The organism is Azonexus caeni (assembly GCF_048146105.1).
GTDB classification, from domain to species: domain Bacteria; phylum Pseudomonadota; class Gammaproteobacteria; order Burkholderiales; family Rhodocyclaceae; genus Azonexus; species Azonexus aromaticus_B.
The window spans coordinates 168587-224428 of record NZ_JBKJAD010000001.1 but is presented as its reverse complement, the minus strand read 5'-3'; the positions used below and the strand labels follow the sequence as shown (position 1 = coordinate 224428).

At 63.3% G+C, this 55842-nt stretch carries 56 protein-coding genes (2 of these 56 only partly in view); 34 read left to right on the top strand and 22 right to left on the bottom strand.

All coding sequences use genetic code 11. From position 1 onward, the window contains the following. Positions 1–98, top strand: the 3' portion of a protein-coding gene (locus tag ACLIIZ_RS00995) for a hypothetical protein (protein ID WP_416690327.1). The gene continues 190 nt to the left of window position 1, outside the view; 98 of the gene's 288 nt are visible here — the last part of the coding sequence; the start codon falls outside the window, past its left edge; its stop codon occupies positions 96–98. On the opposite strand, the gene ACLIIZ_RS00990 is transcribed toward ACLIIZ_RS00995, so the two are convergent. Further along, a complete protein-coding gene (locus ACLIIZ_RS00990) occupies positions 82–660 on the bottom strand; it encodes a 5-formyltetrahydrofolate cyclo-ligase (protein ID WP_416690326.1) in 579 nt (192 codons plus the stop codon). The two genes, ACLIIZ_RS00995 and ACLIIZ_RS00990, sit on opposite strands and share 17 nt — an antisense overlap. A 14-nt stretch (positions 661–674) precedes the next feature. Here ACLIIZ_RS00990 and ACLIIZ_RS00985 point away from each other — a divergent pair, with 14 nt between their 5' ends. From ACLIIZ_RS00985 to ACLIIZ_RS00970, 4 genes are all read left to right on the top strand, one after another. Further along, positions 675–2606, top strand: a complete 1932-nt coding sequence (locus ACLIIZ_RS00985; RefSeq protein WP_416690325.1) for a lytic transglycosylase domain-containing protein — start codon at positions 675–677, stop codon at positions 2604–2606. 91 nt (positions 2607–2697) lie between these two features. Beyond that, complete coding sequence (locus ACLIIZ_RS00980) at positions 2698–4743, top strand: DUF1631 family protein (RefSeq protein ID WP_416690324.1); 2046 nt, start codon at positions 2698–2700, stop codon at positions 4741–4743. A gap of 76 nt (positions 4744–4819) precedes the next feature. Continuing rightward, a complete protein-coding gene (locus ACLIIZ_RS00975; protein WP_416690322.1) occupies positions 4820–5782 on the top strand; it encodes a complex I NDUFA9 subunit family protein in 963 nt (320 codons plus the stop codon). 15 nt (positions 5783–5797) lie between these two features. After that, positions 5798–7036 carry a multifunctional CCA addition/repair protein gene (locus ACLIIZ_RS00970; RefSeq protein WP_416690320.1) on the top strand — a complete coding sequence of 413 codons (1239 nt, stop codon included), beginning with the start codon at positions 5798–5800 and terminating at the stop codon, positions 7034–7036. Here the strand turns inward: ACLIIZ_RS00970 and ACLIIZ_RS00965 are convergent. Next, positions 7001–7198, bottom strand: coding sequence for a DUF2905 domain-containing protein (locus ACLIIZ_RS00965; protein ID WP_374325457.1), 198 nt, complete (start codon positions 7196–7198; stop codon positions 7001–7003). The genes ACLIIZ_RS00970 and ACLIIZ_RS00965 overlap by 36 nt on opposite strands. 58 nt (positions 7199–7256) lie before the next feature. On the opposite strand from ACLIIZ_RS00965, the gene ACLIIZ_RS00960 reads away from it, so the two are divergent. Further along, positions 7257–8063, top strand: a complete 807-nt coding sequence (locus tag ACLIIZ_RS00960) for an alpha/beta hydrolase (protein ID WP_416690319.1) — start codon at positions 7257–7259, stop codon at positions 8061–8063. On the opposite strand, the gene ACLIIZ_RS00955 is transcribed toward ACLIIZ_RS00960, so the two are convergent. Then, the gene (locus ACLIIZ_RS00955) at positions 8053–8244 is read right to left on the bottom strand and encodes a YjfB family protein (RefSeq protein WP_416690318.1); all 192 of its coding nucleotides are present in this window, start codon (positions 8242–8244) and stop codon (positions 8053–8055) included. The genes ACLIIZ_RS00960 and ACLIIZ_RS00955 overlap by 11 nt on opposite strands. Before the next feature lie 51 nt (positions 8245–8295). Then, positions 8296–9456, bottom strand: coding sequence for a class I SAM-dependent methyltransferase (locus ACLIIZ_RS00950; protein WP_416690316.1), 1161 nt, complete (start codon positions 9454–9456; stop codon positions 8296–8298). A 107-nt stretch (positions 9457–9563) separates the two neighbouring features. Here ACLIIZ_RS00950 and ttcA point away from each other — a divergent pair, with 107 nt between their 5' ends. After that, a complete protein-coding gene (ttcA, locus tag ACLIIZ_RS00945; RefSeq protein WP_416690314.1) occupies positions 9564–10433 on the top strand; it encodes a tRNA 2-thiocytidine(32) synthetase TtcA in 870 nt (289 codons plus the stop codon). Between the two features lie 55 nt (positions 10434–10488). After that, complete coding sequence (locus tag ACLIIZ_RS00940) at positions 10489–11388, top strand: FHA domain-containing protein (RefSeq protein WP_416690313.1); 900 nt, start codon at positions 10489–10491, stop codon at positions 11386–11388. A gap of 21 nt (positions 11389–11409) precedes the next feature. On the opposite strand, the gene hprK is transcribed toward ACLIIZ_RS00940, so the two are convergent. Genes hprK through recA form a run of 7 tightly spaced genes read right to left on the bottom strand, consistent with a single transcriptional unit; the run spans position 11410 to position 16873 of the window. After that, complete coding sequence (hprK, locus tag ACLIIZ_RS00935) at positions 11410–12345, bottom strand: HPr(Ser) kinase/phosphatase (protein ID WP_416690312.1); 936 nt, start codon at positions 12343–12345, stop codon at positions 11410–11412. 9 nt (positions 12346–12354) lie between these two features. Then, the gene (ptsN, locus tag ACLIIZ_RS00930; protein ID WP_416690311.1) at positions 12355–12804 is read right to left on the bottom strand and encodes a PTS IIA-like nitrogen regulatory protein PtsN; all 450 of its coding nucleotides are present in this window, start codon (positions 12802–12804) and stop codon (positions 12355–12357) included. Between the two features lie 56 nt (positions 12805–12860). Next, a complete protein-coding gene (gene hpf, locus ACLIIZ_RS00925) occupies positions 12861–13187 on the bottom strand; it encodes a ribosome hibernation-promoting factor, HPF/YfiA family (protein WP_416690309.1) in 327 nt (108 codons plus the stop codon). Positions 13188–13201: 14 nt separating this feature from the next. After that, on the bottom strand, positions 13202–14659 hold the full coding sequence (locus tag ACLIIZ_RS00920; RefSeq protein WP_416690308.1) for an RNA polymerase factor sigma-54: 1458 nt from the start codon (positions 14657–14659) through the stop codon (positions 13202–13204). A 27-nt stretch (positions 14660–14686) separates the two neighbouring features. Next, positions 14687–15421 carry an LPS export ABC transporter ATP-binding protein gene (gene lptB / locus ACLIIZ_RS00915; RefSeq protein WP_416690307.1) on the bottom strand — a complete coding sequence of 245 codons (735 nt, stop codon included), beginning with the start codon at positions 15419–15421 and terminating at the stop codon, positions 14687–14689. Next, a complete protein-coding gene (gene recX, locus ACLIIZ_RS00910; protein WP_416690305.1) occupies positions 15418–15852 on the bottom strand; it encodes a recombination regulator RecX in 435 nt (144 codons plus the stop codon). The genes lptB and recX overlap by 4 nt, the downstream gene beginning before the upstream one ends. After that, positions 15845–16873, bottom strand: coding sequence for a recombinase RecA (gene recA / locus ACLIIZ_RS00905; protein ID WP_416690303.1), 1029 nt, complete (start codon positions 16871–16873; stop codon positions 15845–15847). Before recA ends, recX begins: the two co-directional genes overlap by 8 nt. A gap of 203 nt (positions 16874–17076) precedes the next feature. Between recA and ACLIIZ_RS00900 the strand changes: the two genes are divergently transcribed. Genes ACLIIZ_RS00900 through ACLIIZ_RS00870 form a run of 7 tightly spaced genes read left to right on the top strand, consistent with a single transcriptional unit; the run spans position 17077 to position 22436 of the window. Further along, positions 17077–17286, top strand: a complete 210-nt coding sequence (locus ACLIIZ_RS00900) for a hypothetical protein (protein ID WP_416690302.1) — start codon at positions 17077–17079, stop codon at positions 17284–17286. Between the two features lie 2 nt (positions 17287–17288). After that, the gene (locus ACLIIZ_RS00895; protein ID WP_416690300.1) at positions 17289–17969 is read left to right on the top strand and encodes a pseudouridine synthase; all 681 of its coding nucleotides are present in this window, start codon (positions 17289–17291) and stop codon (positions 17967–17969) included. Positions 17970–18011: 42 nt separating this feature from the next. Beyond that, positions 18012–19436, top strand: coding sequence for a high affinity choline transporter 1 (locus ACLIIZ_RS00890; RefSeq protein ID WP_416690298.1), 1425 nt, complete (start codon positions 18012–18014; stop codon positions 19434–19436). A gap of 31 nt (positions 19437–19467) precedes the next feature. Beyond that, positions 19468–20541 carry a VanZ family protein gene (locus ACLIIZ_RS00885; RefSeq protein ID WP_416690296.1) on the top strand — a complete coding sequence of 358 codons (1074 nt, stop codon included), beginning with the start codon at positions 19468–19470 and terminating at the stop codon, positions 20539–20541. Positions 20542–20587: 46 nt separating this feature from the next. Beyond that, on the top strand, positions 20588–20896 hold the full coding sequence (locus ACLIIZ_RS00880) for a (2Fe-2S) ferredoxin domain-containing protein (protein ID WP_416690295.1): 309 nt from the start codon (positions 20588–20590) through the stop codon (positions 20894–20896). Further along, positions 20893–21531 (top strand): alpha/beta hydrolase, encoded by a 639-nt coding sequence (locus ACLIIZ_RS00875; protein WP_416690293.1) that lies wholly within the window; start codon positions 20893–20895, stop codon positions 21529–21531. Before ACLIIZ_RS00880 ends, ACLIIZ_RS00875 begins: the two co-directional genes overlap by 4 nt. Further along, positions 21519–22436: an ATP-binding cassette domain-containing protein gene (locus tag ACLIIZ_RS00870; RefSeq protein ID WP_416690291.1), complete on the top strand. Its 918-nt coding sequence runs from the start codon at positions 21519–21521 to the stop codon at positions 22434–22436. Before ACLIIZ_RS00875 ends, ACLIIZ_RS00870 begins: the two co-directional genes overlap by 13 nt. Here ACLIIZ_RS00870 and ACLIIZ_RS00865 read toward each other — a convergent pair. Further along, positions 22433–23200 (bottom strand): TIGR01458 family HAD-type hydrolase, encoded by a 768-nt coding sequence (locus ACLIIZ_RS00865; RefSeq protein WP_416690289.1) that lies wholly within the window; start codon positions 23198–23200, stop codon positions 22433–22435. The two genes, ACLIIZ_RS00870 and ACLIIZ_RS00865, sit on opposite strands and share 4 nt — an antisense overlap. A 111-nt stretch (positions 23201–23311) precedes the next feature. Between ACLIIZ_RS00865 and ACLIIZ_RS00860 the strand changes: the two genes are divergently transcribed. From ACLIIZ_RS00860 to ACLIIZ_RS00835, 6 genes are all read left to right on the top strand, one after another. Then, a complete protein-coding gene (locus tag ACLIIZ_RS00860; protein WP_416690287.1) occupies positions 23312–24085 on the top strand; it encodes an ABC transporter permease in 774 nt (257 codons plus the stop codon). Between the two features lie 9 nt (positions 24086–24094). After that, a complete protein-coding gene (cutA, locus tag ACLIIZ_RS00855) occupies positions 24095–24412 on the top strand; it encodes a divalent-cation tolerance protein CutA (RefSeq protein ID WP_416690285.1) in 318 nt (105 codons plus the stop codon). Next, positions 24409–26178, top strand: coding sequence for a protein-disulfide reductase DsbD (gene dsbD / locus ACLIIZ_RS00850; RefSeq protein WP_416690283.1), 1770 nt, complete (start codon positions 24409–24411; stop codon positions 26176–26178). The genes cutA and dsbD overlap by 4 nt, the downstream gene beginning before the upstream one ends. Before the next feature lie 8 nt (positions 26179–26186). Beyond that, positions 26187–27362 carry a DUF1615 domain-containing protein gene (locus tag ACLIIZ_RS00845; RefSeq protein ID WP_416690282.1) on the top strand — a complete coding sequence of 392 codons (1176 nt, stop codon included), beginning with the start codon at positions 26187–26189 and terminating at the stop codon, positions 27360–27362. 7 nt (positions 27363–27369) lie between these two features. After that, positions 27370–28221: a YihY/virulence factor BrkB family protein gene (locus ACLIIZ_RS00840; RefSeq protein ID WP_416690280.1), complete on the top strand. Its 852-nt coding sequence runs from the start codon at positions 27370–27372 to the stop codon at positions 28219–28221. Between the two features lie 103 nt (positions 28222–28324). Beyond that, entirely contained in the window at positions 28325–29011 is a 687-nt protein-coding gene (locus tag ACLIIZ_RS00835) for a 2-phosphosulfolactate phosphatase (RefSeq protein ID WP_416690278.1), read from the top strand. Here the strand turns inward: ACLIIZ_RS00835 and ACLIIZ_RS00830 are convergent. Then, the gene (locus tag ACLIIZ_RS00830) at positions 29001–29783 is read right to left on the bottom strand and encodes a sulfite exporter TauE/SafE family protein (protein ID WP_416690277.1); all 783 of its coding nucleotides are present in this window, start codon (positions 29781–29783) and stop codon (positions 29001–29003) included. The two genes, ACLIIZ_RS00835 and ACLIIZ_RS00830, sit on opposite strands and share 11 nt — an antisense overlap. A 93-nt stretch (positions 29784–29876) precedes the next feature. Between ACLIIZ_RS00830 and ACLIIZ_RS00825 the strand changes: the two genes are divergently transcribed. Genes ACLIIZ_RS00825 through ACLIIZ_RS00810 form a run of 4 tightly spaced genes read left to right on the top strand, consistent with a single transcriptional unit; the run spans position 29877 to position 32719 of the window. Further along, complete coding sequence (locus ACLIIZ_RS00825) at positions 29877–30470, top strand: DUF2726 domain-containing protein (RefSeq protein ID WP_416690275.1); 594 nt, start codon at positions 29877–29879, stop codon at positions 30468–30470. A gap of 14 nt (positions 30471–30484) precedes the next feature. Next, positions 30485–31228, top strand: a complete 744-nt coding sequence (locus tag ACLIIZ_RS00820) for an ABC transporter permease family protein (protein WP_416690273.1) — start codon at positions 30485–30487, stop codon at positions 31226–31228. A 4-nt stretch (positions 31229–31232) separates the two neighbouring features. Then, complete coding sequence (locus tag ACLIIZ_RS00815; protein WP_416690271.1) at positions 31233–32081, top strand: MlaD family protein; 849 nt, start codon at positions 31233–31235, stop codon at positions 32079–32081. After that, positions 32078–32719 (top strand): hypothetical protein, encoded by a 642-nt coding sequence (locus tag ACLIIZ_RS00810; RefSeq protein ID WP_416690269.1) that lies wholly within the window; start codon positions 32078–32080, stop codon positions 32717–32719. The genes ACLIIZ_RS00815 and ACLIIZ_RS00810 overlap by 4 nt, the downstream gene beginning before the upstream one ends. Before the next feature lie 240 nt (positions 32720–32959). Here the strand turns inward: ACLIIZ_RS00810 and mnmE are convergent, their stop codons facing one another. From mnmE to rpmH, 5 genes are read right to left on the bottom strand one after another with little or no spacing between them, the layout of a single operon-like run. Next, complete coding sequence (gene mnmE / locus ACLIIZ_RS00805) at positions 32960–34306, bottom strand: tRNA uridine-5-carboxymethylaminomethyl(34) synthesis GTPase MnmE (RefSeq protein WP_416690267.1); 1347 nt, start codon at positions 34304–34306, stop codon at positions 32960–32962. A gap of 3 nt (positions 34307–34309) precedes the next feature. Next, the gene (gene yidC / locus ACLIIZ_RS00800; RefSeq protein ID WP_416690265.1) at positions 34310–35968 is read right to left on the bottom strand and encodes a membrane protein insertase YidC; all 1659 of its coding nucleotides are present in this window, start codon (positions 35966–35968) and stop codon (positions 34310–34312) included. A gap of 27 nt (positions 35969–35995) precedes the next feature. Continuing rightward, positions 35996–36205 carry a membrane protein insertion efficiency factor YidD gene (gene yidD / locus ACLIIZ_RS00795; RefSeq protein WP_416690263.1) on the bottom strand — a complete coding sequence of 70 codons (210 nt, stop codon included), beginning with the start codon at positions 36203–36205 and terminating at the stop codon, positions 35996–35998. Next, positions 36202–36573 carry a ribonuclease P protein component gene (rnpA, locus tag ACLIIZ_RS00790; RefSeq protein ID WP_416690261.1) on the bottom strand — a complete coding sequence of 124 codons (372 nt, stop codon included), beginning with the start codon at positions 36571–36573 and terminating at the stop codon, positions 36202–36204. The genes yidD and rnpA overlap by 4 nt, the downstream gene beginning before the upstream one ends. Positions 36574–36591: 18 nt before the next feature. Then, complete coding sequence (gene rpmH / locus ACLIIZ_RS00785) at positions 36592–36726, bottom strand: 50S ribosomal protein L34 (RefSeq protein WP_027457001.1); 135 nt, start codon at positions 36724–36726, stop codon at positions 36592–36594. A gap of 235 nt (positions 36727–36961) precedes the next feature. Here rpmH and dnaA point away from each other — a divergent pair, with 235 nt between their 5' ends. The 5 genes from dnaA to ACLIIZ_RS00760 all read left to right on the top strand — a co-directional run bounded on the left by dnaA (position 36962) and on the right by ACLIIZ_RS00760 (position 45669). Beyond that, entirely contained in the window at positions 36962–38353 is a 1392-nt protein-coding gene (gene dnaA, locus ACLIIZ_RS00780) for a chromosomal replication initiator protein DnaA (RefSeq protein WP_416690259.1), read from the top strand. Positions 38354–38562: 209 nt separating this feature from the next. Continuing rightward, on the top strand, positions 38563–39669 hold the full coding sequence (gene dnaN, locus ACLIIZ_RS00775; RefSeq protein ID WP_416690258.1) for a DNA polymerase III subunit beta: 1107 nt from the start codon (positions 38563–38565) through the stop codon (positions 39667–39669). Between the two features lie 74 nt (positions 39670–39743). Continuing rightward, on the top strand, positions 39744–42218 hold the full coding sequence (gene gyrB / locus ACLIIZ_RS00770; RefSeq protein ID WP_416690256.1) for a DNA topoisomerase (ATP-hydrolyzing) subunit B: 2475 nt from the start codon (positions 39744–39746) through the stop codon (positions 42216–42218). A gap of 140 nt (positions 42219–42358) precedes the next feature. Continuing rightward, positions 42359–44650 carry a type I restriction-modification system subunit M gene (locus ACLIIZ_RS00765; RefSeq protein WP_416690254.1) on the top strand — a complete coding sequence of 764 codons (2292 nt, stop codon included), beginning with the start codon at positions 42359–42361 and terminating at the stop codon, positions 44648–44650. Continuing rightward, a complete protein-coding gene (locus ACLIIZ_RS00760; protein WP_416690253.1) occupies positions 44647–45669 on the top strand; it encodes a virulence RhuM family protein in 1023 nt (340 codons plus the stop codon). The genes ACLIIZ_RS00765 and ACLIIZ_RS00760 overlap by 4 nt, the downstream gene beginning before the upstream one ends. 149 nt (positions 45670–45818) lie before the next feature. Here the strand turns inward: ACLIIZ_RS00760 and ACLIIZ_RS00755 are convergent. Next, positions 45819–46579, bottom strand: a protein-coding gene (locus tag ACLIIZ_RS00755) for an IS5 family transposase (protein ID WP_416690251.1) whose coding sequence is annotated in 2 segments (ribosomal slippage) — positions 45819–46252 and positions 46252–46579 — 762 coding nt in all. Because the reading frame shifts where the segments join, the coding sequence is not laid out codon by codon here. A gap of 43 nt (positions 46580–46622) precedes the next feature. On the opposite strand from ACLIIZ_RS00755, the gene ACLIIZ_RS00750 reads away from it, so the two are divergent. After that, a complete protein-coding gene (locus ACLIIZ_RS00750; RefSeq protein WP_416690250.1) occupies positions 46623–47846 on the top strand; it encodes a restriction endonuclease subunit S in 1224 nt (407 codons plus the stop codon). Positions 47847–47853: 7 nt separating this feature from the next. Then, entirely contained in the window at positions 47854–50949 is a 3096-nt protein-coding gene (locus ACLIIZ_RS00745) for a type I restriction endonuclease subunit R (protein ID WP_416690248.1), read from the top strand. Between the two features lie 129 nt (positions 50950–51078). Here the strand turns inward: ACLIIZ_RS00745 and ACLIIZ_RS00740 are convergent, their stop codons facing one another. Both ACLIIZ_RS00740 and ACLIIZ_RS00735 read right to left on the bottom strand, forming a co-directional pair. Next, positions 51079–52425: a Fic family protein gene (locus ACLIIZ_RS00740; protein WP_416690246.1), complete on the bottom strand. Its 1347-nt coding sequence runs from the start codon at positions 52423–52425 to the stop codon at positions 51079–51081. Between the two features lie 241 nt (positions 52426–52666). After that, positions 52667–53668 carry an asparaginase gene (locus ACLIIZ_RS00735; protein WP_416690244.1) on the bottom strand — a complete coding sequence of 334 codons (1002 nt, stop codon included), beginning with the start codon at positions 53666–53668 and terminating at the stop codon, positions 52667–52669. Positions 53669–53773: 105 nt separating this feature from the next. Between ACLIIZ_RS00735 and ACLIIZ_RS00730 the strand changes: the two genes are divergently transcribed. Together ACLIIZ_RS00730 and dtd are read left to right on the top strand one after the other, a co-directional pair. Then, positions 53774–54211: an HIT family protein gene (locus ACLIIZ_RS00730; RefSeq protein WP_416690688.1), complete on the top strand. Its 438-nt coding sequence runs from the start codon at positions 53774–53776 to the stop codon at positions 54209–54211. A 2-nt stretch (positions 54212–54213) separates the two neighbouring features. After that, a complete protein-coding gene (gene dtd / locus ACLIIZ_RS00725; RefSeq protein WP_416690242.1) occupies positions 54214–54666 on the top strand; it encodes a D-aminoacyl-tRNA deacylase in 453 nt (150 codons plus the stop codon). 6 nt (positions 54667–54672) lie between these two features. On the opposite strand, the gene ACLIIZ_RS00720 is transcribed toward dtd, so the two are convergent. After that, positions 54673–55842: the 3' portion of a type VI secretion system contractile sheath domain-containing protein gene (locus tag ACLIIZ_RS00720; RefSeq protein WP_416690240.1), read on the bottom strand. It continues 279 nt past the right edge of the window; only the last 1170 of its 1449 coding nucleotides appear in the window; its start codon lies off the right edge, out of view; its stop codon occupies positions 54673–54675.

Sequence of the window (55842 nt, the reverse complement as noted above, 5' to 3'; positions counted from 1 at the left end):
TGCACACCGGACTGCACGATCTGCGCCAGGCGCTGCTCACCGGCGGCGGCGGGCTGCTCTACGCGATCGCGGTGAGCGGCCTCAGCCGGCGACCTTGAACGCACCAGCCTCGGTGACAATCCAGTCCAGACGCTGATCGTGCACTTCCGGACGGATGTCATCGAGACGGTTGATCTCGAAACCGACGCCGACCGTCAGCGGCCGTGGCGTCAGCGCCGCCAGCGTGCGGTCGAAATAGCCCCCGCCATAGCCGAGACGGTAACCGGCGGCATCGAAGCCGTTGAGCGGCAGCAGGATCAGTTCGGGCTGCAGCCAGTCGCCATCGACCGGCGTCGGAATCCCGTAACGATCGGCCTGCAGGCGTTCGCCGGCCCGCCATTCGCGAAACTGCAGCGGCGTCGCCTCGGCCACCACCACCGGCAAGGCCGCCCGCGTACCGCGACCGGTCCACTCGTCAATGATGGCGCGGACGTCCGGTTCGTGCTTGATCGGCCAGCAAAAGGCACAACTGGCCGGCGGCGGGAAACGCTTCCGCAGCCAGCCGACGATCGCCGCCGACAGGCGGGCGCGCTCCTTCTCGCCCAGCATCTCCCGACGGGCGACCATGTCGCGCCGCAAATCACGACGCCATAGCGTGCTATCCTCAAAACGACCCGTCATCACCCGAATCCAGCATGAAGTTTTCCCCCATCATCGCCCTGCTTGTCTGGGGCGTTTCCGCCTTTGCCCAGAGCGCCGACGACAGCGCCTTCATCGCCGCCCGCGAAGCCTTCCGCAAGGGCGATGCCGCCCGGCTGGCCAGCGCCGTCGGCGAAACCCGCGGCCATCCGCTGGCCATTTACGCCGAAAACTATCTCCTGCGCAACCGTCTGGCGCGCAATGACGCCGACGGTATCCCGGCCTTCCTGGCCCGCAACGAGGGCAGCAATGTCGCCGAACGCCTGCGTAGCGACTGGCTGACCTGGCTTGCCAAACAGGGCGACTGGCCACGCGTCGAGAGCGAATACGCCAAACTGCTCGCCCCCGATACCGAACGCACCTGCCTCCAGCAGCAAGCCCGCCTGCAGCGCGGCGATCGCCGCGTCCTCGACGAGGCTGCCGGCTACTGGCTGAGCATGCTTGAACCCAGCGAGGCCTGCAAACCCTTGCTCGATGACCTGGTCGCTGCCGGTCGCATCGACGTCGATGCCGCCTGGCAACGCGCCCGTCGGCAGATCGAAATCAACCGCCCGGGCGCCGCCCAGCAGACGCTCGCCTACCTCCCCGACAGCCAGGTACCCGGCACCGCCGATTTCGACGCGGCGACAAAGAAATCGATGTCCTACCTGGCCCGCCAGGGGGCCAACTGGCAGCGACAGCGGAGCAACCGCGAGCTGGCGGCGATCGCGATCCGTTACGTGGCGGTCAACGACCCGCTGGTGGCCGCCGAACAACTCGACAAGCGCGAGGCGCAACTCGAGCGCTCCGCTGGCGGCTGGGCCTGGAGCCAGATTGCGCTGCTCGGCGCCCGCCGGCACCTGCCAGAAGCAAGCATCTGGTACGCTCGCGCCGGAGATGCTGCGCTCACCGACGAAAATCTCCAGTGGCGGGTCCGCGCCGCGCTGCGCGCCCTGAACTGGGGCCAGGTCCGCGACGCCATCCAGGCCATGCCGCCCGAACTCGCCAACCGACCCGAGTGGATCTACTGGCTGGGACGCGCCTACAAATCCGGCGGCCGCACCGCGGAAGCCGACGCCCTGTTCGCGAAAATCGCCGGCCAGGCGCATTTCTACGGCAATCTGGCCGACGAGGAACTGGGCCGTCAGGTGCGCCCCCAGTCATCCGCCACCCCGCCGTCAGCCGAAGAAATTGCCGCTGCTCGCGACAATCCCAACCTGCAACGGGCCTTGAGCCTGTTTCGCCTGGACATGCGCACCGAAGCCGTCCGCGAATGGAACTGGGCCCTGCGCGAGATGAACGATCGTCAGTTGCTGGCCGCCGCCGAACTCGCCCGCCGCAACCAACTCTGGGACCGGGCGATCAACACTGCCGACCGTACCCGCAACGAGCACGACTACAGCTTGCGCTTCCTCTCGCCGTTCGCCGACAGCATCCGCCCGGTCACTCGCCAGCAGGCGCTCGACGATGCCTGGGTGTACGGCCTGATGCGTCAGGAAAGCCGCTTCATCACCGGCGCCCGCTCGAACGTCGGCGCCGCCGGCCTGATGCAGTTGATGCCCGCTACCGCCCGCTGGGTGGCAAAGAAGATCGGCCTCAACAATTTCAACCCGAGCCAGGTGCATGATGCCGACGTCAACATCCTGCTCGGCACCTCGTACATGCGCATCGTCATGGAAAATCTCGACAATCACCCGGTACTCGCCTCCGCCGCCTACAACGCTGGCCCCGGCCGGGCCCAGCGCTGGCGTGGCGAAAAAGCACTCGAAGGCGCCATTTACGCGGAAACCATTCCCTTCTCCGAGACCCGCGATTACGTCAAGAAAGTGATGAGCAACGCCGTCTATTACTCTTTCCTGTTCAACGGCAAGCCAGATTCGCTAAAAACACGCCTGGGCGTCATCACGCCGGCATCCGGAGCAAGCCCGAAAAATGCCGATCTGCCATAAAATCCGCATTACATTGTTAATTTGCTGACACAATGGCGCTTCAGGATATCCGTACCACGATCTCTCAACCTTTTATTGGAAATCTGCGTCCGTGAATACCGCGCAAAACTCCAGCCACGTCGATCGCTTCCAATCGTCGCAAGCCGCCCGCAAGTTCTATCTCGAACACCTCACCGAACTTCTGCGCGACAGCCGCCTGATCTCCGACTCCGCCATCTCGGCGATGATCGGCGGCTGCGGCATATATTTCGACGAAATGATGAACAAGCGCCGCCAGGGCAGTTTTGAAGAGGAAGTCCGGGGCTTGACCTCGTCGCGGATCTCGCTGGTCGGCGACGATGACCTGGAACTGGACATCCGCCTCGACAACCTGTGCAACCGGCTGATCGAAAGCACCAGTGTCCCGCTCTGGAAGACGCACCTGCGTTTCGCCACCATCCTCGGCCGCCCCGATCTGCCCAAGAACGACAACCCGGTCGGTCCGCGCGGCGTTACGCAGGGACTGCACGACCTGTTCAGTGCCGCCGGCGCCAGCTCGCTCGAAAAGAAGTTCGAGCTGCTGGAAAGAATCGAGGTTTCGCTGCTCACCAGCCTTCCTGGCATCTACGGCCAGCTCGACGATTTCCTGCAGAGCATCGGCGTCGAGGTCACGCAACCGCCGATCGCCTCCGTCCAGCCCCCATCCCGGACCCCCGCCGCCAAACCGGAACCCCGGCTGAGCGCCAGTCCGGTTATGCCGGGGGCCGGCGAGCACCCGGCCAGCGCTACCCATGCCTTGCTCAGCCAGGGCGCACTCGATAACCTGATGTTCCGGCTGGACCAGATGGAACGCGGCCAGCAGAACAGTCTCGACTTTCTGACCGCGACCTCGCCCAAACTGGAAACGCTGATCCCTGAACTGTTCGGAGAAACCGGCAGCAACGAGGAAACCGCACCGCTCGTCCTGCAATCGGATGCCTTGGGCATCCCCGCCAACAGTCTTGAGGGGCAGGCCATCGACCTGACCGGTCGCTTCTTCAACAACCTGTTCAGCGACCCGGCAATTCCCGGCGTCCTCAAGGAAACCGTGGCCAAGCTGCAAGTCCGCGTCGCCCGCATTGCAGTTCGCGACCGCAGCCTGTACACCCGCGCCGACCACCCCTGCCGCCAGCTGATCGACCGCATGGCAACGCTCCTCTTCGGTCTGCCGCCGACGGTTCCCGCCTCCCACCCGGTATGCCGGCAACTGATCGAAACCTGCGACCGCCTGCGCCAGGACAACGCCGGCGACGCCTCGGCGTTCGCACTCGCTGCCGCCGAACTGGAAGCCCAGATCGGCGCCCGGCATCAGAAAATTTTCGAAGCGGCGGCGCCCTACCATCCGTTCCTGCGCCAACTCGATCGCCGCGAACAAGCGGACCGCGAAATCGGCGAGTATTACGCCAGACTGCATCTCGATTCGCTGCCCGAATTGCTGCGCAACTTCCTCGTGCAGGACTGGAAGCGCCTGCTGGAACGCGCCTGGTTCGAGCAGGGGCAGGGCGGTCCGGCCTGGCAGGAACGCACGGAAACACTGAATGCGCTGGTCTGGAGTTTCCGCCCGAAGGCCGACGGCGAACAGCGCCGGGCACTGGCGCAAAAGCTGCCGGGCGTCCTGCAGGCGATCAAGGATGGCATGGAAACGCTGGGCATCGCAGCTGAAACGCAGACGCGCATCCTCGATGCCTGCTTCGAGCTGCAGACGCGAGCCTTGCGCCCGAACGGCAGCGAGCCGCCGCCCCCGGTCGGGGCCAGCGTGGCACTGGCGGAAGTGCATCAGGGGCATGGCATCCGGCAACTGAGCATTGGCCTGCTCGAAGCTGGCAACCGCGCCCTGCACACTATCGATTACCAGCTACCACCGGCGACGGAAGGCCGCAACCCGGTGTTCAGTGCCGGCGAGTGGATGGAAATCAAGGTCGACGATGTCGATCAACAACTCTGCCTGTGCCTGCAAAGCGCCAGTACCGGACGCTGCCTGTTCTTCAATCCCGAGACCGACCTCGCGCTGGCCATTCATCCCCAACTGCTTGCCGAACAACTGAAGAAGGGCAGCGCCCGACACCTCGGTCAGCCCGGTTTGTTTGCCACGCTGCTGAGCCGGATATCTGCCTCCTAATTCATCTTCCGGTACCCCGCGAGAACGGCTTTACCTTTAAAATCGGCCTTCTCAGAAAAATATCGCGGGGTTCCAGATGAGTATCAAGAAGGTCTTGCTGCTGGGGGGCAGCGGTTTTGTCGGCACCTACATCGTCAACCGCCTGTCCCAGCGCGGCATCCAGGTCACCGTTCCGACCCGGCGGCGCGAGCGGACCAAGGCGCTGATCATGCAGCCCGGCGTCGAAATGCCGGAAGCCGACATCCATTGCCAGGAAACGCTGACTTCACTGGCGCAGGGTCAGGATGCGGTGATCAATCTGGTTGGCATCCTGCATAGCCGCGACGTCAAATTCCCCTATAGCGACGATTTTGCCCGGGCTCACGTTGAATTGCCGAAGAAGATCGTCGCCGCCTGCAAGGCGGCCGGCGTCCGCCGCCTGGTGCACATGAGCGCGCTCAAGGCAGCCCCTGATGCTCCGTCCGAATACCTGGCCTCGAAGGGCGACGGCGAAGCGATCGTCCTGGCAGCGGCCGGCGAACTCGACGTCAGTGTGTTCCGCCCGTCGGTCATTTTCGGTCTCGGTGACAGTTTCCTGAACATGTTCGCCAAGGTTCTGAAAGCCGCCCCCATTTTCCCGCTCGGTTTCGGCCACGCCCGCTTCCAGCCGGTCTGGGCCGCCGATGTCGCCGACGCCTTCGTCCACTCCCTGGAAGATACTTCGACCTTCGGCCAGGCTTATGATCTGGTCGGACCCAAGGCCTACACCTTGCGCGAACTGGTCGACTACACCGCCGGACTCACCGGCAGCCGGGCACGTATCATCGCCCTGCCGGAAGGTCTGGCCTACCTGCAAGCTGGCCTGATGTGGCTGGCACCGAAGCCGTTGATGTCGCCCGACAACCTGCGCTCGATGCAGGTCGACAGCGTCTGCGCCGGCGATTGCCATCTGCCCGCTGCTTGGCAGCCGACAGCCCTGGAAGCCATCGCGCCGTCCTACATCGCCCGCAACACGCCGAAGGGCAAGCTCGACAGCTTCCGCTTCCGCGCTGGCCGCTGAGTCGGCGACAAGGCCGTGCAGGAATACGTCGTCGGTGGCGCGGTCCGTGACGAATTGCTCGGGCGGCCCAGCGACGACCGCGATCACGTGGTCGTCGGCAGCACTCCGGCAGCCATGTTGGCGCTGGGATTCAAGCCCGTGGGCAAGGATTTCCCGGTCTTCCTGCACCCCGAAACGCACGAGGAATACGCACTGGCGCGGACCGAGCGCAAGACGGCCCCGGGCTACCACGGCTTCACTTTCCACACTGCCCCCGACGTCACGCTGGAAGAGGACCTCGCTCGCCGCGATCTAACCATCAACGCGATGGCACGCGATGCCGAGGGCAGGGTGATCGACCCATTCAACGGCCAAGGCGACCTCGCCGCCAGGGTGCTGCGCCACGTTGGCCCGGCCTTCGCCGAAGATCCCGTGCGCATCCTGCGCCTGTCCCGGTTTGCCGCGCGTTTTACCGATTTCTCGGTGGCCCCCGAGACCGTCGCCCTGATGCGAGAGATGGTCGCCGCCGGCGAAGTCGATCACCTGGTCGCCGAACGCGTCTGGCAGGAGTTGGCCAAGGGGCTGATGGAAGACAAGCCGTCGCGGATGTTCGAGGTGCTGCGCCAGTGCGGCGCGCTCGCCCGCTTGCTGCCCGAGCTCGAAGCCCTGTTCGGCGTGCCGCAACGCGCCGACTACCATCCGGAGATCGACGCCGGCATCCACACCATGATGGTCATAGACCAGGCGGCCCGCCACGATTTTCCATTGCCGGTCCGTTACGCTGCGCTCTGTCACGACCTCGGCAAGGCGCTGACCCCGGCCGACATCCTGCCTCGACATATCGGTCACGAAACCCGCAGCGTCGCTCTCTGCCAGGTGCTGGGTGAACGCCTGCGGGTACCCGGTGAATGTCGCGACCTGGCGTTGTTGATGGCCCGGCACCACGGCGCCATCCACCGCGCCGACGAACTGCGGGCGGCGACCATCGTCGAGTTGTTCGAAAAATGCGATGCGCTACGTCGCCCAACCCGTTTCGACCAGTTGCTCGATGCCTGCCTGTGCGACTACACCGGCCGTGGCGGCTGGCAAGACCGGCCGTACACCGCGCCAGCCAGACTGCATAAGGCACTCGCCGCGGTCAGCGCGATCGACGCCGGAAAAATCGCCGCCGCTAGCCCGAACCCGGGCAGCATCCCGGAGCGCATCCGCCAGGCCAGAATCGCCGCCGTCCGCCAGACCCTAGAGGAGGCGCCCGATCAGCCAGAGCAGCAATGAGAAGAGCAGGATGCTGACAAAAGGGAAGTGGTAAACCCTGCCCCGCCAGCGCAACGCGATATCGCCGGGCAGTTGCCCGAAACGGATGAAGCGCGCCAGATGCGGCGTCACCAGTCCGAGCAGGAATATCGCGACCACCAGCGTCAACAACCACTTCAGCATGAACCCGACCTCCCCGCGACCGACAAACCTGGCCGCCCCATGAACCCATGGTAAACCGATGATAAAAAAACAGAATATCGCAGGACTCGAAGTCTTTTCCTGCCTCCCCGACACGCCGACCTCCCGGCCCAACCTGCTGTTCATCCACGGCGCGTTTGCCGGTGCCTGGATGTGGACCGAGACCTACATGCCTTATTTCGCGGCCGCCGGCTATCCTTGCCACGCACTGTCGCTGCGCGGCCATGGTGACAGCGACGGTCACGACCGCATCAACTGGCTGTCGGTGGCCGATTATGTTGACGACGTCCGTATGGTGATCGAAGCGCTCGCCATCGATCCGGTGCTGCTAGGCCATTCGATGGGTGGTTTCGTCGTCCAGAAATATCTCGAACATCACGCCGCTCCGGCGGTTGCGCTGCTCTGCTCGGTCCCACCGCAAGGCCTGATTGCCGCCCAGTTTCACCTGCTGCTGCAGAAGCCCCAACTCTACCTGGAAATCAACCGCATCCTGGCCGGCAACTACACCGAAACCGATACGCTGAAGGAAGCCCTCTTCGCCGGCGAAGTCGACGAAAAGATGCTCGAAACCTGGCTGGGGCGAATGCAGAACGAATCACAGCGGGCAATCTGGGACATGTCGATGTTCAACCTTCCCAACCTCTACTGCATGCAGAAAGCGCCGATGCTCGTTGTTGGCGCCGAAATGGACGCCCTCGTGCCGGCCTTCCTCGCACAATCCACCGCCCAGACCTACGGCGAACCATGCCACATCCTGCGCGGCATGGGTCACGCGATCACGCACGAGAAAGACTGGACAAAAGGTGCGGCGCTTATCCTGAACTGGCTGGAAACGCTCAAGCCTTGACGTCGACCTGAGTGCCGAGATTTGCTGGGTTGTTGTAGGTCGGCGGCAAAGTCTGCAGCAACTGCATCGAGTTCTGTTCCTCGATATCGATCGCCTTCTTCAGAACGGCCGTGGACACGGCCATGCTGGTCTGCTCAGCGCTCATCGCCGTATTGAAACTGCCGATACCCGAAGTGTCCATGATTCTGCTCCCGCTAGCTTCTGTTAAGCGCTTCCAGTTTAGACCACTTTCTTACAAACGGCGACCCTGGTCGCCCTGGGCAAACCCCAGCAGTCCGCCGTCGATACCGCGACCAATCGCCATCACCTTGAACAACTCGCCCATTTCGTGCGGCATCAGCAATTTGCCGGCGGCGGAGGCGGCCCGGACGTAGTCCGGCGTATCACGGGGAATTGCCGCCAGCAGGTCGAGCATGCCGCAGTTGAGGAGGAATTGTCCCTGGCTCGCGTAACCCAGCAGATCGAGTCCGGCAGCATGGGCGGCGGCGATGATCGCCGTGAAATCGACATGCACCGTCACATCCTGCAAACCAGGCAGGTAGAAGGGATCGGCATGGGCGTGGTGCCGGTAGTGACACATCAGGGTGCCGGCACCGCGTTGCGGGTGGTAGTACTCGTGGCGGGGAAATCCATAGTCGATCAGGAGCAGGGCGCCGCAACCCAGTCGGTGTCCCCATTCCGCTGCCCAGGCACGCGCGGCGAGGCTGATTTCGCTCAGGTAGCCGGGTTCCAGTTCGCAACTGTCGGCAATCTCGCGCGCAGCGGCGAGCAAGGCTCCGCCGGCAGCACGTTCGTTCCACATGAAACCGCCGTCGGCATCACGGACCACGCCGCATTCGCGAATTTCGTCGCCATTCCAGCGCACCAGATGAGCCGGCAAGGCATCGAGCAATTCGTTGGCCAGCACGGCGCCGCTGAATTCGTCGGGCAGGCGATCCAGCCATTCGACCCGGGCCAGCAGATGTGGCGCCGCCCGGGCCAGCGTCTCCTGCTGCCGCTGGCGCAGATCGGCGGAGAGATCGAGGATCGCGTAGCGCTCCGGCAATTGCCCGAGGCCCTCCAGCGCCAACAGAAGATCGGCCGCCAACCGCCCGGAACCGGCGCCGACTTCAAGCACCTGCGGCACGGAAAGCGCCATGACTTGTGCAAGCTGCCGCGCCAGCGCCTCACCGAACAAAGAAGTCATCTCCGGCGCGGTGACGAAGTCGCCGGCACTGCCAAACTTGCGCGCGCCCGCCGTGTAATAGCCGAGCCCCGGCGCATAGAGCAGCATTTCCATGAAATCCGCGAACGACAGCCAGCCACCTTGCTGATCGATGGCGCGGCAGATTTCGGCTTGCAGACGGGCGCTGTGTGCGAGCGCCTCCGGAGAGGGCGCGGGAAGCTGGCTCATGGGCGGGCAAATAGCGGCATTCTAACGGCCGGCGACGCGTTCACGGGCGATCCGTGTAAACTTGCGGCCGCAACGACCGCCACTCCAACGAGCAAAGACCGCCGATCATGGATACTCCCGTCTCCGCCAACCTGCAAAAACTCCGCAAATTCCTCGAAGGTCGCACTGGCAAGGCGATCATGGACTACAACATGATCGCCGACGGGGATACCGTCCTGGTCTGTTGCTCCGGCGGCAAGGATTCCTACACCCTGCTCGCCATGCTGATGGCGCTGCAGAAGCGGGCGCCGGTTAAATTCCGCCTGATCGCCATGAACCTCGACCAGAAGCAGCCCGGATTTCCGGCCGATGTCCTGCCGGCTTACTTCGATTCGATCGGTATCGAGCACCGCATCATCGAGGCCGATACCTATTCGATCGTCAAGGACAAGATCCCCGAGGGAAAGACCACCTGCTCGCTGTGCTCGCGACTGCGTCGCGGCATCATCTACCGCACCGCCAAGGAACTCGGCGCCAACAAGATCGCGTTAGGTCACCACCGTGACGACATGGTCCACACCCTGTTCCTGAACATGCTGTTTGGCGGCAAGATGAAGGCGATGCCGCCGAAACTGGTCACCGACGACAAGGCCCATGTCGTGATCCGGCCGCTGGCTTACTGCAGTGAGAGCGATATTGCCAAGTTCGCCCGCGGCATGGCTTTTCCCATCATTCCCTGCAACCTCTGCGGCTCGCAGGAGAACCTGCAACGGCAGAAGATCAAGGAAATGATGCAGGATTGGGACCGCCGTTACCCGGGACGGACCGAATCCGTGTTCACCGCCATGCAGAACGTCGTGCCGTCGCATCTTGCCGACAACACGCTGTTCGATTTCAGCGGGCTGACGCTGGATACGCCGGTCGACGAGGGCGATATCGCCTTCGACACCGAACCGCTGGAATTCAGCGGCGCGATTCCAATTTCCCCGCTCGCCTGATGCCACGAAATGCAGTCCGTCATATAATCGGACGTCCTTTCCATCCAGTCCAGCTATGAACGCGCAGCGCCCGATCCCCGTCATCATGGTCGCCGATATCACCGGCAGCGCTTCGCTCCATCAGCGACTGGACGAACAGGAAGCGGAACGTGCCATCGACCGCTGCATCAAGCGCATGCAGCGTGCCATCGAAGCTTACGATGGCCAGTTGCTGCAGCAGGTGGGCGATGAAATCCTGGTTTCCTTTCCAACTCCGGAAGACGCCTGCCACGCGGCGGTCGACATGCATCAGCGGATCGCCGATCTGCCCCCGGTTTCCGGTCACAAACTGAGCATTCGCGTTGCCCTGCACGACAAGGGCAACGATGCGAATCAGGCGACACAACCCGAAACTCTCGCCAACCTGATGCGTATCGGCGGACACGCCCGGGGCGATCAAATTCTGTGCAGCGGCGCGATTGTTGCTGCGCTGCCGCCGAGCAGCGTCATCACCACGCAAGTGCGCCCGGATGTCAGCGACCTCTCCGAAGCGGACAACAAGTTACTGGTCTTCGAGATCAACTGGCCGGCAAAAACCGTCGCCACGCCGCAGCATCATTCGATGTTCGGGCCGCAAAATGCACCGCGGATCGCCGAACGACTCTGTCTGCGTTACCGGGGACAGGCTTACCTGATCGATTCGAAAGCGCCGGTGATCAGCCTGGGACGCGACCCCTCATGCAAGCTGCTGGTGGAGAACCGTCGCGTCTCCCGCCTGCATGCCCGAATCGAGCGCCGTGACGACGGGTATTATCTGGTCGACACCAGCACCAACGGCAGCTTCCTGACCCTGCAGGGCAGGCGGGAAATCATGGTGCGTAAGCACGAGGCCCTGCTCGACGGCAGAGGCATCATCTGCTTCGGCAGTTCGGCCAACGATACGGCCGCCGAGCGCATCGAATTCGAACACCTGTAAGCAGCGCGGCAACGCCGCTTTTCAAAGCGTTTCGTCGTTCATCACCCGGCTCTGCCGGTCAATGAAATCCTGCATCGAATCGATCCCGCGATACTGCAGGATGGTGTTGCGTACCGCCGCTTCCAGAAGTACCGCCAGGTTGCGCCCGGCGGCGACGGGAATCACCACCTTGCGCACCGGAACGCCCAGCACTTCCTGAGTCTGGGCATCGAGCGGCAAGCGTGGCGCATCTTCGGCAGCGATCGTCCGCTGCAGATGGACGATCAGCTTCAGCTTCATTTTCCGGCGCGACGCCGTTTCACCGAAGATGGTCCGGATGTTGAGCAGCCCAAGCCCACGTACCTCGAGAAAATCGCGCAACATGCCCGGGCAGCGGCCCTCGATCGTGGTCGGTGCAATGCGCGCCATTTCCACGACATCGTCGGCCACCAGGCCATGGCCGCGGGAAATCAGTTCGAGCGCCAGTTCCGACTTGCCGACCCCGGAATCGCCGGTGATCAGCACGCCCATGCCGAGCACGTCCATGAACACACCGTGCAGGCTGACCGTGTCGGCGAGGCGGGCGGAAAGATAGATGCGCAGGTGATCGATGACAGCCGAACAGTGCTTGGGCGAGAGGATCAACGGCACATCGGCCAGGCGACAGGCTTCGAGCACGAAATCAGGCGGCTTGAGTCCGTCGGCGACGATCATCGCCGGCGTCCTGGCCGACAGCAGGTCACTGAACAACTGGCCGAAACGGCGTTCGCCGATGCGCATCGCCCAGTCGTACTCGGCCTGCCCCATGACCTGCAGGCGTTCCGGGTGGATGATGTTGATGTGCCCGACGACGTCGGCGCCGTAATTGCTGGCCGCCTTCAGTTCGACCCGGCGGTCGGCGCGCTGACCGACCACCCAGTTGAACAGCAACTGCTCGCGGTTGTCCTGATATAGCTGCTCAAGGCTGATGTGGCGCACGGCGCGGAATCAGGATTTCTTGAACAGGGAGAGAACGGTCGCTACGTCGGGAGCTGCCAGCAGGGCTTCGCGGAAAGCGCGATCGGAGAAGCGTTGCGCCAGCTCGGACAGGATCTGCAGATGTTCCTCGGTCGCCTGTTCCGGTACCAGCAGGACGAAAAGCAGGGTTACCGGTCGGCCGTCCGGCGAGTCGAAGGGAATCGGCGTGGCCAGCCGGATCAGCGCACCAGCCGCCTGTTTCAGGCCCTTGATGCGGCCGTGCGGGATCGCGATACCCTGGCCGAGGCCGGTGGAGCCCAGCTTCTCACGGGCAAACAGGCTGTCGAAAATCTGCGTACGGGCCATGCCGAGACGACTTTCGAAAAGCATCCCGGCCTGTTCGAAAACACGTTTCTTGCTGCTCGCATCCAAATCAAGCAGGACCTGGTCGGCAGTCAGAATGTTGTCTAAGGGGTTCATGGGAGAGTGTTGAAGCAAAGAGACCGCAGCCGGAAACGACTGCGGTCAGGGCCGGCTTATTCGCCTTCTAGGTGCTGCGACGGCTTTTCACCACGGTGGTGATCCTGCACCTTCTGCTTGTATTTCTGGACCTGACGGTCGAGCTTGTCGAACATCGCATCGATCGCCGCGTAGAGATCGTCGCCGGCTTCCTCGACATGGATATCCTTGCCCGGCACGTGCAGGGTGACTTCCGCCTGCTGCTTGAGCTTTTCAACCGAGAGCACGACGCTGACGCCGGTAACCTTGTCGAAGTGACGCAGGACGGGTTCCAGCTTGTTCTCGACGTATTCGCGCAGCGCCGGGGTGACTTCAATGTGATGACCGCTGATTTGCAGATTCATTTTTTCTCCTCTCTCTACAGGGTCTTTCGTAAATTGACCGGCGGGATGTTCAACGATTCGCGGTATTTGGCGACCGTGCGTCGGGCAACGACGATTCCCTGCTGGCCTAGTATTTCGGATAATTGACTATCCGACAAGGGCTTCTTGCCATCCTCGGCCGAAATCAATTGCTTGATCAGGGCACGGATGGCGGTGGCAGAACAGGCACCGCCAGTATCGGTGGATACGTGGCTGCCAAAGAAGTATTTGAGCTCGAAAATTCCCCGCGGCGTCGCCATGTACTTCTGGCTCGTGACGCGTGAAATGGTCGATTCGTGGAGACCGAGCAGGTCGGCGATCTCGCGCAGGACCAGCGGCCGCATCGCGACTTCGCCGTGCTCGAAGAACTGGCGCTGGCGGTCGACGATGGCCTGGGTGACGCGGTGGATGGTCTCGAAACGCTGCTGGACGTTCTTGATCAGCCAGCGCGCTTCCTGCAGCTGGCCGCTCAGGTTGCCGTTGCCGCGCCGCTGCTTGGCGAGGATTTCCGCGTACAAACGGTTGATACGCAGGCGAGGGTAGGCATCGGGGTTGATGTAGGCCGTCCACTTGCCCTTGAGTTTCTTGACGATGACATCGGGCGTGATGTAACGGGCTTCAATCTGCGAATAGCCGGCAGCCGGCCGCGGATTGAGGCTGGTGATCAGCTCGTGGGCGCCCTTGAGGATTTCGTCGTCGCAACCGGTGAGCCGGCGGATCCGCGCAAAGTCACGGGCAGCCAGGAGTTCCAGGTGCTTGTCGGCGATGGCCATGGCCAGCGTCCGCTCGGCGCAATCTTCCTCGACCTTGAGCTGCAGCAGCAGACACTCGCGCAGATCGCGGGCGCCAACACCGGTCGGATCGAAGTTCTGGATGTGGCGCAGGGCGATGTCGAGTTCTTCGAGTTCGACTTCGTACTCGGCGGGCAGCGTTTCCCAGAGTTCCTCGAGCGGCGTCGCCAGGTAACCGTCGTCGTCGAGCGCCTCAATCAGGAAACGGACCAGACTGCGATCGCGTTCCGACATCTGGGTCATCCCCAGTTGCCAGCCGAGATGCTCGCGCAAGCTGACATTGGCCGCGTGACTGTCCTGCGGGTCGGTATCGTCGTCCTCGTCGCGCCCGGCGCCGGTAAAGGTGCCGGCATCGCTCGACCAGCGGTCGTCGTCGACGTCGTCAGGCGTCATCGGCGGCTCGCCCTGGACGTCCTCGCGGCTTTCCGGCGCAGCAGTGTTATCCGTCTGGCTCGTCTTGTCCGGTGAATCGAATTGCTGGGCGGCCGCGTACGATTCCGTCGGGCCGTCGTCGTCACGCTCCAGCATCGGATTTTCCAGCAGGTAGCGTTCGATCTCCTGCTGCATCTCGACCGTCGACAGTTGCAGCAGCTTGATCGACTGCTGCAGTTGCGGCGTCAGGGCGAGATGTTGCGAGAGTTTGAGCTGGAGAGCCGGTTTCATTGCGGAAATGGTCTGGTCACGAAGAGGTCAAAGCCGGAAATGTTCACCCAGATATACCTTGCGCACGCTTTCGTTGTCGACAATTTCTTCCGGCCGTCCAGAAGCCAGGACATGGCCGGCATTGATGATCACCGCGTGATCGCAGATGCCGAGGGTCTCGCGAACATTATGGTCGGTAATCAGGACGCCGATGCCGCGTTCCTTGAGGAAACGGATGATTTTCTGGATTTCCAGCACGGCGATCGGGTCGACACCGGCAAAGGGTTCGTCGAGCAGAATGAAGCGCGGGTTGGTCGCCAGCGCCCGGGCAATCTCGACGCGCCGCCGCTCGCCGCCGGAAAGCGCCGCCGCATTGACGTGGCGGACATGGCCGATGTGCAGTTCGCTCAACAACTCCTCAAGACGGGCAGCGATCTCGGTGGGCGACAGCTTCTGCAGTTCGAGCACCGCCTGGATGTTTTCCTCGACGTTCAACTTGCGGAACACCGACGCTTCCTGTGGCAGATAGGAGAGCCCGAGCCTAGCGCGGGCATGCATCGCCTGATGCGTCAGGCGCTCCTCGTCGATATAGACCTCGCCGCCGTCGGCGACCACCAGCCCGACGACCATGTAGAAGCAGGTAGTCTTGCCGGCGCCGTTCGGGCCAAGCAGACCGACCACCTCACCTGACCTGACTTCGAAGGAAACATCCTCGACGACGGTCCGCGCCTTGTAGCGCTTCTTGAGGTTATGGGCGGACAGGGTGGCTGACGGCAGGCTCATTCGTCTTCGACTCCACGCAGGACATGGCGGATCGCTTCATGGGAAAAGCCGCGATACTGCAGGAAACGCGTCTGTTTTGCACGCGCTTCCGGTGTTTCCGGCGGCTGACCGAACTTCCTGGCCCAGATTGCCCGGCAGCGCTCTACTTCATCGCCCGCTTCCGGCAGCGCCGCTTCGATCTCGCTCTCGCCGATACCGCGCTGCTTCAGTTCCTGCCGCAGACGGGCATTGCCGTAGCGCCCGGCATGGGCGACCACGCGTTGCCTGGCATAGCGATCGTCGGACAGCAGCCCCTGCTGCTCCAGGGCATCGAGCACCGCCAGCAGCGCCTCGCCGGACTCGGCCTGGGTGGCCAGTCGGGCATGCAGTTCGGCCCGGCTGTGCTCCCGCCGGGCCAGAAGTTGCAGGGCGCGATTGCGCAGTTCAGTCATCTCCAGCGGCGGAACGGGTCGGCTTGAGCACCTTGGCGGCGGCGGCCTCGCGGATCTTGGCCTCGATTTCGCGGGCGGTTTCCGGATGGCTGCGCAGGAACTCGCGCGCATTGTCCTTGCCCTGACCGATCTTCTCGCCCTGATAGGCATACCAGGCGCCGGACTTGTCGATCAGCTTGTGGGCGACGCCCATCTCGACGATCTCGCCCTCGCGGGAAATGCCCTCGCCGTAGAGGATGTCGAAGATGGCTTCGCGGAACGGGGGCGACACCTTGTTCTTGACCACCTTGACCTTGGTCTCGTTGCCGATCACCTCGTCGCCCTTCTTGATCCCGCCGATGCGACGGATGTCCATGCGCACCGAGGCGTAGAACTTGAGCGCGTTGCCGCCGGTGGTGGTTTCCGGCGAGCCGAACATGACGCCGATCTTCATCCGGATCTGGTTGATGAAGATGACCAGGGTATTGGTTTTCTTGATGTTGGCGGTCAGCTTGCGCAGCGCCTGCGACATCAGTCGGGCATGCAGGCCGACCATCTGGTCGCCCATCTCGCCTTCGATTTCGGCGCGCGGGGTGAGGGCGGCGACCGAGTCGATGACGATGATGTCAACCGAACCGGAGCGTACCAGCATGTCGGCGATCTCCAGCGCCTGCTCACCGGTGTCCGGCTGCGAAATCAACAGGTCGCCGACATTGACGCCGAGCTTCTGCGCGTATTGCGGATCGAGGGCATGTTCGGCATCGATGAAGGCAGCAACGCCGCCCAGCTTCTGCATCTCGGCGACGACCTGCAGACAGAGCGTGGTTTTGCCCGACGACTCCGGACCGTAGATCTCGACGACACGACCGCGCGGCAGACCACCGACGCCGAGCGCCAGATCGAGCCCGAGCGAGCCGGTCGACACGACCTGAATGCCTTCGTCGATCTCGGCATCGCCCATCTTCATGATGGAGCCCTTGCCGAACTGCTTTTCGATTTGTTGCAGCGCTGCGGCGAGCGCCTTTGCCTTGTTGTCGTCCATGTTCTTACCTCGAAACGTTGAGCGGATTATGGCACAGGGGCCAGGGATGGAACAAAAATTGCTGGCTGCATCATGATGCGCCATCGGCAGCGAACATGCCAATGGCAAATCGATTCGCTGCCGAATGCCACACTCAGGGGTGTATGCTTTGCGCCCCTGCCTGACGGACAGTATTTACTGTACAACTATACAGTATATCGATCATGAAATATCGTCTTCTCCGCTACCTGATCCCGACCTTGCTCGGTCTTTCCATTCTCGCCGCCCAGGCTCGTCCGGCAAGCTGGCACCGCTGGTTCAGCAAGATCGACGGGACGACAGTCTGCCTGCAGACCTCGCCTGGTAGCGGCTGGACTTATGGCGGTGGGCCGTTCCGCGACGCCCGCTGCAGCATCCCGGACCGCCGTTCCTGAACATGCAGGCTTACTGCCCACCCACCGAAGATCCCGTCGTCCTCCATGTCGACGACCAGTTGCTGGTCGTCGACAAGCCGAGCGGACTGCTTTCCGTGCCCGGTCGCGGCGCCGACAAGCAGGACTGCGTGATCAGCCGCCTGCAACGCAACTGGCCTGAGGCGATGATCGCCCACCGCCTCGACATGTCCACTTCCGGCCTCCTCGTCGTCGCCCGCGGTGAAGCGGTGCAGCGCGAGATGTACCGCCTGTTCCGCGAGCGGGCGGTGGACAAGCGCTACGTCGCCGCCGTCGCCGGCCTGATCGCCGACGATGCGGGCGAAATCGACCTGCCGCTGATCTGCGACTGGCCGAACCGACCCCGGCAAATGGTCAGCCACGAAATGGGCAAGCCGTCGCTGACGCGTTTCCGGGTCATTGCCCGCAACCCGGCGCTGGACGCAACGGTCGTCGAACTGGAGCCGGTGACCGGCCGCTCGCACCAGTTGCGCGTCCATCTGGCGGCGCTCGGCCACCCCATCCTCGGCGACGATCTGTACGCCGGCGCAGCCGCCAACCGGGCGGCACGACTGCTGCTGCACGCGGCAGAAATTGCCTTCCCGCACCCGGCGGATGGGCGACCGGCAAATTTTCGCTGCCCGGCGCCATTTATCGCGCTGGAAAAAGCCGCAATAACCTTATAATTCCGCGCATTTTCAACCCCTTGCCGTAGTCGACCCGCCATCATGCTGATCTGGTTCGTCGTCATCTATCTCGCCGTTTCCATCGGCATCGGCCTCTACGCCGCAACCCGGGTACACAATGCCCGCGACTACATCGTCGCCGGCCGCAACCTGCCGTTTCCCATCGTGCTGGCGATGGTCTTCGCCACCTGGTTTGGTGCCGAAACCGTACTCGGCATTTCCGCGACCTTCATCGACGAAGGATTCCGCGGCCTGATTTCCGACCCGCTCGGCGCCTCGATCTGCCTGATGCTGTTCGGCCTGATCTTCGCCAAACGGCTTTACCGCCTGAACCTGCTGACCCTCGGCGACTTCTTCCGGGTCCGCTTCAACCGCAAGGTCGAAGTCGCGCTATCGACGGCCATCATCATTTCCTACCTCGGCTGGGTTGGCGCCCAGATGGCTGCCCTCGGCCTGGTCTTCAACGTCCTCAGCGACGGTGGCATCTCGCTCACCCAGGGCACCCTGATCGGCGCCGGCGTCGTCCTGCTGTACACGCTGTTCGGCGGCATGTGGTCGGTGGCGATGACCACCTTCGTGCAGATGATCGTCATCGTCCTCGGCCTGCTTTACGTCACCTGGCTGGCCGGCGACATGGCCGGCGGTTTTTCGGCCGTCGTCGGCAAGGCGGCGGCCGACGGCAAGTTGAATTTCCTGCCCAGCGCCGACCTGCTCGACATCGTCTCCTGGATCGCCGCGCTGCTCACCATGGCGCTCGGCTCGATCCCGCAGCAGGACGTCTTCCAGCGGGTCAACGCGTCGAAGAACGAATGGGTCGCGGTCTGGGGCACCACGCTGGGCGGTGCGTCCTATTTCCTGTTCGCCGCTGTCCCGCTCTTCCTTGCCTATTCGGCGACGCTGATCGATCCGGCACTGGTGACGCGGCTGATGGCCGAGGATTCGCAACTGATTCTGCCGCAACTGATCATCCAGTACATGCCGATCGGCGCCCAGATCATCTTCTTCGGCGCCTTGCTCTCGGTGATCATGAGTACTGCTTCCGGCACGCTGCTGGCACCGGCCGTCACCTTCTCCGAAAACATCCTGCGCGGCCACTACCCGCAGATGACCGACCGCCAACTGCTGCTCGCCACGCGTGCCGCCGTCATCGTGTTCACCGGCATGGTCGCCACCTACGCCATTTCGTCCAACGCCACCATCCACCACATGGTCGAAAGCGCTTACCGGATCACCCTGTCCGGCGCCTTCGTCCCGCTGTTCGCCGGCCTCTTCTGGAAGCGGGCCAACAACCTCGGCGCCGGCCTGGCGATCGTTCTCGGCATCGGTACCTGGCTGTTCCTGGAAATCTTCGTTCCGGAAGGCGACATCGAGCCGCAACTGTACGGACTGATCGCCAGTACCATCGGCATGTTGCTCGGCGCCTGGCTCGGTTCCCGTCCAGGCCTCGAGAAAACCACGCAAGGCTGACGTAATCCCCGACTGCGCCTAGAATTCAGCCATGTTCCAACATGGCCGACGACCGCTCATCCTCGCCCGCTACCTGGCACTCGCCTGGTGCGGGCTGATTGTTTATGGCAGCCTGCATCCCTTTGCCGGCTGGCGGGACAACGGCGTTTCGCCGTGGATCTTCCTCGAAGGCGACTGGCCGCGTTACTGGACGGTCTTCGATCTCGCCGCCAACGTCGCGGTATACCTGCCGCTCGGTTTCTTCGTCGCCCTGGCGCTGTACCGTCTGCCCGGCCGCTTTACCGCGGTCTGCTGCGCCGTGCTCTTGGGCGGCATGCTCAGCCTTGGCCTCGAAACGCTGCAGAACTGGCTGCCCAGCCGCATTCCGTCGAACCTCGACCTCGCCTGCAACACGCTGGGTAGCCTGTGCGGCGCGATCTGGGCGCATCATGTCGGTCCGAAGGTTTTCGCCCGCCTCGATGCTGCCGCCCACCGCCTGCTGGCGCCGGCGGCACACGGCGAACTCGGACTGACCCTGCTCGGTCTCTGGCTGATGGTGCCGCTGTCGCCGGAAACCCTGCTGTTCGGCGCCGGCGATCTACGCCAGTGGTTCGCTTTCGAGCCGCTGCTGCCGTTTTCAGCGGATCACCACACCATCGTCGAAACCGGTGTCGTCGCCTGCAACGCGCTGGCCGTCGGCCTGATCCTGCGCCGCTTGCTGGCCCGGGCATCGACCGCCTACCTGCTGGTACCGTTGTTCCTGCTCTGCGGCCTGGTCGTCCGCATGCTCGGCGCAGCCATTCTGATCGGCCCGGAAGAAGCCATGGCCTGGCTCACCCCGGGCGCCCGCCAGGGCCTGCTGATCGCCGCCGCCAGCCTGGCCGTGAGCTTGTGGCTGCCGCCCAGGTTCAGCCTGCCGCTGGCCGTCGTCGCCTTGCTGGCGGGCACGCTGCTGGTCAACACGGCGCCGGCCAACCCGTATTCCGAAGCCGCTCTCGCCGCCTGGCGCCAGGGCCACTTCCTGAATTTCAACGGACTGACCCGGTTGGTGGCAAGCTCCTGGCCCATCCTGACGCTTCCCTTCCTGTTGCTGGCCATGCGCAACGGAACGGGTCGTTCCATGTGAAACCGGCGCCGCTCTTTATAATCCAACAACAAGGAGGTTTCCCCCAATGAGCTATTTCCAGCACCACGTATTCATCTGCACCAACCAGCGCGAAAACGGCGAGGCCTGCTGCAACAACGTCGGCGGCAGCGCGGCTTTCGCCTACGCCAAGGACCGCATCGGCGCACTGAAGAAGAACGGCCCCGGCGCCGTGCGCATCAACAAGGCCGGCTGTCTCGGCCGTTGCGACCAGGGACCGGTGATGGTCGTCTATCCCGAAGAGACCTGGTACGGCTTCGTCGATAACGAGGACGTCGAGGAAATCATCCAGGAACACCTGATCAACGGACGCGTCGTCGAACGCCTGAAGCTATGAGAGCCCCCGAAGAAAAGATCAACGTTGCCGGCCCGGCCGGCAACATCGAAATCATCATGGAACGCCCGGACGCGCCGCGCGGCATCGCGTTGATCGCGCATCCACACCCGATCGGCGGCGGCGCCAACACCAACAAGGTCGCCTACACGCTGGCCAAGACTTTCGTCAGCCTGGGTTACGCCGCCTTCCGTCCGAACTTCCGTGGCGTCGGCGGCACGCAAGGCGTGCACGACGAGGGCAGGGGAGAGACCGACGACCTGCTCGCCGTACTGCACGACGCCAAGCTGCGTTGCGGCGACATCCCGGTCGCCCTGGCCGGCTTCTCGTTCGGTGCCTACTGCCAGACGCGCGTCGCCAGGCGCCTGGAGGAAAGCGGTCACCCGGCGCAGCGCCTGGTCCTGGTCGGCACCGCTGCCGGCTACGTCGAAGGCACGCGCCAGTACGACACCGAAGCGGTACCGCACGACAGCATCGTCATCCACGGATCAAACGACGAGACGGTGCCGCTGGCCAACGTCTTCGCCTGGGCGCAGCCGCTCGACCTGCCGGTGGTCGTCGTCCCCGGCGCCGACCATTTCTTCCACCGGCGGCTGCACCAGATCCGCGACATCGTCACCCGCGCATGGCGGCACTAAACGTTTCCGGACTGCGCAAACGCTACGGCGACAACGAGGTCGTCGCCGGGCTGTCGTTCGCCGTCGAACCCGGCACCTGCTTCGGCCTGCTCGGCCCCAACGGTGCCGGCAAGACGACGACGCTGCGCCTCTGCCTCGGCCTGACCGCGCCGGACGGCGGCACGATCACCCTGGCCGGCCGGCCGATTCCAGCCGAAGCGCAGCAGGCAAGGGCCAAAGTCGGCGTCGTGCCGCAGTTCGACAACCTCGACCCGGACTTCACCTGCGCCGAAAACCTGCGCGTCTTCGGCCGCTATTTCGGGCTCAAGGATGCCGAGGTACGTGCCCGCATCCCGACGCTGCTCGATTTCGCCAGCCTGGCGAACAAGGCCGACGCGAAAATCGCCACCTTGTCCGGCGGCATGAAACGGCGCCTGACCCTGGCCCGGGCGCTGGTCGCCGACCCCGACATCGTCTTCCTCGACGAGCCGACCACCGGTCTCGACCCGCAGGCCCGTCACCTGATCTGGGAACGCCTCAAGCAACTGAAATCGGCCGGCAAGACGCTGATCCTGACCACCCATTTCATGGACGAGGCGGAGCGCCTGTGCGACCGCCTGATCGTCATCGACCACGGGCGCAAGATCGCCGAAGGCAGCCCGCGCGAACTGATCGCCACGCACATCGAACCACAGGTGATCGAGGTCTTCGACGAGGCCGCCGGCAAACTGCCGGCCTTCGTAGACGCCCACCGCCAGCACGCCGAACGCGTCGAGGCCAGCGGCGAGACCGCCTTCTTCTACTGCCGCGACGCCCAGCCGCTGCTCGCCGCACTGGCCACCGCCGACGGCCTGCGCTATCTGCACCGCGCCGCCAATCTGGAAGACGTCTTCATCAAGCTGACCGGCCGCGAACTGCGCGATTAGCCGATCAGCACCTCGACCGCCGCCGCAAAATCGTCAACGATCAGCGCCGGGCGGATTTCCGGATGCGTCTCGTCGCCCGGACGAAATTTGCCGCTGCGCACCAGGATGGCGGCAATACCCGAGTCCTGCGCGCCGCCGATGTCGTCGGCGAGATCGTCGCCGATCAGCACCGCGTAGCCGGCGCTGACGCCAAGCTCGGCGAGCGCCGCGGCAAAGAAGGCCGGCGCCGGCTTGCCGACAACCTCGGCGCGGACGCCGGCCGAATATTCCAGCCCGGCGACGAAGGCGCCCATGTCCAGTGCCAGCCCGTCCGGCTCCATGAAATAGCGGTTGCGCGCCATCGCCAGCAGCGGCACGCCCTGCATCAGCAGGCGGAAGGCATGGTTGAGACCGGCATAGCTGAAGTGTTCTCCCATGTCGCCGAGAACGACAACGTCCGGCTCGGGGTGACTGGCGCCCATCTCCTCGGCGATGTTCGGATGCACCATCCAGTGCGGGCGCAGGCCACGCTCGCGAACCAGGGTGCGGGCGGCCAGCGCGGCGGTCTGAATCTCGCCGGCGGCGAGCGTGAAACCCATCCGGCACAGCTTGGTGAACAGCACGCTGCCCGGCGTGCGCGTGGTATTGGTCAGGAAACGCAGCGCCAGACCGCTGCCGCGCAGCCTGGCCAGTGCCGCCACAGCGCCAGGCAGGGCAGCGTCGCCGGTATGCATGACGCCGGCCAGGTCGATCAGGACAGCTTTCGGATGAGTTGGCAATGGCATCGTCTTCTCCCGCGCGGCGTGAAAATGCATCATAGGCGATGACCGCGGCAAGCGCGAAAAGTTTGCCGCGCGGCGCGGTAGAATGCGCATTCCGCCCTCCCGGCCCGCACCATGTCTGCATCCTCCCTCGCCGTCACCGGCTGGTTCCCCGTCTGGCAGCGCAACTTCCTGGTCTGGCGCAAGCTCGCGCTGCCTTCCATCCTCGGCAACCTGGCCGATCCGCTGATCTACATGCTCGGCCTCGGCTACGGCCTGGGCGCCATGCTGCCGGAAATCGGCGGCCAGCCCTACATCGCCTTCCTCGCCGCCGGCACGATCGGCGCCTCGACGATGAACGCCGCCACCTTCGAAGCGCTCTATTCGTCGTTCTCACGCATGCACGTGCAGAAGACCTGGGACGCCATCCTCAACACGCCGCTCGGCCTGACCGACGTCGTCGCCGGCGAACTGTTCTGGGCGGCGACCAAATCCTTCTTCTCCGGCTGCGCCATCCTCGTCGTCGTCACCGTCATGGGCCTCACCCACGGGCCGCTGGCGCTTCTCATCCTGCCGGCCATCGTCCTCACCGGGCTGGCTTTCGCCGCGCTCGGCCTGATCTGGAACGCGCTGGCACCGTCCTACGATTTCTTCATGTACTACTTCACGCTGTTCATCACGCCGATGACGCTGATTTCCGGCGTCTTCTTCCCGACCGACCAGCTACCGCCGTGGCTCGCCGCCGTCGGCGGCTGGCTGCCGCTGGCCCAGGGTGTCGCGCTGATCCGTCCGCTGCTCGCCGGGCAATGGCCGGCCGACCCGGCGCTGCACGTCGGCGTGCTGCTGGCGACCAGCGCCGTCGCCTTCGCCATCGCCCTGCGCCTGACCCGGCGCCGCCTGCTCAAGTAGAATTCGCCGATGGAAAACCTGCTCATCCTGACCAACTGTCCCGACGAAGCCGTCGCCAACGCCATCGCCCTGGCCGTCGTCGAAGAAGGTCTCGCCGCCTGCGTCAACCTCCTGCCGCGTGTGCAGTCGATCTACCGCTGGCAGGGCGTCGTCGAATCGGCATCGGAGGTTCCGTTGCTGATCAAGGCGAGCGCGGCAAACTACCCGGCGCTCGAACAACGGATCGCCGAACTGCATCCCTACGAGCTTCCCGAGATCATCGCCCTGCCCATCACGCGGGGCTTGCCGGCCTATCTGAACTGGCTGGCGGAAAAACCCGTCCAATGACCATGCGCCTCCTGTTCCTTCTCTTCGCCTTCCTGGCTTCCTGCGTCCACGCCCAGGAATTCCTCGATCCGGCCGTCGCCTTCAAGGCCACGGCGCGGGCGCTCGACGGCCGGACGGTCGAGGTCAGTTACGAAATTGCCGCCGACTACTACCTGTACAAGGACAAGTTCCGCGTCCGCGCCGCCGATGAAACGATCGTCCTCGGCCCGCTGCAACTGCCGCCAGGCAAGGAAAAGCAGGACGAGAACTTCGGCCGGGTCGAGGTCTATTACAAGACGGTGCACTTCCGCGTCGCCGTCGAGCGCAACAGTTCCGGGGCCTTGCCGCTGACCCTCGACCTCGTCTCGCAGGGCTGCGCCGATGCCGGCGTCTGCTATCCGCCGCAGACGCAGACGGTACTGCTCAACCTGCCCGACCCGGACAGCACGCCGGCCGCGCCGGCGCTGGGCGAAACGCCGTCGACCGCCGCCGGTGACGAAAGCGGGATGATCGCCGAGACGCTGAAAAACGCCGGTTTCTGGACCAGCCTGGCGCTTTTCTTCGTCGCCGGCCTCGGTCTCTCGCTGACCCCCTGCGTCTTCCCGATGATCCCCATCCTCTCCGGCATCATCGCCGGCCAGGGCCACCGGGCGTCGAAGGGCAGGGGATTGGCGCTGTCGCTCGCCTACGTGCTGGGCATGGCGGTCACCTACGCCGCCGCCGGCATCGCCGCCGGTCTGACCGGCACGCTGCTCTCGGCAGCGCTGCAGAATGTCTGGGTGCTGGGCGGTTTCGCGCTGGTCTTCGTGATCCTCTCGTTCTCGATGTTCGGCTTCTACGAACTGCAGCTACCGACCTCGCTGCAGAGCAAACTTTCGGAAGAAACCGGCCACCTGCAGGGCGGACGCGGCATCGGCGTCTTCCTGATGGGCGCGCTGTCGGCGCTGATCGTCGGCCCCTGCGTCGCCGCGCCGCTCGCCGGCGCGCTGCTCTACATCGGCCAGACCGGCGACGCGCTGTTCGGCGGCGTCGCCCTCTTCGTCATGGCGCTCGGCATGGGCGCGCCGCTGATCGCCGTTGGCGTCGCCGGCGGTTCGCTGCTGCCCAAGGCCGGGCCGTGGATGGAAGGCGTCCGTCGGGCCTTCGGCGTGCTGCTGCTGGCCACCGCGCTGTGGCTGCTGTCGCCGGTGATCCCGGCGCTGGCCAGCATGTTCGGCTGGGCGGTGCTGCTCATCGTCCCCGCCATCTACCTGCACGCGCTCGATCCGCTGCCGCCGCACGCCCGTGGCTGGCAGCGCTTCTGGAAAGGCATCGGCATCCTCATGCTGCTCACCGGCGCCGCTCTGCTGGTCGGCGCCCTGGCCGGCGGCCGCGACCCGCTGCAACCGCTGGCCGGCCTGCGCGGCAGCGCGATCGCCGCCGAAACGCCGACCCTGCCGTTCCAGAAAGTCGCTTCGCTGGCCGAACTCGACGCCCGCCTGGCGAGCGCCGGGCAACCGGTGATGCTCGATTTCTACGCCGACTGGTGTGTCTCGTGCAAGGAAATGGAGAAATTCACCTTCAGCGACCCGGCGGTGCGCCAGAAGCTCGCCGGTTTCCTGCTGCTGAAGGCCGACGTCACCGCCAACAGCCCCGACGACAAGGCGCTGCTCGCCCGCTTCGGCCTGTTCGGACCGCCCGGGATCATCTTCTTCGATCCGGCGGGTCAGGAAATCAAGGGCGTAAGGGTCGTCGGCTTCCAGGACGCCGAACGCTTCCTCGCCAGCCTGAACCGCGTAAGCGGCTAAGGCGCATCGTGCATCGCTGGCTGCCGTTCGCCCTGCTTGCCGCGCTCGGCGGCTGCTCGCTGTTCGACAGCGAGAAGGAAGGACCGGCGCTGCCGCCGGACATGGCGTACCAGGCCAAGGGCAAGACCGCCTCGGCCTGGCCGGAAACCCTGGAGCGCGACGAGCGGCTACGCCGCATCGTCCGCCTGATTCCCGCCCGCGCCAGGGATCGCCAGGGCTGGGCGGAAGACCTGCACACCGCCTACGAGCACCTCGGCGTGCCGCACGCCACCCAGACCTATTGCGCGGCGATCGCCATCATCGACCAGGAGTCGAGTTTCCAGGCCGATCCGCCGGTCCCCGGCCTGCCCCGCATCGTCCGCCGCGAGCTGGCCGAACGCGAGGAGCGCTACCGCATCCCGAAGCTGGTGGTCGATACGGCCTTGCGCAAGACCTCGCCCGACGGCCGGACCTACGAAGCGCGGATCGCCGCCCTGAAGACCGAGACCCAGCTCAACGCGCTGTTCGAGGACATGATCGGCGAACTGCCGTTCGGCCGGAAACTGCTCGGCGGCTTCAACCCGGTACGCACCGGCGGACCGATGCAGGTATCGATCGAGTTCGCCGAACAGCACGTGCGCCAGCGCAAGTACCCGTATGCCTACGAGGGCAAGCTGCGCAACGAGGTGTTCACCCGGCGCGGTGGCGTCTATTTCGGCGCCGCCATCCTGCTCGATTACGCGGTGCCCTACGATCGCATCGTCTATCGCTTCGCCGACTTCAACGCCGGCCGCTACAGCAGCCGCAACGCCGCCTTCCAGGCGGCGCTGGGCGGGCTGACCGGCCGCAAACTCGGGCTCGACGGCGACCTGCTGCGCTACGATGAAGGCAAGCCCTCCGCCACGCCGAGCGAGGTGGAAACGCTGACCCTCGAACTCGCCGACCGACTCGACATGAGCCGGCCGCAAATCCGCCGCGATCTGCTGCTGGAAAAGAACGAAGCCTTCTCGCGCAGCCCGCTTTTCCTCAAGGTCTTCGAACTGGCCGAAGCCGATGCCGGCAAGACGCTGCCGCGCCAGATACTGCCGGAAATCCAGCTAAAGAGTCCGAAGATCACCCGCAAGCTGACCACCGGCTGGTTCGCCAAACGGGTCGAAGACCGCTACCTCGGCTGCCTCGGCCGCGGCCGGCGTTTCCAGCGCTGACCCGGCGATGCCCGGCGCCACCCTGTTCGCCTTCCTGCGCCGGGTCGCCGTCGCCTTCTACCGCAACCAAGGCTTCCTGATGGCCGGCGCGCTCGCTTACTACGCGCTGCTCTCGCTGCTGCCGCTACTGATCCTCAGCATCATCGGCCTCTCGCAACTGGTCGAACCCGCCCTCCTGCTCGACGCCATCGGCCGCAACCTCGACTGGCTGCTGCCCAACCAGGCCGGACTGCTGCTCGCCGACGTCAGCGCCTTCCTCGATCATCGCGGCTCGATCGGCGTGACCATGTTCGGCACTCTCCTGTTCTTCAGCGCTTCCGCCTTCTCGGTGCTGGAGAAGGCGCTGGCGGTGATCTTCACCCATCGCGGCGAGCGCCGGCCGCGCCATTTCCTGGTCTCGGCGGTGCTGCCCTATCTGCTGGTCCCGATGCTGGTGCTGACCGTGCTGCCGCTCACCCTCGGCGTCAGCGCGCTGCAGGCGCTGGGGGATCGCGAGCTTTTGCTGTTCGGCGACAGCCGCTCGCTCGCCAGCGTCGCCGACATCCTGTTGCCGCTGCCCGGCATCGTCCTCGTCGGCTGCGTGCTCGGCCTGCTCTACCTGATCGTGCCGGTCGGTCGCACCCGCCTGGCGCACGCCTTCATCGGCGGCTTCGCCGGTGCCCTGCTGTGGGAAATCGTCCGCCACGGGCTGGCCTGGTACTTCGCCTCGGCATCGCGCATCGGCGTCGTCTACGGTTCGCTCGCCAGCACCGTCGTCCTTCTCTTCAGCCTCGAAGCCGCCGCCATCCTGCTGCTGCTCGGCGCCCAGGTGATCGCCGAGCTCGAGCAAGGCGGCTACGCGGCCGGCAAGGCTTGCTAGCAGCCTAAAACTGCCCTCGTCTCCCACATTTTTCGCTGCGACCCATCAAGTCCGACAGGCTGCTAGAATCGGCCGCATCCGGTTACCCGCGACGCTCACCGCCATGCGCTTTTCCCGGCTCTACCTGAACCGCCTGCAGACGCCGCCGGCGCACGCCGACACCGTCGTCGTCATCGACGTGCTGCGCTCCTTCACTTCGGCCGCCGTCGCCCTGGCCAACGGCGCGGCGGCGATTCACCCGGTAGATGGCGCCGCAGCCGCTGCCGCCTTGACCGCGCGCCTGCCCGGCGCGCTGTCGATCGGTGCCGTCGGCGGCGGCGATCCGATTCCCGGTTTCGATTTCGGCAATTCGCCTTCATGCCTCGCCGCCGCTCGCTTCGCCGGCCGTCCGGTGGTGATGAGCACCGCCGCCGGCGTGCGTGGCTTGCAGCGCTTTCACGGCGCCAGCCGGCTGTTCGCCGCCAGCCTGGTGTGCGCCGCCGCCACCGTGGCGGCAATCCGGGCCAGCGCCGCGCAGGAAGTCTGCTTCGTCATCACCGGCGAATGGGTAGACCGCGACGGCGACGAGGACATCGCCTGCGCCGACTACATCGAAACCCTGCTCGACGGCGCGCAGCCGGACCCGGCGAGCTACGCCCGGCGCGTGCGCGAATCGGATTTCGGCCGCCGTTTTGGCGACCCCAGATGGCCGAACCTGCCGCTGGCCGACCTCGAAATATGCGCCAGCGTCGACCGCTACGACTTTGCGCTACCGGTCCACCGCGAGGACGGCCAACTCGTCATCCGCTGACGGCGACGACGGTATCCCACGCGAAGCGGGCGATCAGCACGCCGACCACGAGCAGGAAGACGATGCGGATGAAGCCGCTGCCATGGCGCAGCGCCAGCCAGGTCCCGGTCGCCGATCCGGCGACATTGGCGAGCGCCATGCCGACCGCCAGCCCGAGCAGGAGGTGACCGGCCGGCACGAAGAAGGCGAGGGCGGCGACATTGGTCGCCACATTGACCACCTTGGCGCCGGCCGAGGCATGCAGGAAATCGAAGCCGAAGAAGCGGATGAACAGGAAAATCAGGAAACTGCCGGTTCCCGGTCCGAAAAAACCGTCGTAGAAACCGATCACGCCACCGAGCAGGACCGCGTAGAGCAGTTCGCGGTGGCCGCTGTGGGCTGGCCGGTGCAACTGGCCGAAGTCTTTTTTCCACAAGGTATAGGCGGCGGCGAAGATGAGCAGCACGAGGATCAGCGGCCGCACCGCCTCCTTCGGCAACCAGGCGACCGCCGCCGCGCCGGCGTAGGAAAGGGCGAAGGCGGCGGCCGCCGCCGGCAGGATGGTACGCCACGGCATGTTAACGCGCCGGGCGTAGCGCCAGGCAGCATTGGCGGTACCGAAGACGCTGGCGAACTTGTTGGTACCGAACAGCGTCGCCGGCGCCACACCGGGCTGGGCGGCAAACAGCGCCGGGATCTGGATCAGGCCGCCGCCGCCGACCACGGCATCGACCAGGCCGGCGACGAAGGCGGCCAGGATGAGCCAGCCGAGCGGGGAAAAAATCAGTTCCATGAGAATTCTGCGAAAGGGGAATGAGCTACGCCCGGGGTGATCAGGCAGGATGCCATGTCGTTATAATGCGGCATCGAACCAAGGATACGTTGCATGGACTCTCTGACTCTGGGCATCCTGATCGCCGCCGCCATCATTGCCGGCTTTCTGCTGATTGTCGCACGTCGCGGCAAGGCCGCCGGCCCGGCCGATTTGCCGTCACCCCGCCAGGAAGCCGCCGCGCGCCTTGAACCGCGACCGGCAAGAAACGCCGATCCGGAAACCCGCTTCATCGAATCGCCGAAACGCAAGCAATACCGCCTGCTCAACGACAGCGAGCAGGAACTCTACCACCGCTTGTGCGAAGCCGTGCCCAACCTGCGCGTCTTCGCCCAGGTCGGCGTTGCCCAGCTGGCGCTGGCGCGCGGTCGCCAGGAAGCGCAGCGCCTGAACCGGATGGCCGGACGCGGCGTCGATTTCGTGATCTGCGACGAGGATTTCTCGATCGTCGCCGCCATCGAGCTGGCCTGGCCGACCAGCGCCCAGGAAACCGACAATTCGGAAGAAGTGAAGCGTGTCGCGCTGCAGAGTCTGGGCGTTCCGCTGATCGTCTTTCGTCCCAACAAGCTGCCGGAAGCCGATACCATCAGCCGTGAAATCGCCGACGCCATCCTGCGCCGCAAACGGCTGGAGGCCGAGCGCGCCTGATCCTGGCCGGGTCCGTGCCAACGCCGAAACTCCTGCGCCAGACTGCCGTCTGGATTCACGGACAATACCGGTATCTGCGCTTTGCGGCCTTGCTGTTCATCGCCGCCTGCTCGCCGCGCATTCATGACCGCGCCACCCGCAACCACACCGCCCGCGTGCTCTGCGCCGCCGCCTGGCAACCACTGGCTGGCTTCCTGCTGGCCAGCCTGCTGATCAGCGCCGTACTGACCCGCATCGTCGCCGTCACCGCCGACAGCTACGGTCTGACCCACCTGGCGCTGGAAGCCATCCTGCGCGTCTTCGTCGTCGAAGTCCTGCCGCTGGCCTCCACCTTGTTTGTCGCCATGCGCGCCGTGCCGATGGCGATGCAATGCCTGTGTGCTCACGCCGGTCACCACGATGCGGTGTTGCGCGCCGCCTTGCCGTACGCCATCGGCAATGCTGCCGCCGTCGTCATCCTTGCCGTGATCGGCGGTTTCGTCACGCTGCTGGTCGCCTACCCGGTCGTCCATGGCTTCAGTCCCTGGGCCTTGCCGGCCTATGGCCGGCTGATCGGCCAGGTCTTCGATCCCGTCCTGGCCATCGGCTTTGCCGCCAAGATCGCACTCTTCGGCATCGCCGTCGGCATTGCCCCGACGACGGTCGCGCTCGACCCGCGCCAGCGCGACCCCGGACTGCGCGAAATGCGCGTCATGGTCCGCCTGCTGCTGGTCCTGGTCCTGATCGAAGCCAGCTTCCTGATGTTGAGAGGATTTTGAACTCATGTCGACACCGCCACCCGTTTCCCCGATCGCCCATCCCGAAGCCAAGGCCATCGGCCTGCTCCTGCTCACTCTCGTCCTGGTGGCGGCATTCGTCGTCTATGTCATGAACGCGCGCGGCGTCTTCGAAGACAACCAGCATCTGCTGCTGGTCGCCGAAAATTCGGAAGGCGTCGCGGTCGGCATGGACCTGACTTTCTCCGGCTTCCCGATCGGTCGGGTGACCCGCATCGAGCTCGGCGACGACGGCAAGGCGCACATCCACCTCGATATCCCCCGCCGCGACGCACGCTGGCTGCGCAGCAGCTCCGTCTTCACCCTGGAACGGGGGGTAGTCGGCGGCGCCCGCCTGCGCGCCTACAGCGGCCTTCTTGACGATCCGGCGCTGGAAGACGGGGCGAAACGCGAAGTCCTGATCGGCGACGCCTCTTCCGGCGTTCCCGAACTGGTCAGCACCATGCATCGTCTGGTCGCCAACGTCGAACGGCTGACTGCGGAAGATGCCGCGCTGTCCGTGACCCTCGACAACCTGCGTCAGTTCACCGCCGCCCTCAACGGCCGGCATGGCGCGCTCGGTGCGCTGCTCGGCAACGAAAAGGATGTCGGTCGCGTCATCGCCGCACTGGAGCAGAGCCGGCAACTGCTGACCGACGCCCGCGCCAGTCAGCAGAAGGTCGATGCGGCACTGGTCGACGTCAAGGCGATCACCGGCAATACCCGCGCCGCCACCGAGGACCTCGACGCCCTGCGCAACGAGGTCGATCTCAACCTGCGCAAGGTTTCCGGACTGATCGACGATCTCAACCGCAAGTGGCCGTTTGCCCGCGAACGCAAGCTGGAGCTGCCATGAAACGCGCTGCCCTGATCCTCGCCGTTTCCCTGCTCGCCGCCTGCGCCAGCCATACCCCGCCGCCGGACTGGCTGCTCCGGGCCGACGCGGCGCGCGACGCGCACGCCCGCTTCTGGATGGAAGGCCGTGACAAGCTGGCTGACGGCCAACTCGCCCTGGCCCGCGCTGCCGTGCGCCAGACCGGTGACGCCAGCGCGATGGCGCGCATCGAACTGCACGCCTGTGCCGTCCGCATGGCGGCGCTGGCCGCTGCCGATTGTCCGGCTTTTGCCGAACTGGCCGACGATGCCGGTCGCCGCGAACAAGTCTATGGCGCTTACCTTGCCGGCCATCTGGACAACGCCGATATCGGCTTGCTACCGGAAGCGCAGGCGCTCGCCTGGCGCAATCCTGCCGCCCTGAAGGAGCTTGCCGACCCCTTGTCACGGCTGCTGGCCGCCGCCGTGCTGTTCAGGAGCAATCGTCTGCCACCGGATGGCATTGCACTGGCCATTGATACGGCCAGCGCTCAGGGCTGGCGTCGTCCCTTGCTGGCCTGGCTGACGCTGGAACGTGAACGGCGTCAACGGAACGGCGATGCCGAGGGAACCGCCGCGATCGAAAGACGCCTCGCACGCATCGTCGGCGAGCGGCGCTGACAGTGGCTTTCGGTTTACCAATAAATACCTTAAATAAAAAGACTATGTTAACTACAGCGTTGACAACTCTGTGGATAACTTGTGTTTACCGAAATAAATCAGTCTATTGAGACAAGTTTTCGGTTGCGGGCAAGTACCTGCGCAGCTTGTGGATGAAATGGGGACAGAATTGGCGCCAGGGAAAATTCCGCCAATCGTGCACATCCCGCACAGGGGTTGTGCACAGTCTTATCGACAGCCCTACTTGCCGATGCAGAAACGGCTGAAAATCACGCCGAGCAGGTCGTCGGCGGTGAATTCACCGGTGATTTCGCCGAGTGCCTGCTGCGCCAGGCGCAACTCTTCGGCAAACAGTTCGAGCGCCGGAAAACCGCTTTCGACGATGGCGCGCGCCGCGGCGACGTGACCTTGGGCGCTGGCGAGCGCCCGCAGATGGCGTTCGCGGGCGATGAAGACATCCTCCGTCTGGTGCCAGCCGGCGATGCGCAGCAGCTCCTGGCGCAACAGGTCGATGCCGAGATTGGCCTTGGCGGATAGCGAGATGGCAATGCCGTCGCTTTCAGGGTGGCGTTCCGGCGCCTGCGCGAGCAGGTCGATCTTGTTGTGCACGGTGATCCGCTGCAGGCGTTCCGGCATCCGGGCCAGGATGGCGCGGTCGGCATCGGCGATGCCGGCGCGGGCGTCGACCAGCAGCAGCACCACGTCGGCGCGTTCAATCTCCTGCCAGGTGCGGGCAATGCCGATTCTCTCGACTTCGTCGTCGGTTTCGCGCAGGCCGGCGGTATCGATGATGTGCAGCGGGATGCCTGCGATCTGGATGGTCGAGCGCAGCGCGTCGCGCGTGGTACCGGCAATCGGTGTGACGATGGCCAGCTCGTCGCCGGCCAGGCGGTTGAGCAGCGAGGACTTGCCGACGTTCGGCTGACCGACCAGGACGACGTGCAGGCCGCTCTGCAGCAGCTTGCCCTGGCCGGCGCGGTCAAAGATTTCCGCCAGCTTGCGCTGCAGGCGTTCGAGGCGGCCGAAGGCATCGGCGGCCTTGAGGAAGTCGATCTCCTCTTCCGGAAAATCGAGGGTCGCTTCGACCAGCATGCGCAGGTTGATCAGTTCCGCATTCAGTTCGCCGATCGCCCGCGAGAATTCGCCCTGTAGCGAACGTACCGCGGAACGCGCGGCGCTGGCCGTGGCGGCGTCGATCAGGTCGGCGACGGCTTCGGCCTGGGCAAGGTCCATCTTGCCGTTGAGGAAGGCGCGCCGGCTGAATTCGCCCGGTTCGGCGAGCCGGGCGCCGAGGTCGAGGCAACGGCCGAGCAGCATCTGCATGACGACCGGGCCGCCGTGGCCCTGTAGTTCGAGAACATCCTCGCCGGTGAAGGAATGCGGGGCAGGAAAGTAAAGCAGCAGGCCGCTGTCGATGGTCGCGCCATCGCCGGCCCGAAAATCGGCCAGCGTCGCGTAGCGCGCCTTCGGCGTCTTGCCGGTCAGTGCAAAAGCAAAGGGCAGCAAGTTGCTGCCCGAAATGCGGATGACGCCCACTCCGCCACGGCCGGGGGCCGTGGCGATGGCGGCGATGGTGTCCTGTTTCACACCTCAGGCTTTCGCGTCGTTGGCCGCCTTGCCACCGGCTTCCATCATGCGCGTGATCTGCCATTGCTGGGCGATCGACAGGATGTTGTTGACCACCCAGTAGAGGACCAGACCGGCCGGGAACCAGAGGAACATGATGCCGAAGATGAAGGGCATGGCCATCATCACCTTGGCCTGGATCGGGTCCGGCGGCGTCGGGTTGAGCTTCATCTGGATGATCATCGAGACGATCATGATCACCGGCAGGATGTAATAGGGGTCGGCCGACGCGAGGTCGGTGATCCAGCCGATCCACGGCGCGTCGCGCATCTCGACGGCGCCGAGTAGTACCCAGTAGAGGGCGATGAAGACCGGAATCTGCACCAGAATCGGCAGGCAGCCGCCGAGCGGATTGATCTTCTCGGTCTGATACAGCTTCATCATTTCCTGGTTCAGACGGGCCTTGTCGTCGCCGTAGCGCTCCTTCAACTGCATCAGGCGCGGCGAGACCACGCGCATCTTGGCCATCGACTTGTACGAGGCGGCCGACAGCGGGAAGAAGGCGGCCTTGATCGCCACCGTCAGGAGGACGATGGCCCAGCCCCAGTTGCCGACCAGGCCATGGATGAACTGCAGTGCCCAGAAGATCGGCGCGGCAATCACCGTCAGCCAGCCGTAATCGACGACCAGATCGAGCCCCGGGGCGACGGCCTTGAGCGCCGCTTGTTCCTGCGGGCCGGCGAACAAGGCCGTACTGACCACGGTGCTGGTGCCCGGGCCGATTGCGCTGACCGGCAGGATGATGCCGGTCTGGAACAGCTGGCTGCCGTCGATTTTGCGCATGTAGTACTCGCGCTGTACGCCCTGGGCCGGTACCCAGGCAGCAACGAAGTAATGCTGGACCATCGCCAGCCAGCCGTTGTCGGCAGTCTTGGCAAACTTGGCCTTGTTGTCCGTTATATCGCCGAACTTCACCTTCTGGTACTTGTCGGCTTCGGTATAGACGGCGGGACCGGTGAAGGTCTGCATCATCATGTTGCTGCCGCCAGGTTCGGCGCTGTCGCGCTGGATCTGGAAATAGGCGTGCGGGGCCAGCGGCTTGTCGGAACCGTTGGTGATCTCCCAAGCAACATCAATCAGGTAGGACCCACGCTTGAAGGTAAGAATCTTCGCGACGCGGACACCTTGCGGACCGTCGGCTTCGAGGCGAATCTTCAGTTCGTTGTTGCCATCGGCGAGTTGCAGCGGGCCGTCCACACGGTGGAACAGGCTGCGGTGATTGGGCAGGCCATCGCCGATCAGGCCACTCTGGGCGGCATATTGATGCTTGGCGTCGAACAGGTGGAAATTGCTTTCCTTGTTATCGCTTTCCTTGTACTTCTTCAGTTCCAGACCAAGCAGGTCGCCACCCTGAGTGGAAATGCTGGCTTTGATCAGATCGGTTTCGACGACGAAGCTGGCGGCATTGTTTTGTGCTGCCGCTGCCGGCGCAGTCGCAACCGCGACGGCACCCGCCTGCAGGTTGACTGAAGGCGTCGGCGCAGCGCTGCCGCCGGTCGCTGGGGCGCTTGCTACCGGCGCGCTGGTTGCCGGTTTCGGCTGCTTGTACTGCTGCCAGTTTTCCCACAGCATGAAGCTGGAGAAGGCGAAGATCATGACCAGTATCAGGCGTCGAGTATCCATGGGCTGCCTACGTGATTTGTTGGGGGTTCAGGGTACGGGATCATACCCGCCCGGATGCCAGGGGTGACAACGGAAAATACGTTTGATGCCGAGCCAGCCGCCCTTGATGGCGCCGTACTTGCGGATCGCATCGACCGTATATTCGGAACAGGTGGGAAAATAGCGGCAACGTCGTCCGAAAAGCGGACTGATGGCGTACTGATAGAAACGAACCAGTGCGATGAGGAGCAGCTTCATGCACTTTCCCTTTTTGCGCGCGGCCGGCACAGACGGTCGAAAAGCGCATTGATGTCGGCAGCGATGGCCTTGCCGTCAAGTGGTAATGGCTTGGTCGCCAGCCTGACGATCAGGTCGCAGACCGGCAGGGCGGATCGACGCAGACGAAACTGTTCGCGCACGATGCGTTTCACCCGGTTGCGATCGACCGCCCGCTTGAGCAGTTTCTTGCCGATGACCAGACCGAGCCGGGCATCGATATCGCCTTCCGGCCGCGGCAGGTAATGCAGCATCAGCCAGTTGCCGCGAATGGCCTTCCGGAAACCAAAAACGGATGAATACTCATCCGTTTTGGTCAGGCGATAGCGTCTGGCGAAGCTTGCAGCCACCTCGCCGATAGTCCGGTATTAAACGGCCAGACGCTTGCGGCCCTTGGCACGGCGGGCAGCGAGGACTGCACGGCCGCCCTTGGTGCGCGAACGGACCAGGAAGCCATGGGTGCGCTTGCGGCGCACGACCGAAGGTTGATACGTGCGTTTCATGTCGTAATTCCTTGAGTGAGCGGAGAAAAACGCGTGATTACACCTTGTTTGGACCATTGCTGTCAACTTGAATTATTTGCTGACGCTGTGGATAACCTGTGGCCGGGGGAGTAGAATTAGCCCTCGTTCGGCGGCCGACCAGCCGCCGATTTCATTGGAAATCCGATTTCCAATCATAGAATTAATAAAACTGATCACCATAACGGTGGCAGTGGGGCATGGAGTTTTTCCTTCAATGACTGGTTTCTGGGAATCCTGTTTGCAGCGCTTCGAACAGGAACTGCCAGCGCAGCAGTTCAATACCTGGATCAAGCCATTGCGCCTGGAAGGTGAGAGCACGGCACTGGAAGACGGATTGCGCCTGATCGCGCCGAACGGCTTCATCCTGAAATGGGTACGTGACCGCTATCTGTCACGCATCGAGGACTACGGCGCAACCTTCTTTTCGGCGCCGGTCAACATCTCGCTGGTGATCGGCAGTGGCAAACCGGCGGCCAGCCGCGCCCCGAGCGCCAGCCCTTCTGCCGGCGGCGCGCCAGCGGTACCGGCAGTTGCCGTGCCCGAAGCAGCGCCACCCGCAGCACGCAGCAAGGTGGCTTCGGTTTACGAGAAATCGCGGCTGTTCTCCAATTTCACCTTCGACAACCTGGTGGTCGGCCGCGCCAACGATCTGGCCCGGGCCGCCGCCGTGCAGGTTGCCAACAACCCGGGTGGCGCCTACAACCCGTTGTTCATCTACGGCGGCGCCGGTCTCGGCAAGACCCACCTGATTCATGCCATCGGCAACCACATCGTCCGCGACAATCCGGAGAAGATCGTCCGCTACGTGCATGCCGAGGATTATTACTCCGACGTCGTCCGCGCCTACCAGCAGAAGTCCTTCGACACCTTCAAGCGCACCTACCGTTCGCTCGATGTGCTGCTGCTCGACGACGTGCAGTTCTTCAACGGCAAGAACCGTTCGCAGGAGGAGTTCTTCTTCCTGTTCAACGCGCTGATCGAAGCCAGGAAGCAGATCATCATCACCTGCGATACCTATCCGAAGGACATCAACGGTCTCGACGACCGGTTGGTGACCCGCTTCGACTGGGGGCTGACGGTGCAGATCGAGCCGCCGGAACTGGAAATGCGCGTCGCCATCCTGAAGAAGAAGGCGGAGGCGGAAGGCATCCAGCTCGACGACGAGGTTCCCTTCTTCATCGCCAAGCATCTGCGTTCCAATGTGCGCGAGCTGGAAGGGGCACTGAAGAAGGTGCTCGCCTATTCCTCCTTCCACGGTCGTGCCATCGCCCTCGACCTGGCCAAGGAAGCGCTCAAGGACGTCATCGGTTCGGTGCGCAACGTCGGCATCGACTACATCCAGAAGACCGTCTCCGACTATTACAAGATCAAGGTCGCCGAATTCTTCTCCAAGAAGCGTACGCGGGCGATTGCCCGGCCGCGCCAGGTGGCGATGTGGCTATGCCGCGAAGTCACCAGCCACAGCTTCCCGGAAATCGGCGATGCTTTCGGTGGGCGCGATCACACCACGGTCATTCACGCGGTAAAGACGATCGACAGCCTGCGCGCCAAGGACAACGAACTGAACCACGACCTCCACGTACTGCTGCAGGTACTCAAGGGATGAGGCTGTCGACAACCCTGTGGGTAAACTGTAGGCGAACTGGGGATGAAGCCGACTTTTGCGCTTTGTGGGAAAATTATCCGGATTTCATCCACAGCCAATCCAGAGGCTTTCCAAGACCTGAATTTTTTCTGCAGGTTGCTGAATAAAAACGATGTTTTTAAGTTATCCACAGAACTGTTCCTGATATCGTAAACAAAGGAATTTAATTTATGGTTCTTATAAAAAGCCAAAGAGACACGCTTCTGGCTCCGTTGCAGTCGGTCTCGGGTATTGTCGAACGTCGTCACACGCTGCCCATCCTTTCCAATGTTCTGCTGGAAAAGAAGGGTAATCAGCTGACCCTGCTGGCTACGGATATCGAAATCCAGATCACCACCACCGCCATTTGCGAAGGCGGCGACGGCGATGGCGCGGTTACCGTCGGCGCCCGCAAGCTGCAGGACATCCTGCGCTCACTGCCGGACAGCACCGAGATCACCGTCAATCTCGAAGACAAGCGCCTGCAGGTCAAGGGCGGCAAGAGCCGCTTCAACCTGCAGACCCTGCCGGCCGACGATTTCCCGCGGATGACGCTGAGCGAAGGCGAAACCCGGCATTTCTCGCTGTCGCAGAAGGCCTTCCGCCAGTTGCTGGCGAAGACCCAGTACGCGATGGCAGCGCAGGATGTGCGCTACTACCTGAACGGCCTGCTGCTTCAGGTCGATGGCCGCGAGCTGCGCGCCGTCGCCACCGACGGCCACCGCCTGGCCTTCGCCAGCGTCGAGCTGGAAACCGAACTACCGCGTCAGGAAATGATCCTGCCGCGCAAGACGGTGCTCGAACTGAACCGCTTGCTGGTCGATACCGACGACGCGCTGAACATCTCGCTGGCGCCCAGCCAGGTCCGTTTCTCCTTCGGCAACATCGTCCTCGTCTCCAAGCTGATCGACGGCAAGTTCCCGGACTACGAACGGGTGATCCCGCCCAGCCTGCGCAATCACATGAGCGTGTCGCGGCAGTTGCTGGTCCAGGCGATGCAGCGTGCCGCCATCCTGACCAACGAGAAATTCCGCGGCGTGCGCGTCGTTCTCGGCGAAAACAGCCTGCGTCTGATCGCCGCCAATGCCGAACAGGAAGAAGCCCAGGAAGAAATCGAGGTACAGTACGCCGGTGACGCCATCGATGTCGGCTTCAACGTGGGTTACCTGCTCGACGTGCTGAACAACGTGCATGCCGAAGAAATCCAGTGGAGCTTCAACGACGCCAACTCCAGCGCCCTGATCAGCGTCCCCGGTAACGACCGCTTCAAGTACGTGGTCATGCCGATGCGTATCTGACGCGCCAGAACTTTTTGCATCAACCGGCCTGCCCCTCCGGCAGGCCGGCATCGTTTCATGTGGAACCCAGAACAATGAGTGAAGAGAACGTCCCGCAAAGCGCCTCGCCGGCTTACGGCGAATCCAGCATCCAGATCCTCGAAGGCCTGGAGGCCGTGCGCAAGCGCCCGGGCATGTACATCGGCGATACCTCCGATGGCACCGGCCTGCACCACCTGGTCTTCGAAGTCGTCGACAACTCGATCGACGAAGCCCTGGCCGGGCATTGCGACGACATCATCGTCACCATCCACACCGACAACTCGATTTCGGTCATCGACAACGGCCGCGGCATCCCGACCGGCGTCAAGATGGACGACAAGCACGAGCCCAAGCGTTCGGCCGCCGAAATCGCGCTGACCGAGCTGCACGCCGGCGGCAAGTTCAACCAGAACTCGTACAAGGTCTCGGGCGGCCTGCACGGCGTCGGCGTCTCCTGCGTCAATGCGCTGTCCAAGTGGCTGCGCCTGACCATCCGGCGCGACGGCAAGAAACATTTCATCGAATTCAACCGCGGTGTGCCGATCGACCGCGTCCTCGAACAGCGCGACGGCTTCGAGGTTTCGCCGCTGAAAATCCTCGGCGATACCGAAAAGCGGGGCACCGAAGTGCACTTCCTGGCCGACGAGGAAATCTTCGGCCACGTCGAATTCCACTACGAAATCCTCGCCAAGCGTCTGCGCGAGCTGTCCTTCCTCAACAACGGTGTCAGCATCCGCCTGGTCGACCAGCGTTCCGGCAAGGACGAACTGTTCGCCTTTGCCGGCGGCGTACAGAGCTTCGTCGAATACATCAACCGCAGCAAGAGCGTCCTGCATCCGAAAATCTTCTACTCGACCGGCGAAGCCAAGGTCGGCGGCGACGGCGTCACGATCGGCGTCGAAGTGGCGATGCAGTGGAACGATTCCTACCAGGAACAGGTGCTCTGCTTCACCAACAATATTCCGCAGTCCGACGGCGGCACCCACCTGACCGGCCTGCGCGCGGCGATGACCCGGGTCATCAACAAGTACATCGACGAAAACGAGATCGCCAAGAAGGCCAAGGTCGAGATTGCCGGCGACGACATGCGCGAAGGTCTGGCCTGCGTACTCTCGGTGAAGATGCCCGATCCCAAGTTCGCCTCGCAGACCAAGATGAAGCTGGTCTCCAGCGAGGCGCGACCGGCGGTCGAGGAAGTCGTTGCCCAGAAGCTGGCCGACTTCCTGCTGGAAAACCCGATCGACGCCAAGACCATCTGCGGCAAGATCGTCGAAGCCTCGCGCGCCCGTGAAGCCGCCCGCCGCGCCCGCGAAATGACCCGTCGTAAAGGTGTGCTCGACGGCGTCGGCCTGCCCGGCAAGCTCGCCGACTGCCAGGAAAAAGACCCGGCGCAGTGCGAAATCTACATCGTCGAGGGCGACTCCGCCGGCGGCTCCGCCAAGCAGGGCCGCGACCGCAAGTTCCAGGCGATCCTGCCGCTGCGCGGCAAGGTGCTCAACGTCGAGAAGGCGCGCTTCGACAAGCTGATTTCGTCCGAGCAGATCGTCACCCTGATCACCGCGCTCGGCACCGGCATCGGCAAGGACGACTTCAACGTCGAGAAGCTCAGATACCACCGCGTCATCATCATGACCGACGCGGACGTCGACGGCGCCCACATCCGCACCCTGCTGCTGACGCTGCTCTACCGCCAGATGCCTGAGCTGATCGAGCGCGGCTACGTCTACATCGCCCAGCCGCCGCTGTACAAGGTCAAGCACGGCAAGACCGAGCGCTACCTGAAGGACGACCTCGAATACAACCAGTTCCTGCTCAACATGGCGCTGGATGAAGCGGTGCTTCAGCCGACCGCCGGCACGCCGATCAGCGGCCCGGCCCTGGAAGGCCTGGCCCGTTCCTGGCTGGCCACCGAAGCCATCATCGAACGCCTCGCCCACCTGGTGAATCCGGAAGTCCTGCAGGCCATCGTCCGCCACAACATTGCCGTCGATCTCTCCAGCGAGGAAAAGGCCCGCGCCAGCGCCGAACTGATCGCCGCCCGCATCCCCGCCGGCACCCGCATGGTGCCCAAGTTCGACGACATCCAGGAACGCTGGATCCTGCGCGTCGAGCGCATGCACCACGGCAACCTCAAGGTCGGCCTGATCGACGAAGACCTGCTGCTTTCCGGCGACTTCATGCAACTCAAGCGCACCGCCGAAACCCTCGCCGACCTCTTCGGTAACGGCGGCTTCATGGCCCGCGGCGAGAAGAAACACGTCGCCGCCAACTTCGGCGACGCCATGAAGTGGCTGCTCAACGAAGTCGAACGCGGCATCGCCAAGCAGCGCTACAAAGGTCTTGGCGAAATGAACCCGGAACAACTCTGGGAAACCACGATGGACCCCAAGGTCCGCCGCCTGCTGCGTGTGCAGATCGACGACGCAATTGCCGCCGACGAGATCTTCACCACGCTGATGGGGGAAAACGTCGAACCGCGGCGTGAATTCATTGAAACCAATGCGCTGAATGCGAGGATTGATATCTGATCGGTTTTTCCTGATCACGCAAAAAGCGCGACAAACCCAAGAAAGAGGCTAACCAAGCCTCTTTCTGTTTTTTGGAATACCATTTTCATTTTTACGCACGCCTGCTTGTGCGACCTGATGTTTCGGGAAAAAAACATTCGATGAAAAACTACGAAGCGCTCAAACAACAAGGCGATGTGATCTGGAACATCGCCAATCTTTTGCGTGGTCCCTACCGTCCGCCCCAGTATCGCCGGGTAATGATTCCGCTGACCGTGCTTCGCCGTCTCGATTGCGTGCTGGAGAGCAGCAAGGAGCAGGTGATCGACTATCACCGCAAGCTTAAGGCCGATGGCAAGTACGACGCCGAAACCATCGAGACGATGATCAATCATCGCTTCAAGCTCAGTTTCCACAACACCAGTGAATTTACCTTCCAGAACCTGCTGGGTGATGCCGATAAATTGGCGGCCAACCTGAACAACTACATCGCCGGTTTTTCGGCGCGGGCGCGGAAAATCATCGAGAAGTTCAAATTCGATGAAGAAATCGAGAAGCTGGACGAAGCCAATCGCTTGTTTGAGGTGGTCAAGCAGATTGCAGCCATCGACCTGCACCCGGATCGCATCACGAACATCGAAATGGGCTACCTGTTCGAAGATCTGGTCCGGCGTTTCAACGAACAAGCCAATGAAGAGGCTGGCGACCATTTCACGCCGCGCGAAGTCATCAAGCTGATGGTCAGCATCCTGTTCACCCATGACGATCTGGTGTACCGGGAAGGCAAGGTCATCAAGATTTACGACCCAACCTGCGGCACCGGCGGCATGCTGTCCGAATCCGACAAACTGATTCTCCACCCCGAAACCGGCCTCAATCCGGGCGCCAACCTGCAACTCTTCGGCCAGGAATACAACCCCGAGTCCTACGCCATTTGCGGCTCCGACCTGATGATCAAGGGCGAAGAGGTCAAGAACATCGTCTTCGGCAATACCCTGGGCACCGGCAAGAGCAAGGAAGGATTCGTCGATGGCGACGGCCATCCGGACGAGCGTTTCCATTACATGCTGGCCAATCCGCCCTTTGGTGTGGAATGGAAGCCGGAAAAGGACAACGTGACGCGCGAGCACAACGAATTCGGCTTCAAGGGTCGATTCGGTCCCGGTCTGCCGCGCATCAACGATGGCGCGCTGCTCTTTCTACTGCACATGATTTCCAAGATGCGGCCGGCGCCTGAAAAAGGCGGGGATGGCTCGCGCATCGCCGTTGTCTTCAACGGTTCGCCCTTGTTTACCGGCGACGCCGGCAGCGGCGAGAGCAACATCCGTCGCTGGATCATCGAAAACGACATGCTCGAAGCGGTCATCGGCCTGCCCGACCAGCTCTTCTACAACACCGGTATCTCCACCTACGTGTGGATCGTCACCAACCGCAAGCGCCCGCAACGGGCAGGCAAGGTTCAACTCATCAACGCCACCGAATTCGCCCGCAAGATGAAGAAAAGCCTGGGCGACAAGCGCAAACGGCTGGGTGACGGCACCGACGGCACCAACAGCCAACCCGATGGCTCGCCCGACCACATTGCCCAGATCACGCGGCTCTATGGCGAATTCCAGCACGATGTCCGGATGACGCTGGCCGAGATTCAGACCAACATCGACCCCAAGCGTGACCAGACAAAGTCACTGTTCGTCAGCAAAATCTTCGACAACCGCGAGTTCGGCTATCTGAAAATCACCGTCGAACGCCCGCTGCGCCTCAATTTTGCAGTGACCGACGAACGCATCACGCGCTTTCAGCAAGGCAGTTTTTTCGAATCGCTAGCCATTTCGCTCAAGCGCAAGAACAAGGCCAGAATCGAAGCAGAAATTCTTGAAGGCAAAGCCGCCCAGGCCGCCATCCTGGCCGTGCTGCATGCCATGAAGGCCGCCTTTGCCAGTGGCGAACCGATCAAGGACCGCAAGGTATTCGAGGCGCAACTGAGTGAAGCCTTCCAGGCTGCCGATCTGACCCTCGACCTGCCCCTGAAAGCCGCCTTGCTCGCGCCGGGAGCACTGGGCGAAAAAGACCCTACTGCCGAAATCTGCCGCGATAAAAAGGGCAATCCCGAACCCGATGCCGACTTGCGCGACACCGAAAACGTGCCCTTGCCGGAAGACATCGAACTGCCGCTGCCGCTCGATTACGAAAGCAAGAAGAACAAAGGCAAGGTCGATGTCGAACCCTTGCTGAAGCGGGTAAAGGCGCACTGCCAGGCCTATCTCGAAGCCGAAGTCCTGCCCTACCGTCCCGACGCCTGGATCGAGCACAGCAAGATCAAGGTCGGCTACGAAATTCCCTTCAACCGCCATTTCTACGAATACGAGCCACCGCGCCCGCTGGAAGCCATCGAGGCGGATATCGAGCAACTCGAAGGAGAAATCATGGCCATGCTCAAGGCGGTGACCGCATGAGTAGCGGCATCGACGCCAAGCCCGGCGGCGAATTCGTTCTCTATCAGACCGAGGACGGCCAGAGCCGCATCCAGTGCCAGCTGGTCGACGGCACCATCTGGCTATCGCAAATGCAGATGGGCGAGCTGTTTCAGCGCTCCAAGCAAACCATCAGCGAGCACTTGCAAAACATCTTTGAAGAAGGCGAATTGCCAGAGAATTCAGTTGTCCGGAATTTCCGGACAACTGCCGCCGATGGCAAAGCCTACGATGTCACGCACTACGCGCTGGAAGCCATCATCGCCGTCGGCATGCGGGTCAAATCCGTGCGCGGCACCCAGTTCCGGCGCTGGGCCAATACCCAGCTCAAGGAATTCATCGTCAAGGGTTTCGTCATGGACGACGAACGCCTCAAGAATCCTGGTGGCTGGGACTACTTTGACGAACTGCTGGCGCGCATCCGCGACATACGCGCTTCCGAAAAGCGTTTCTACCAGAAGGTGCGCGATCTCTTCGCCCTGAGCGACGACTACCAGGCCAACGAAAGCGCCGCCCAGCAGTTCTTTGCCGAAGTACAGAACAAGCTGCTCTACGCCGTCACCCGCAAAACTGCCGCCCAGATCGTCGTCGACCGCAGCAATCCGGACGCCCCGAACATGGCGCTGACCACCTGGAGCGGCAGCCGGGTGCGCAAGCAGGATGTCATCGTCGCCAAGAACTACCTGACGGCTGACGAAGTGGACACGCTCAATCGCCTGGTCGTCATCTTTCTCGAACAGGCCGAACTGCGCGTCAAGGAACGCAAGCAACTGACCCTCGATTACTGGCGTCAGAACGTCGATCGCCTGCTTGAGTTCAACGAACGCCCGGTGCTGCAAGGCGCCGGCCGAATCAGTGCCGAACAGATGAAGGGCATCGCCCACGAACGCTACGAGGTCTTCGATACGCGGCGGCGTAGTGCCGAGGCGCTGGCGGCGGATGCCGAGGATTTGCGGATGCTGGAGTCGTTGGAGAAGCAGGCGAAGGGGAAGGGCAAGTGAGGTATTTGCCATACGAGAAATACAAAACCGCAAAGACGGACTTGATTGACGATATCCCGGCTCATTGGGAAGAGTGGAAAGCCAGTCATGGCTTTGGACAAATCGGAAGCGGGACCACGCCTAAAAGCGACAATAGCTCCTGGGCGTGTTCACATTAGCCAGATGTAAGCGCAGGCAAGTTGCAAGAATGCGTTGAAGCGCGTAGCCAGTTTTTCATAGCGAGTTGCCAGTCGGCGGAATTGCTTGAGGCGGCAGAAAAAACGCTCAACCAGATTTCGTGCTTTATAGCGATGCCAATCGACGGTGCGAGGCGTTTTGCGGTTGCTCCGTGGCGGAATGATGGCTTGGGCGCCTGTTTCTTCAATGATCTGAACCAAGGCGTCGCTGTCGTAGCCCTTGTCCGCTATCACCGCACCGGCGTCGATCCGCTCAATTAATGCCGCGCCTTGCGTGATATCAGCCACTTGTCCTGCGGTCAGGATCAGACGGATCGGATTACCCAGTGCATCCACGCAAGCGTGAATCTTGGTCGTCAGCCCGCCGCGGCTTCGCCCAATGGCTTGGTCCTGATGCGCACCGTTTTTTTTCGCGCCCCGGCCGCGTGCTGATGGGCACGAACAATCGTCGCATCGATAAACAACTCTTCAAGATCGGCATCTCTTTGAAGCGCAGCAGCTATTTGATCCCAAACGCCCTTGGTCTCCCAGCGGGCGAATCGAACATAGGCCGTGTGCCAGTTGCCAAACTCCTTTGGCATGTCCCGCCAAGGGCAGCCTGTTCGAGCGATGTAGAGTACCGACTCCACGAACAAACGGTTATCCGCTGCCGTGCGTCCTCTGTCTGTGGACTTCCCAGGCAGAAAATCCGCTATGCGTGACCACTGGTCATCGGTGAGCATTCGGCGATCCATGTCTTGTATCCAAAAGACAGGATGTAAACACAATTCCGCAAATGTGAACAGCCCCTATTACGGTGGCGAAACGCTTTGGGTGACTACGTCTGAATTGCGCGAAACCTATGTTTTCGATACCGCAATCAAAGTGACAAATGAGGCCTTGGCTGACCATTCTGCGCTGAAACAATATCCAATCGATTCAGTGGTCATTGCGATGTACGGAGCGACGATTGGACGCCTTGGGATGCTTGGCAAATCGGCTTCAGTTAACCAAGCATGCTGTGTTTACGCGCAGCCTGAAAAATTTCATCCGAGATTCTTTTATTTCTGGCTCTGGATGCGGCGTCCAATCCTGATCTCATTATCTTCTGGCGGTGGGCAACCAAATTTGAATCAGGAAGAGTTGAAGCGAATTCGCGTTCCAATTCCACCGCTTGACGAACAGGAACAAATCGCCGCCTTTCTCGACTGGAAAACAGGCCAGATCGACGCGCTGATTGCCAAGAAACAGGCCTTGATCGAGAAGCTGAAGGAAAAGCGGCTGGCGGTGATTACCCAAGCCGTGACCAAGGGGCTTGATCCCTCTGCACTGCTTAAAGACACCCATATTCCTTGGCTGGGTGAAGTGCCGAAGCATTGGGATATAAAGCGCCTCAGATTTGCCACAGAGAAGATTGAACAGGGTTGGTCGCCGCAATGTGATAACCAACCAGCAGAAGACGAAGCCTGGGGTGTCATGAAGGTTGGGTGCGTCAATGGGGATCGATTTGATCCACTGGAAAACAAGGCGCTCCCTTTAGATTTGGTGCCCTTAGCTGAGTACGAACTTCAGCCAAAGGACATTCTCGTGAGCCGCGCAAATACGAAGGAGTTGCTTGGCAGTGCGGCAATTGTTCCTGAAGATGTGCGTGCCAAGCTGCTGCTATGCGACAAGCTATTTCGGCTTCGCACTGTTTCCGATGTTGATGGGGAGTTTCTGACTTTCTATCTTCGAACGCCTACTGCGCGTTATCAGTACGAGAGAGAAGCAACCGGGGCGAGTGGTTCGATGCAAAACATAGGACAAGGTACGCTTAAGAACCTTGTTGTGCCGTTGCCGCCAATTGATGAGCAGAGGCAGATCTGTCGGCGTATCAAGTTTGAAACCGAAAAACTTGATTTGCTATTGCAACAAAGTGAGTCTGCTATTGCCCGCCTCACCGAATACCGCACCGCCCTGATCACCGCTGCCACGACCGGCCAGATCGACGTCCGCAACGTTGAGATTCCCGCCCAAGCCTGAGTCCGCCATGAAAAAGCACACCGAAGCCCGCCTGGAAGATGCCATCGTCGATCAGTTGTGTTCAGTGGGCGGTTATAGCTTCGTCGATTACCGCGAAGGCCCGGCCAGAGATCGTTACGACCGGCTGCGGGCGCTGGACCCGGTGCTGGTGCTGGAGTTCATCACGGTGACGCAACCCAAGCCGTGGCAGAGCCTGAACGCGATTCATGGCGCCGAGACGGGCAAGGTGGTGCTCGATCATCTGGTCAAGGAGCTGGACACCAAGGGCATGCTCAAGGTCTTGCGTCAGGGCTTCAAGTGTTACGGCAAGAAGCTGCGCGTGGCGGTGTTTGCGCCGAACAACCGGATGAATCCGGAGACGCTGGATTTGGTCGAAAAGAACCGGTTGACCGTAACCCGGCAGCTTTTCTATGGCGAAACGCATGCCAGGAGCCTCGATCTGGTCTTGTTCCTGAACGGTTTGCCGTTGGTGACGGCGGAGTTGAAAAATCCGCTTTCCGGCCAGACGGTGGAGGATGCCAAGAAGCAGTACAAGAAGGATCGCGATGCGCGCGAACTGATCTTCGAGTTCAAGAAGCGGGCATTGGTGCATTTTGCTGTGGATCAGGACCAGGTCTTCATGGCGACGCGGCTTTCCGGCGACAAGACGTATTTTCTGCCCTTCAACCTGGGCAACCACGGCCATGCCGGCAATCCGCCGGCCGCCGATGGCGGTTACCGCACGGCGTATCTGTGGCGCGAGGTGTGGCAGCGTGACAGCCTGCTCGACATTTTTGGCCGCTTCATGCATTTGCAGGTGGAGGAAAAGCGCATCCTCAGCGATGAAGGGATCAAGAAGATCAGCAAGGAAACGATGATCTTCCCGCGCTATCACCAGCTGGATGCTGTGCGGCGGCTGGTCGCGCATGCGCAAACTTACGGGCCGGGGCGGAACTATCTGGTGCAGCACTCGGCGGGGTCGGGCAAGTCGAATTCGATTGCCTGGCTGGCGCATCGCTTGTCGAGCCTGCATGACGCAGAGGATAGAAAGGTCTTCGATTCTGCGATCGTGGTGACGGATCGGCGCGTGCTGGATCAGCAGTTGCAGAACACGATTTACCAGTTCGAGCACAAACAGGGCGTGGTGCAGAAGATCGACGAGGACACGCGGCAGCTGGTGCAGGCGCTGGCTTCGGGGACGCCGATCATCATCACGACCCTGCAGAAGTTCCCCTTCATTGCCGAAGCGCTGGACAAGCTGCGCGATGAACTGCCGCCCGAGTTACAGGAGGGGCTGGCGATTTCGACCCAGGGCAAGCGCTTTGCGGTAATAGTCGATGAGGCGCACAGCTCGCAGTCGGGCGAAAGCGCGATGGAGTTGAAAGGCGTGCTCAACGCGCATGGCGTGCGGGAAGAAGCGGCCCGCTACGTGCTTGAGCAAGGCGCCGACGAGGACGATGAAGCGGACCAGATGGCCGGCGTGGTGCGCGAGATGATGAAACGCGGCAAGCAGCCCAACCTGAGCTTTTTCGCTTTCACGGCAACCCCGAAATACAAGACGAAGAAGGTTTTCGACGAACCGGGGCCGAACGGCGAGGCGCCGTTTCACCTGTACACGATGCGGCAGGCCATCGAGGAACGTTTCATCCTCGATGTGCTGAAGCATTACGTGACCTACGAAGCCTATTTCCGACTGGTGCAGGTGGGTGACGATGATCCGCATGTCGAGCGCAAGAAGGCGGCGAGGGCGCTGGCGCGGACGCTGACTTTTCATGAGGTGAATCTGCGCACCAAGACCGAGGTGATGGTCGAGCATTTCCGTACCCATGTGCGCCACAAGATCGGCGGGCGGGCCAAGGCGATGGTGGTGACGGATGGCCGCCTGCATGCGGTGCGCTACAAGCAGACCTTTGACCGCTACATCGCCGAGAAGGGCTATACCGACGTGAAAACCCTGGTGGCGTTTTCCGGCGTGGTGGAAGACCCGGAGGCACCGGGCAAGACGTGGACGGAAGTCGGCATGAACGGCGGCATCAAGGAAACCGAGTTGCCGGGGCGCTTCGACAGCAACGAATACCAGGTGTTGCTGGTGGCGGAGAAGTACCAGACGGGCTTCGACCAGCCTTTGCTGCACACGATGTACGTGGACCGCAAGCTGACCGGCTTGCAGGCGGTGCAGACCTTGTCGCGCCTGAACCGGACCTGTGCCGGCAAGGAAGATACCTTCATCCTCGATTTCCGGAACAAGCCGGAAGAAATCTTCAAGGCGTTCAAGCCGTATTACGAGGACACGCCGACCGAGCCGCTGACCGATGCCCAGCACCTGTATCGGCTTTATCACCAGATCGAGGAGCTTGGCCTGATCTTCGAAGAGGAGGTCAAAGCCTTTGGCGCGGTGTATTTCAAGCCGCGACGCAAGGAGACGGTTCATGACCATGCGGCCATGAACGGCATCCTCGATCAGGCGGTGGATCGGTTCAAGGAGAGGGACGAGGAAGCGCGTGACAAGATCAAGGCGCTGCTGGTGAGTTTCCGCAATCTCTATGGCTTTCTCTCGCAGGTGATTCCCTACCAGGACAGCGATCTGGAATTGCTCTATACCTATCTGCGTTTCTTGCTGACCAAGTTGCCCAAGCGCGAGGGTTCTGGCCCGGCGCATCTGGAGGACGAGGTCGAACTGCAGTACTACCGCTTGCAGAAGATCAGCGAGGGCCAGATCGACCTGAACGTGGGCGACGGCCGACCGCTGAAAGGCCCCGGCGATGTTGGCACCGGGCAGCAGGACGAGACGATCCGTTTATCCGAGCTGATCGATATTCTCAACGAGCGTTTCGGGACCGATTTCACGCAGGCCGACCAGTTGTTCTTCGACCAGATCCAGGAAGAAGCTATCGAGTGCGAGGTCTTGCGCAAGGCGGCGGCTTCAAATTCGAAGGAGGATTTCCGCTATGTCTTCGAGAAGGCCTTTGAAGGGCTGGTGATTGACCGGATGGACGGCAACGAGGATATCTTCGGCAAGCTGATGAGCGATGGCGAGTTTCGCCGGTTGGCGATGGAGCACCTGTTGCACAAGGTGTATGGCGCATTGCAGGGCAGCGGGGGGCCGGACCGGCCTCGGATTTGAGCTTTGGCCTTCGGTGGCACTCAGAGTGGCCTGAGTTTGCCGAAATTGGCGGCAAGATGTTGCGGCGTGGGCGGCGGGCTTGAACTGCGGAAAACCCAAGCCGTGTTAACGGCTGGATATTGGTAGTGCCTATTCCTTCGCCAGCTCCGCCAGCAGCTCGCGCAGATTCTCCGGCGCATAGAAAACGTAGGCATTCCCCTGTTTCGTCTTGATCAGCAGCCCCAGTTCGTGGAGGCTCAGCAGGTCGCTGCGGGCGGTCTGGTAGACGACGTTGTGCGAGCGCTGGTGGGCGTCGACGCGGTATTCGGTGCCGCTGTTGCGCAGGGCGTGGTTGAGCAGGGCGGTCTGCCGGTGGTTGAAGCGGCTGCGCAGGCTGACCGAGGCGGCGAGCAGTTTTTCGGTTTCCTTCTGTTCGCGGCTCTTGCGATCCAGGTATTCGTGCAGCGCGGCGATGGCCTGGCGGATGGTGGTGAGCTGGTGGAGCAGGAAATAGGTGCTGTCGTTGTTGTCCGATTCGCTGTGCAGGTAGGCGCGCATGTACTTGGCCGGAGCGCGGCGGATGATGTGGCTGATCGAGGTGTATTCCATCAGCCAGTAGCCGCTGCGGGCGATCGACCAGTAGAAGAGGGCGCGGGCGGTGCGGCCGTTGCCGTCGACGAAGGGGTGGTCGTAGCCGATCATGAAGTGGAGCAGGATGGCGCGCAGCACGGGATGGACGAAGGGCGAGGCGTTTTCGTCGGCGTTGGCGAAGTCGCACAGCCGCTGCAGGCGTTGCGGCAGTTCTGCGTGGGCGGGCGGTTCGTGGAGGATGGTGCCGTCGCGCGGGTCGACCACGCGGATGTCGTCGGTCTGACGCAGGCGTCCGGCGTCGGCGGGGTCGTCCAGGGTGTCTTCGCTGAGGATGCGATGCAGTTCCAGGATGAGGGCGGGGGTCAGCGCATCGTTCTTGATCTCGCGCAGGTGTTCCATGGCGCGGTAGTTGTTGAAGATCATCTTCTCGCTGTGGTCGCGCGGCCTGCGGCCGCTCTTGAGCATGGCGGCGGCGACTTGGCGGGTGGTCGAGGCGCCTTCGAGCTGGCTGGAGGTGATGGCTTCCTCGATCAGCGAGTTGATCAGGTAGCGCTGGGGTTCTTCGCGGATCGGCGCGCCGGCCGGCGAGTGGATCAGGCCGGCGGCGTCGCGGTCGATGTGATGCAGGGCGATGAGGACCGGCGCCGGGGTGGCGAAGCGGAAAGCTCTGCCGGCCTTGTCGAACAGCGGCAACTCCTGCAGCAGGGCGGCCCGGCCGAGCTGGATGGAGGCCCACCAGGCTTCCTTGCTGGCGTTGTCCGGCGCTGGCCGGTAACGTAACTCGTCCCAGTGCAGGTAGCGACCGCCGATCAGCGGATTGATGTTGGCCGTGACCCAGGGATAGGCGTCTGGGCTGAGGCCTTGTATTAGCTGGGCGAAGTCGGGGGCGGTGGCGGGTTTTCCCATTTGTCTACTAAATTATTCGTCAATTAGTAGAGATTAGTATGGGACTGGCGCCTCGCAAGGTCTACTAATTTGTTGGCTTATTAGTAGTTGTTGGTAGACCCGGAGTCGGCAAGCAAATGGTTAAGCGCGTCTTGTCTTGGTCGTGCCATCGTGTTTGAGCTTTGGCCGAGATCGCGGAAGTCCATGAAGTCGTTTGCTTTGGCGTGTCAGCTTTCCGGTTTCATGTGAAACGGGGCGCTTGTCAGGACATCTCGCCGCACCAGGTTTCGCCCATTTCGCGCCGCACCGCTGCCGCGTCGTTGGTCGCGGCGAGCAGCAGATGCAGCTTGGCGAAGGCGGCCTCCAGCGTCAGGTCGCCGCCGGCAACGACGCCGAGGCGGGCGAGGGCGCTGCCGGTGGCGTAGGTTTCCTGGCTGACGCCGCCGTGCAGGCACTGCGTGACGTTGAGCAGGACGATGCCGCGGGCGGCGGCGTGTTCGAGCGCGGCCATCAAGGCCCGGTCGCCCTGCGGCGCGTTGCCGACACCGTAGGTCTGGAGGACGATGCCGCGCAGTCGCGGGTTGGCGCTCAGCGCATCGACCAGTGCGGCGGGAAAGCCCGGATGCAGGGTGAGGACGGCGACCGCCTGGTCGTCGTAGCTGGGAACGTTGTAGCGGCGCTCGCCGGCGGCGAGCAGACGGTCGTGATGGAGGACGAAGCCGGCGCCGCCCGCGCCGAGCGGCGGGTAATTGGGCGAGTCGAAGGCGGCGAGGCGGGTGGCGTCAAGCTTGCGGCTGCGGTTGCCGCGCAGCAGGCGCCCGCCGAAGTAGATGCTCACTTCGCGCAGCGCCGGGCTGGCGGCGAAATGCAGTGCGCCGCGGACGTTGGCGAGGGCGTCGCTGCCCGCTGCGTCGAGCGGGATCTGGGCGCCGGTGAGGACCACCGGCTTGGCGCAGCCGCGCAGCATGAAGGAGAGCGCCGAGGCGCTCCAGGCCATGGTGTCGGTCCCGTGCAGGACGACGAAGCCGGCGTGGCTGTCCCAGTGCGCGAGCAGGGCGTCGGCGATGGACGGCCAGTGGCCGGGGCGCAGGTCGGCGCTGTCGATCGGCGGCAGTTCGACGATGTCGTAGTCGGCCGCGGCGTCGGTCAGGCGTTGCCGCAGGCGCTCCGGGAAGCCGGCGAGTGGCCGGTAGCCGTCGGCGGCGGCGGCCATGCCGATGGTGCCGCCGGTGTGCAGGATCAGGATGCGGGTGGGGGATGGCATGGGATTTCCGGGCGGGGCGTTGCTGTTAAGTTAGCCGCTATCGCCGGCGCGCGCCAGCCTCTCGCATACAATGCCGGCTTTTGCCGCGAGGAGTTTGCCGTGCCGATGTTCGTCGATACTTCACCCGCCGGTCAGTGCATCTTCTGCCGCCTGATCGCCGGCGAGATTCCGGCGTCCGTGGTGTTCGAGGATGCGCAGACGATCGCTTTCCTCGACCTCGGACAGCTCAATCCGGGGCATACGCTGGTGGCGGTGAAGCGCCACGCGGCGACCCTGCTTGACCTGACGCCGGACGAGGCGGCGGCGGCGATGCGTACCGCGCATCGGGTGGCGCAAGCAGCGCAGACCGCCTTCGCGCCGGCCGGGCTGACGCTGCTGCAATGCAACGGCGAGGCGGGCGGACAGACCGTCGGCCATTTCCACATCCACGTCGTGCCGCGCCACGCCGACGACGGCGTCGGTCTGCTCTGGCCGCGCAAGGACCCGCCGCGCGAAGTGCTCGAAGCCTACGCGGCGCAGTTGCGCCAGGCGCTGGCGGCCTGAGCATGCGGGTCGTCGTGCAACGGGTGAAGTCGGCGGCGGTGAGCGTCGACGGTGCGGTGACCGGGGAGATCGGCGGCGGCCTGCTGGTCCTGGCTGGTTTTGAGGAAGGCGACACGCCGGCCGACCTCGCCTGGATGGCGGGCAAGCTGGTCCGCCTGCGCTTGTTTGCGGATGCTGAGGGAGTGATGAACCGCAGCGTCGTCGAGGCTGGCGGCGAGATTCTGGCGGTGTCGCAATTCACGCTCTACGCGTCGGTGAAAAAGGGCAACCGGCCGTCCTGGGGGCGGGCGGCGCGCGGCGACGTGTCCGGGCCGCTGTTCGCCGCCTTCGTCGATCAACTGGCGGCGGCGCTGGGCAAGCCGGTGCCGACCGGCGTTTTCGGCGCCGACATGGAAGTGGCGCTGGTCAACGACGGGCCGGTGACGCTGGCCATCGATTCGCGGCTGCCTGAATAGCCGGGCTCAGCTGGCGAAGACGCCGGCCAGCGGCCGCGCCGGCGAGGCCACCGATTGCCAGCGCAGGAGGCGCGCCGCGTCGCGGTTGCGGTAGCTGAGCAGCGGCATCAGGCCGCGCGCCAGCATGGCGATCGCCGCCGTTTCACCGAGCAGGACTTCGGCGCCGGGTTGCTGGCGGGCGTCGCCGCGCGCGTCGCGGACGATGTAGCTGGGCAGCGCATCGATTTCCACGTAAGCCGAGATATCCATCGCCTCGCCGTCCTCGGCGTAGGCCTCGCCGAGCAGGCGGGCTTGCGCGTAGACCGGGTTTTCCCAGGCGAAATCCTCGTGCGCCGCGCCATCGGCCAGTTCCTCGAAGGCAAAGGCGCTGACCGGGTCGGTGTTGCGGCCGTAGGGCAGGCGGCCGAGCAGGCGCGGCAGCGTCAGGCCCAGCCAGGCGGCGGCCTGGCTGCGGCGCAGCGCCTGCCAGCGTTCGGCGAGTGGCGCCGGTAGCGGCTGCCATTGCGCGGGGTCGGCGAGTTCTTCGACCGAGGCGCAGCCGAGCAGCGCGGGGCTCGCTGCGGCCAGGCAGGGAGCGTCGGCGGCCATCGCCAGGCGGGCCAGCGCGTCGAGCGTGTCGAGATCGGCCGCTTCGGCGGTGAAGGAAAAATCGGCGACGAGCAGCGACAGCGGGCCGTCCTCGCCGACGCTATCGGCGAGCGCGGCGCGCAGGCCGTTGCCGCCGGCGAGCAGGTCGGCCTGCAGTTCGTCGCGCGAAAGATCGAGCAGATCGACCTGAATCCCGTCGTCGCCGGACAGTTCGCTGACCAGATGCGAGATGCCGCGCCACGCCGATTCGAGGCGGCGGAAATCCGGGTGACGCAGGATAGCGCGCATGTGCCGGGCGATGCGCTGGTCGAATTCGGCCAGCGCGCGCTGGCTTAGCGCCCGGTCGTCGCTGCTGACGTGCTTGGCGACGACGTCGCGCACCAGGCGATTGACGATGTCGGCGGTGACCGGCCGGGCGTGCGCGGCGCTGCCGCCGAGCAGGCGGTTCAGGGTGTCGGTGTCGCTTTCCGGGCGCGCCGGTGCTTCGATCGAGAGACCGAGGTCGGCGGCGGTCATCGCGCTGCGTTGCGGGTCGGCGAGGGCGTCGCGGCTGGCGCGCAGCGCGGCAAAGGCCGGTGTGCCGTAGAT

Bases quoted from the DNA above. Each gene is read 5' to 3' on its own strand.
- ACLIIZ_RS00895 (WP_416690300.1), top strand. From the start codon at position 17,289: ATGCAGGCTTACTGCCCACCCACCGAAGATCCCGTCGTCCTCCATGTC.
- ACLIIZ_RS00760 (WP_416690253.1), top strand. From the start codon at position 44,647: ATGAGTAGCGGCATCGACGCCAAGCCCGGCGGCGAATTCGTTCTCTAT.
- hpf (WP_416690309.1), bottom strand. From the start codon at position 13,187: ATGAATCTGCAAATCAGCGGTCATCACATTGAAGTCACCCCGGCGCTG.
- ACLIIZ_RS00735 (WP_416690244.1), bottom strand. From the start codon at position 53,668: ATGCCATCCCCCACCCGCATCCTGATCCTGCACACCGGCGGCACCATC.
- ACLIIZ_RS00965 (WP_374325457.1), bottom strand. From the start codon at position 7,198: ATGCTGAAGTGGTTGTTGACGCTGGTGGTCGCGATATTCCTGCTCGGA.
- ACLIIZ_RS00990 (WP_416690326.1), bottom strand. From the start codon at position 660: ATGACGGGTCGTTTTGAGGATAGCACGCTATGGCGTCGTGATTTGCGG.
- ACLIIZ_RS00825 (WP_416690275.1), top strand. From the start codon at position 29,877: ATGGACTCTCTGACTCTGGGCATCCTGATCGCCGCCGCCATCATTGCC.
- gyrB (WP_416690256.1), top strand. From the start codon at position 39,744: ATGAGTGAAGAGAACGTCCCGCAAAGCGCCTCGCCGGCTTACGGCGAA.
- ttcA (WP_416690314.1), top strand. From the start codon at position 9,564: ATGGATACTCCCGTCTCCGCCAACCTGCAAAAACTCCGCAAATTCCTC.
- ACLIIZ_RS00875 (WP_416690293.1), top strand. From the start codon at position 20,893: ATGAGAGCCCCCGAAGAAAAGATCAACGTTGCCGGCCCGGCCGGCAAC.
- ACLIIZ_RS00900 (WP_416690302.1), top strand. From the start codon at position 17,077: ATGAAATATCGTCTTCTCCGCTACCTGATCCCGACCTTGCTCGGTCTT.
- cutA (WP_416690285.1), top strand. From the start codon at position 24,095: ATGGAAAACCTGCTCATCCTGACCAACTGTCCCGACGAAGCCGTCGCC.
- ACLIIZ_RS00860 (WP_416690287.1), top strand. From the start codon at position 23,312: ATGTCTGCATCCTCCCTCGCCGTCACCGGCTGGTTCCCCGTCTGGCAG.
- dnaN (WP_416690258.1), top strand. From the start codon at position 38,563: ATGGTTCTTATAAAAAGCCAAAGAGACACGCTTCTGGCTCCGTTGCAG.
- ACLIIZ_RS00830 (WP_416690277.1), bottom strand. From the start codon at position 29,783: ATGGAACTGATTTTTTCCCCGCTCGGCTGGCTCATCCTGGCCGCCTTC.
- yidC (WP_416690265.1), bottom strand. From the start codon at position 35,968: ATGGATACTCGACGCCTGATACTGGTCATGATCTTCGCCTTCTCCAGC.
- dsbD (WP_416690283.1), top strand. From the start codon at position 24,409: ATGACCATGCGCCTCCTGTTCCTTCTCTTCGCCTTCCTGGCTTCCTGC.
- ACLIIZ_RS00835 (WP_416690278.1), top strand. From the start codon at position 28,325: ATGCGCTTTTCCCGGCTCTACCTGAACCGCCTGCAGACGCCGCCGGCG.
- ACLIIZ_RS00955 (WP_416690318.1), bottom strand. From the start codon at position 8,244: ATGGACACTTCGGGTATCGGCAGTTTCAATACGGCGATGAGCGCTGAG.
- ACLIIZ_RS00885 (WP_416690296.1), top strand. From the start codon at position 19,468: ATGTTCCAACATGGCCGACGACCGCTCATCCTCGCCCGCTACCTGGCA.
- ACLIIZ_RS00920 (WP_416690308.1), bottom strand. From the start codon at position 14,659: ATGAAACCGGCTCTCCAGCTCAAACTCTCGCAACATCTCGCCCTGACG.
- ACLIIZ_RS00985 (WP_416690325.1), top strand. From the start codon at position 675: ATGAAGTTTTCCCCCATCATCGCCCTGCTTGTCTGGGGCGTTTCCGCC.
- ACLIIZ_RS00865 (WP_416690289.1), bottom strand. From the start codon at position 23,200: ATGCCATTGCCAACTCATCCGAAAGCTGTCCTGATCGACCTGGCCGGC.
- ptsN (WP_416690311.1), bottom strand. From the start codon at position 12,804: ATGAACCCCTTAGACAACATTCTGACTGCCGACCAGGTCCTGCTTGAT.
- dtd (WP_416690242.1), top strand. From the start codon at position 54,214: ATGCGGGTCGTCGTGCAACGGGTGAAGTCGGCGGCGGTGAGCGTCGAC.
- rpmH (WP_027457001.1), bottom strand. From the start codon at position 36,726: ATGAAACGCACGTATCAACCTTCGGTCGTGCGCCGCAAGCGCACCCAT.
- ACLIIZ_RS00950 (WP_416690316.1), bottom strand. From the start codon at position 9,456: ATGAGCCAGCTTCCCGCGCCCTCTCCGGAGGCGCTCGCACACAGCGCC.
- ACLIIZ_RS00975 (WP_416690322.1), top strand. From the start codon at position 4,820: ATGAGTATCAAGAAGGTCTTGCTGCTGGGGGGCAGCGGTTTTGTCGGC.
- ACLIIZ_RS00960 (WP_416690319.1), top strand. From the start codon at position 7,257: ATGATAAAAAAACAGAATATCGCAGGACTCGAAGTCTTTTCCTGCCTC.
- recA (WP_416690303.1), bottom strand. From the start codon at position 16,873: ATGGACGACAACAAGGCAAAGGCGCTCGCCGCAGCGCTGCAACAAATC.
- dnaA (WP_416690259.1), top strand. From the start codon at position 36,962: ATGACTGGTTTCTGGGAATCCTGTTTGCAGCGCTTCGAACAGGAACTG.
- ACLIIZ_RS00815 (WP_416690271.1), top strand. From the start codon at position 31,233: ATGTCGACACCGCCACCCGTTTCCCCGATCGCCCATCCCGAAGCCAAG.
- ACLIIZ_RS00810 (WP_416690269.1), top strand. From the start codon at position 32,078: ATGAAACGCGCTGCCCTGATCCTCGCCGTTTCCCTGCTCGCCGCCTGC.
- recX (WP_416690305.1), bottom strand. From the start codon at position 15,852: ATGACTGAACTGCGCAATCGCGCCCTGCAACTTCTGGCCCGGCGGGAG.
- ACLIIZ_RS00730 (WP_416690688.1), top strand. From the start codon at position 53,774: ATGTTCGTCGATACTTCACCCGCCGGTCAGTGCATCTTCTGCCGCCTG.
- ACLIIZ_RS00740 (WP_416690246.1), bottom strand. From the start codon at position 52,425: ATGGGAAAACCCGCCACCGCCCCCGACTTCGCCCAGCTAATACAAGGC.
- ACLIIZ_RS00880 (WP_416690295.1), top strand. From the start codon at position 20,588: ATGAGCTATTTCCAGCACCACGTATTCATCTGCACCAACCAGCGCGAA.
- lptB (WP_416690307.1), bottom strand. From the start codon at position 15,421: ATGAGCCTGCCGTCAGCCACCCTGTCCGCCCATAACCTCAAGAAGCGC.
- ACLIIZ_RS00840 (WP_416690280.1), top strand. From the start codon at position 27,370: ATGCCCGGCGCCACCCTGTTCGCCTTCCTGCGCCGGGTCGCCGTCGCC.
- ACLIIZ_RS00890 (WP_416690298.1), top strand. From the start codon at position 18,012: ATGCTGATCTGGTTCGTCGTCATCTATCTCGCCGTTTCCATCGGCATC.
- ACLIIZ_RS00940 (WP_416690313.1), top strand. From the start codon at position 10,489: ATGAACGCGCAGCGCCCGATCCCCGTCATCATGGTCGCCGATATCACC.
- ACLIIZ_RS00870 (WP_416690291.1), top strand. From the start codon at position 21,519: ATGGCGGCACTAAACGTTTCCGGACTGCGCAAACGCTACGGCGACAAC.
- ACLIIZ_RS00745 (WP_416690248.1), top strand. From the start codon at position 47,854: ATGAAAAAGCACACCGAAGCCCGCCTGGAAGATGCCATCGTCGATCAG.
- ACLIIZ_RS00765 (WP_416690254.1), top strand. From the start codon at position 42,359: ATGAAAAACTACGAAGCGCTCAAACAACAAGGCGATGTGATCTGGAAC.
- yidD (WP_416690263.1), bottom strand. From the start codon at position 36,205: ATGAAGCTGCTCCTCATCGCACTGGTTCGTTTCTATCAGTACGCCATC.